The 57,671-nt window shown below is 56.2% G+C and carries 43 protein-coding genes (1 of these 43 running past the window's edge); 24 read left to right on the top strand and 19 right to left on the bottom strand.

Translation table 11 applies throughout. From position 1 onward, the window contains the following. From AB4Y89_RS12215 to AB4Y89_RS12205, 3 genes are all read right to left on the bottom strand, one after another. On the bottom strand, window positions 1-663 hold the 5' portion of the coding sequence (locus AB4Y89_RS12215) for a dolichyl-phosphate beta-glucosyltransferase (protein ID WP_442301209.1). The gene continues 156 nt to the left of window position 1, outside the view; only the first 663 of its 819 coding nucleotides appear in the window; the start codon lies at window positions 661-663; the stop codon falls past the left edge of the window. A gap of 159 nt (window positions 664-822) precedes the next feature. Beyond that, on the bottom strand, window positions 823-1,914 hold the full coding sequence (locus AB4Y89_RS12210) for a nucleotidyltransferase family protein (protein ID WP_442301208.1): 1,092 nt from the start codon (window positions 1,912-1,914) through the stop codon (window positions 823-825). Window positions 1,915-1,976: 62 nt separating this feature from the next. Continuing rightward, a complete protein-coding gene (locus tag AB4Y89_RS12205) occupies window positions 1,977-3,128 on the bottom strand; it encodes a tetratricopeptide repeat protein (RefSeq protein ID WP_442301207.1) in 1,152 nt (383 codons plus the stop codon). 161 nt (window positions 3,129-3,289) lie between these two features. Between AB4Y89_RS12205 and AB4Y89_RS12200 the strand changes: the two genes are divergently transcribed. Then, entirely contained in the window at window positions 3,290-4,141 is an 852-nt protein-coding gene (locus tag AB4Y89_RS12200; protein ID WP_442301206.1) for a hypothetical protein, read from the top strand. 123 nt (window positions 4,142-4,264) lie between these two features. On the opposite strand, the gene AB4Y89_RS12195 is transcribed toward AB4Y89_RS12200, so the two are convergent. The 3 genes from AB4Y89_RS12195 to AB4Y89_RS12185 all read right to left on the bottom strand — a co-directional run bounded on the left by AB4Y89_RS12195 (window position 4,265) and on the right by AB4Y89_RS12185 (window position 13,396). Beyond that, a complete protein-coding gene (locus AB4Y89_RS12195) occupies window positions 4,265-7,465 on the bottom strand; it encodes an alkaline phosphatase family protein (protein ID WP_442301205.1) in 3,201 nt (1,066 codons plus the stop codon). Window positions 7,466-7,581: 116 nt separating this feature from the next. Then, window positions 7,582-8,961, bottom strand: coding sequence for a glycosyltransferase (locus AB4Y89_RS12190; protein ID WP_442301204.1), 1,380 nt, complete (start codon window positions 8,959-8,961; stop codon window positions 7,582-7,584). 217 nt (window positions 8,962-9,178) lie between these two features. Further along, on the bottom strand, window positions 9,179-13,396 hold the full coding sequence (locus AB4Y89_RS12185; protein ID WP_442301203.1) for a tetratricopeptide repeat protein: 4,218 nt from the start codon (window positions 13,394-13,396) through the stop codon (window positions 9,179-9,181). Between the two features lie 292 nt (window positions 13,397-13,688). On the opposite strand from AB4Y89_RS12185, the gene AB4Y89_RS12180 reads away from it, so the two are divergent. Genes AB4Y89_RS12180 through AB4Y89_RS12165 form a run of 4 tightly spaced genes read left to right on the top strand, consistent with a single transcriptional unit; the run spans window position 13,689 to window position 17,888 of the window. Then, a complete protein-coding gene (locus tag AB4Y89_RS12180; RefSeq protein ID WP_442301202.1) occupies window positions 13,689-15,404 on the top strand; it encodes a hypothetical protein in 1,716 nt (571 codons plus the stop codon). Beyond that, window positions 15,401-16,531: an FxLYD domain-containing protein gene (locus AB4Y89_RS12175; RefSeq protein WP_442301201.1), complete on the top strand. Its 1,131-nt coding sequence runs from the start codon at window positions 15,401-15,403 to the stop codon at window positions 16,529-16,531. The genes AB4Y89_RS12180 and AB4Y89_RS12175 overlap by 4 nt, the downstream gene beginning before the upstream one ends. Further along, complete coding sequence (locus tag AB4Y89_RS12170; RefSeq protein ID WP_442301200.1) at window positions 16,531-17,394, top strand: hypothetical protein; 864 nt, start codon at window positions 16,531-16,533, stop codon at window positions 17,392-17,394. The genes AB4Y89_RS12175 and AB4Y89_RS12170 overlap by 1 nt, the downstream gene beginning before the upstream one ends. After that, entirely contained in the window at window positions 17,394-17,888 is a 495-nt protein-coding gene (locus AB4Y89_RS12165; protein ID WP_442301199.1) for a hypothetical protein, read from the top strand. Before AB4Y89_RS12170 ends, AB4Y89_RS12165 begins: the two co-directional genes overlap by 1 nt. A gap of 75 nt (window positions 17,889-17,963) precedes the next feature. Here AB4Y89_RS12165 and AB4Y89_RS12160 read toward each other — a convergent pair whose 3' ends face one another. After that, the gene (locus AB4Y89_RS12160) at window positions 17,964-18,944 is read right to left on the bottom strand and encodes a hypothetical protein (protein ID WP_442301198.1); all 981 of its coding nucleotides are present in this window, start codon (window positions 18,942-18,944) and stop codon (window positions 17,964-17,966) included. Between the two features lie 272 nt (window positions 18,945-19,216). Between AB4Y89_RS12160 and AB4Y89_RS12155 the strand changes: the two genes are divergently transcribed. From AB4Y89_RS12155 to AB4Y89_RS12140, 4 genes are all read left to right on the top strand, one after another. After that, window positions 19,217-21,148, top strand: a complete 1,932-nt coding sequence (locus AB4Y89_RS12155; protein WP_442301197.1) for a lipopolysaccharide biosynthesis protein — start codon at window positions 19,217-19,219, stop codon at window positions 21,146-21,148. 46 nt (window positions 21,149-21,194) lie between these two features. Then, window positions 21,195-21,593 carry an STAS domain-containing protein gene (locus AB4Y89_RS12150; RefSeq protein ID WP_442301196.1) on the top strand — a complete coding sequence of 133 codons (399 nt, stop codon included), beginning with the start codon at window positions 21,195-21,197 and terminating at the stop codon, window positions 21,591-21,593. 62 nt (window positions 21,594-21,655) lie between these two features. Beyond that, a complete protein-coding gene (locus tag AB4Y89_RS12145; RefSeq protein ID WP_442301195.1) occupies window positions 21,656-22,147 on the top strand; it encodes a hypothetical protein in 492 nt (163 codons plus the stop codon). A 13-nt stretch (window positions 22,148-22,160) separates the two neighbouring features. Next, complete coding sequence (locus AB4Y89_RS12140) at window positions 22,161-22,910, top strand: dTMP kinase (protein WP_442301194.1); 750 nt, start codon at window positions 22,161-22,163, stop codon at window positions 22,908-22,910. Here AB4Y89_RS12140 and AB4Y89_RS12135 read toward each other — a convergent pair. Continuing rightward, complete coding sequence (locus AB4Y89_RS12135; RefSeq protein ID WP_442301193.1) at window positions 22,897-24,015, bottom strand: hypothetical protein; 1,119 nt, start codon at window positions 24,013-24,015, stop codon at window positions 22,897-22,899. The genes AB4Y89_RS12140 and AB4Y89_RS12135 overlap by 14 nt on opposite strands. A gap of 737 nt (window positions 24,016-24,752) precedes the next feature. On the opposite strand from AB4Y89_RS12135, the gene AB4Y89_RS12130 reads away from it, so the two are divergent. From AB4Y89_RS12130 to AB4Y89_RS12120, 3 genes are all read left to right on the top strand, one after another. After that, on the top strand, window positions 24,753-25,193 hold the full coding sequence (locus tag AB4Y89_RS12130) for a hypothetical protein (protein WP_442301192.1): 441 nt from the start codon (window positions 24,753-24,755) through the stop codon (window positions 25,191-25,193). Window positions 25,194-25,298: 105 nt separating this feature from the next. After that, on the top strand, window positions 25,299-26,366 hold the full coding sequence (locus AB4Y89_RS12125; RefSeq protein WP_442301191.1) for a VWA domain-containing protein: 1,068 nt from the start codon (window positions 25,299-25,301) through the stop codon (window positions 26,364-26,366). Window positions 26,367-26,514: 148 nt separating this feature from the next. Next, on the top strand, window positions 26,515-28,287 hold the full coding sequence (locus AB4Y89_RS12120; protein ID WP_442301190.1) for an FG-GAP repeat domain-containing protein: 1,773 nt from the start codon (window positions 26,515-26,517) through the stop codon (window positions 28,285-28,287). A 57-nt stretch (window positions 28,288-28,344) separates the two neighbouring features. On the opposite strand, the gene AB4Y89_RS12115 is transcribed toward AB4Y89_RS12120, so the two are convergent. After that, the gene (locus AB4Y89_RS12115; protein ID WP_442301189.1) at window positions 28,345-30,174 is read right to left on the bottom strand and encodes an FG-GAP repeat domain-containing protein; all 1,830 of its coding nucleotides are present in this window, start codon (window positions 30,172-30,174) and stop codon (window positions 28,345-28,347) included. A gap of 482 nt (window positions 30,175-30,656) precedes the next feature. Here AB4Y89_RS12115 and AB4Y89_RS12110 point away from each other — a divergent pair, with 482 nt between their 5' ends. Together AB4Y89_RS12110 and AB4Y89_RS12105 are read left to right on the top strand one after the other, a co-directional pair. Further along, a complete protein-coding gene (locus tag AB4Y89_RS12110) occupies window positions 30,657-31,970 on the top strand; it encodes a hypothetical protein (RefSeq protein WP_442301188.1) in 1,314 nt (437 codons plus the stop codon). Window positions 31,971-32,474: 504 nt separating this feature from the next. Beyond that, window positions 32,475-33,758 carry an Ig-like domain-containing protein gene (locus AB4Y89_RS12105; protein ID WP_442301187.1) on the top strand — a complete coding sequence of 428 codons (1,284 nt, stop codon included), beginning with the start codon at window positions 32,475-32,477 and terminating at the stop codon, window positions 33,756-33,758. 226 nt (window positions 33,759-33,984) lie between these two features. Here AB4Y89_RS12105 and AB4Y89_RS12100 read toward each other — a convergent pair whose 3' ends face one another. Genes AB4Y89_RS12100 through AB4Y89_RS12085 form a run of 4 tightly spaced genes read right to left on the bottom strand, consistent with a single transcriptional unit; the run spans window position 33,985 to window position 37,743 of the window. Beyond that, window positions 33,985-35,103 (bottom strand): ABC transporter permease, encoded by a 1,119-nt coding sequence (locus AB4Y89_RS12100; protein WP_442301186.1) that lies wholly within the window; start codon window positions 35,101-35,103, stop codon window positions 33,985-33,987. Then, window positions 35,100-36,029: an ATP-binding cassette domain-containing protein gene (locus AB4Y89_RS12095; protein WP_442301185.1), complete on the bottom strand. Its 930-nt coding sequence runs from the start codon at window positions 36,027-36,029 to the stop codon at window positions 35,100-35,102. Before AB4Y89_RS12095 ends, AB4Y89_RS12100 begins: the two co-directional genes overlap by 4 nt. Further along, complete coding sequence (locus tag AB4Y89_RS12090) at window positions 36,026-37,153, bottom strand: HlyD family secretion protein (RefSeq protein WP_442301184.1); 1,128 nt, start codon at window positions 37,151-37,153, stop codon at window positions 36,026-36,028. The genes AB4Y89_RS12095 and AB4Y89_RS12090 overlap by 4 nt, the downstream gene beginning before the upstream one ends. Further along, window positions 37,150-37,743, bottom strand: a complete 594-nt coding sequence (locus tag AB4Y89_RS12085; protein WP_442301183.1) for a TetR/AcrR family transcriptional regulator — start codon at window positions 37,741-37,743, stop codon at window positions 37,150-37,152. Before AB4Y89_RS12085 ends, AB4Y89_RS12090 begins: the two co-directional genes overlap by 4 nt. Window positions 37,744-38,144: 401 nt before the next feature. Between AB4Y89_RS12085 and AB4Y89_RS12080 the strand changes: the two genes are divergently transcribed. The 3 genes from AB4Y89_RS12080 to AB4Y89_RS12070 all read left to right on the top strand — a co-directional run bounded on the left by AB4Y89_RS12080 (window position 38,145) and on the right by AB4Y89_RS12070 (window position 43,971). After that, the gene (locus AB4Y89_RS12080) at window positions 38,145-41,591 is read left to right on the top strand and encodes a carboxypeptidase regulatory-like domain-containing protein (protein ID WP_442301182.1); all 3,447 of its coding nucleotides are present in this window, start codon (window positions 38,145-38,147) and stop codon (window positions 41,589-41,591) included. A gap of 176 nt (window positions 41,592-41,767) precedes the next feature. Beyond that, window positions 41,768-42,970 (top strand): SGNH/GDSL hydrolase family protein, encoded by a 1,203-nt coding sequence (locus tag AB4Y89_RS12075; RefSeq protein ID WP_442301181.1) that lies wholly within the window; start codon window positions 41,768-41,770, stop codon window positions 42,968-42,970. A gap of 110 nt (window positions 42,971-43,080) precedes the next feature. Further along, a complete protein-coding gene (locus AB4Y89_RS12070) occupies window positions 43,081-43,971 on the top strand; it encodes a nucleoside hydrolase (RefSeq protein WP_442301180.1) in 891 nt (296 codons plus the stop codon). A 31-nt stretch (window positions 43,972-44,002) separates the two neighbouring features. Here the strand turns inward: AB4Y89_RS12070 and AB4Y89_RS12065 are convergent, their stop codons facing one another. After that, on the bottom strand, window positions 44,003-45,418 hold the full coding sequence (locus tag AB4Y89_RS12065) for an alpha/beta hydrolase family protein (RefSeq protein WP_442301179.1): 1,416 nt from the start codon (window positions 45,416-45,418) through the stop codon (window positions 44,003-44,005). 168 nt (window positions 45,419-45,586) lie between these two features. Beyond that, window positions 45,587-47,644, bottom strand: coding sequence for a hypothetical protein (locus tag AB4Y89_RS12060; RefSeq protein ID WP_442301178.1), 2,058 nt, complete (start codon window positions 47,642-47,644; stop codon window positions 45,587-45,589). Window positions 47,645-47,696: 52 nt separating this feature from the next. Between AB4Y89_RS12060 and AB4Y89_RS12055 the strand changes: the two genes are divergently transcribed. Then, the gene (locus AB4Y89_RS12055; RefSeq protein ID WP_442301177.1) at window positions 47,697-47,900 is read left to right on the top strand and encodes a hypothetical protein; all 204 of its coding nucleotides are present in this window, start codon (window positions 47,697-47,699) and stop codon (window positions 47,898-47,900) included. A 49-nt stretch (window positions 47,901-47,949) separates the two neighbouring features. Here the strand turns inward: AB4Y89_RS12055 and AB4Y89_RS12050 are convergent, their stop codons facing one another. After that, window positions 47,950-50,142: an outer membrane protein assembly factor BamB family protein gene (locus tag AB4Y89_RS12050; RefSeq protein WP_442301176.1), complete on the bottom strand. Its 2,193-nt coding sequence runs from the start codon at window positions 50,140-50,142 to the stop codon at window positions 47,950-47,952. Between the two features lie 148 nt (window positions 50,143-50,290). Between AB4Y89_RS12050 and AB4Y89_RS12045 the strand changes: the two genes are divergently transcribed. From AB4Y89_RS12045 to AB4Y89_RS12035, 3 genes are all read left to right on the top strand, one after another. Next, on the top strand, window positions 50,291-50,968 hold the full coding sequence (locus tag AB4Y89_RS12045; RefSeq protein ID WP_442301366.1) for a MarC family protein: 678 nt from the start codon (window positions 50,291-50,293) through the stop codon (window positions 50,966-50,968). 204 nt (window positions 50,969-51,172) lie between these two features. Continuing rightward, window positions 51,173-51,520 (top strand): DUF488 domain-containing protein, encoded by a 348-nt coding sequence (locus tag AB4Y89_RS12040; protein WP_442301175.1) that lies wholly within the window; start codon window positions 51,173-51,175, stop codon window positions 51,518-51,520. Between the two features lie 434 nt (window positions 51,521-51,954). After that, window positions 51,955-52,371, top strand: coding sequence for a response regulator (locus AB4Y89_RS12035; protein WP_442301174.1), 417 nt, complete (start codon window positions 51,955-51,957; stop codon window positions 52,369-52,371). 91 nt (window positions 52,372-52,462) lie between these two features. Here AB4Y89_RS12035 and AB4Y89_RS12030 read toward each other — a convergent pair whose 3' ends face one another. Then, window positions 52,463-53,116: a DUF4142 domain-containing protein gene (locus tag AB4Y89_RS12030; protein ID WP_442301173.1), complete on the bottom strand. Its 654-nt coding sequence runs from the start codon at window positions 53,114-53,116 to the stop codon at window positions 52,463-52,465. Window positions 53,117-53,444: 328 nt separating this feature from the next. Here AB4Y89_RS12030 and AB4Y89_RS12025 point away from each other — a divergent pair, with 328 nt between their 5' ends. After that, window positions 53,445-54,587, top strand: coding sequence for a glycoside hydrolase family 76 protein (locus AB4Y89_RS12025; protein ID WP_442301172.1), 1,143 nt, complete (start codon window positions 53,445-53,447; stop codon window positions 54,585-54,587). Between the two features lie 100 nt (window positions 54,588-54,687). Here AB4Y89_RS12025 and AB4Y89_RS12020 read toward each other — a convergent pair whose 3' ends face one another. Continuing rightward, window positions 54,688-55,437 (bottom strand): carbohydrate-binding family 9-like protein, encoded by a 750-nt coding sequence (locus tag AB4Y89_RS12020; RefSeq protein ID WP_442301171.1) that lies wholly within the window; start codon window positions 55,435-55,437, stop codon window positions 54,688-54,690. 209 nt (window positions 55,438-55,646) lie between these two features. Here AB4Y89_RS12020 and AB4Y89_RS12015 point away from each other — a divergent pair, with 209 nt between their 5' ends. Beyond that, on the top strand, window positions 55,647-56,783 hold the full coding sequence (locus tag AB4Y89_RS12015; RefSeq protein WP_442301170.1) for a family 16 glycosylhydrolase: 1,137 nt from the start codon (window positions 55,647-55,649) through the stop codon (window positions 56,781-56,783). 62 nt (window positions 56,784-56,845) lie between these two features. On the opposite strand, the gene AB4Y89_RS12010 is transcribed toward AB4Y89_RS12015, so the two are convergent. Further along, a complete protein-coding gene (locus tag AB4Y89_RS12010; RefSeq protein ID WP_442301169.1) occupies window positions 56,846-57,319 on the bottom strand; it encodes a cupin domain-containing protein in 474 nt (157 codons plus the stop codon). Here AB4Y89_RS12010 and AB4Y89_RS12005 point away from each other — a divergent pair. Beyond that, window positions 57,318-57,473 (top strand): hypothetical protein, encoded by a 156-nt coding sequence (locus tag AB4Y89_RS12005; protein WP_442301168.1) that lies wholly within the window; start codon window positions 57,318-57,320, stop codon window positions 57,471-57,473. The two genes, AB4Y89_RS12010 and AB4Y89_RS12005, sit on opposite strands and share 2 nt — an antisense overlap. Window positions 57,474-57,671: the final 198 nt, after the last annotated feature.

Below are 57,671 nucleotides of genomic sequence, written 5' to 3'. Positions count from 1 at the left end.
ATCCCTGAGATAGCTGATACGGCTACGATCATCATGTCCCCACGTAACGGGAACCTCCGCAATGCGGTAGCCAAGCTTACTGGCGATAAACAGCAGCTCCGGATCGAATCCCCAGCGCTCGATTGTCTGCAGGCGGAAGATCACCTGTGCCGCATCACGCTTGAATGCCTTGAACCCGCACTGCGTGTCCTTGAAGGAGAGGCCAGTCATGACTCTCGTAACGAAGTTGAAGCAACGGCCGAATATCTGGCGATATAGCGGCTGCTGTACAGTCTGTCGAGATCGCTCAAGCCAGCGCGATCCAATGGCTACATCGGCGCCCGCATCCAGTGCAGCCATCAACCTCTCCGCCTCGATCATCGGTGCAGAGAGATCTGCATCGGTAAACAAGACGACGTCGCCCGCCGCCTGTAGAACGCCATTGCGGACGGAGTATCCTTTGCCACGGTTTCTGAGATTTTTGATCAGATGCAAACGCGGATAGCGATCCATCCACGCTTCAACAATCGAAGCCGTACGATCCGTGGAACCGTCGTCCACCACCAGCAACTCCGCGTCCCATTGACGAGCTTCAATGCATTTCAGGATGAGATTCAGTGTGTTGCCGATCCGGTGAGCTTCGTTGTAGGCGGGAATTACTATGCTGAGATACGGATGGGACATAGAGCCCAACTCCAGACAGGGAAATTAGCGTTCCATAAAGATGACCTGTGCGGCCCACATAACTTTCCTGTTTACCCTAGACCACACATGTCCCAAATACATGTGCAATATATGTTGCTACAAACCCGCACAAGGTTGTGCAGGCCGAACCGGAAGAGTTCACCAGATTCCCTTGTCACTACCGGTAATCTTGTGTCCGATTGCCGCAGCCGTTGCAAGCCACGGCAAAAGCCCCAGGCGGGCGCCGCTGCTGATTTCGCCCTTCCTGAACGTATCCAGCAACTGCAGTCTGTAGAGCTCCGCCGACTGAGGGACGATGGGTACGCGGAGAAAACTCTTCCCGCAGTACATGACCTTTCCATCAAAGCGGGCGGCATCTCGTACAAACGCAGGCAGTACAAGATGGGAGCCGATGTACTTCCAGACGTAATCCGAGACCAGTACGAGGTAGGTTGCAACCCCCTCCCAGATTCCGCTTTGTTGCGCGGAACGTCTCAGGTCCTCATAGTCCAGCGCGCCGGAGACTACCAGCCCTGCAGAGTCCACGATGTCGCACAGACGGAAGTAGAAGTGGCGATACATGCGCTGCAAAGTTGAAATCATGATCCGGTCTGAAGGCGACGGTACACGAAACCTTTTCCCATCAAACTCCACCGCTCGTGACCGCGCTGGAATATTCTCTGCCAGTGTCAGATGTTCCCCCGTCTGTCCAAGGCGGCACATGTGGATTTCGACGGCCTCCGGCAGTCCGGGAATCTCGAAGTTCCACTTCCCTGCCAGGCGATCTCCCCAGCTGCGCGACGCGATGGTTGCCTCGAACTGTTGTTGCATCAGGGCCAGCACGACATCGGGAGCCGCGTTCGTATACAAATCCATATCGCTTCCAAAGTCAGGCCAGTGATCCAGGGTCTTAATGACGGTTACGTCAAGACCGGCTTCAGAAAACGCGGCACAGATGGCCTGTAGATAAGCCGTAGCATGTGCGATGCGGGCACGCTCAGCCGCGATGACCTCATCGGCACGCCGAACCTGTTCAAGATCGTTCGCCTGGAGCATCAAACTCCGATACGCCTCCATTCCGCGGACGACCACGTGGTTGGCATGCGCCAGCGACACCAGCTCATCGAGTTGAGCCGTGCTCATCTGCAGACGGGGGATGAGAGAAGACAGACTCGCCGTTGGCGATAGGACCAGTCGAGAGAGTATGTCCATGGTGTCACTTGCGTTACCGGGCAGACGAGAGTTAGGCATTCCTGGGAGCATCCTTTGATTGATCGTGTAATTGATCGTGGGCTGCGTGTAGAGAGGGCAGCTTAGCGAGGCAACGGCGCGCTGGAAGGCGCCGGTTCTGGATTATCCGGTTGAGACGGCGGCGGTTCCGGGCTGCCGTCACGCCGTATGAGTTCGACGGGTTCACTGGGGCTAGCGGGAGAGGGATTTCGGGACTTCAATGCCTGATAGACATCCTGCCGGCTTTGGAGCGCTACTTCGGCGAGGCGGTGGCCTTCAGCCTCTGAACGACTAGCCATGCCAACGGCCTCCCCCGCATCCTTCGCAGCGCGGGCTCGCGTGTAATAAGCGACAGCCGTCTCCAGATCGCCGTCCCGCTCCGCCAGATAGCCAATATTGTTGAGAGTGAACGCGCTGGAGGGGTCCGCGGCATAGGCCTGCTCGAAATTGCTGCGGGCGGTAGCCCAATCCTCTTTATTGAGCGCCGACACTCCTCGTACCGTGAACATGTGAGCACGGATCTGATGGATGTCCATATCCGCCATACGTGCACGAAGCTTCTCGGCAGACTCAGCAGCGAGCGTACCGATGGGCTTTCCCCGCGATGACTTATCGAGAGCTACCACCACCTTTTGCGTCGAGTGGGTTCTCGCTGCCGCGTCATAGTACTTGAGGGCGTCTTCCAGATCTCCCGTCGCCTGTTCGGCAATGCCAAGATTGTTCAGCGTGAACGGATTGTTCGGGTCCAGAGAAAGGGTCTGCTTCAGCACGGCCTCCGCATCGAAAGCCCGATTCTGCTGCAGCAACTGCATCGCGTAGATATTGATGCGATTGATTCTCATCGGCATGTTCTTGATCGTGCCGAGAGCGTCCATCATGGGTTTGCCCTTAAGGTCTTTCTCACTGCTGCGATCGATTACGGCCTCGCATCCTTGCTCTACCGCAAGCCGGTAATACTCGGCCGCGCGATCGACCTGGCCCTGGAGCTCGGACACATAACCCAGGTTGTTCAGCGTAAAAGGATCGGAGGGGTCATAGAGATAGGCTTTGTAAAACAGTGCCTCTGCCTTCTCATACTTATGTTTTACGACGTGATCCACGCCCTCGCGATTGAGCCGCTGCACCGGAGTTAATTCGGCGCGCCGCGGAATCGTAATGCGAATGTACTGCTGCGCTGCGAGAAACGGCGAGGCGAGAACACCAGCAAGCACAACCCAAAAATGTTTGCGATTCATAGGATGATCCATTGCTTCGGAGAGTTGACACACTTCCGCAACTTCGCCAGTTAGATTCACGGCCAAGACATAGGGTTTCCTGCATAAGTGAGTATGTAACTCAGGGCGTTGCCCGTACCATACCCAGACCACCTGGCTGCCCGCCAAAGCATCTCACCGTCATGCGTGTTTCGTGCCTTGGTCTGCTGGCCTTCTGTGCAACTGCCGCTTCCGGTCAAGCTCTTCCTGAAGGGTTGCTTCCGCCGTCTGAGACGGTGTCGAGGACGACCTTACCCTCGGCGCCGCCAGGGCGCAGCACGGTCATGGGCGGGCAAATCGAAAATGTCGACCTTATCCGCGACCAGTTTGCCCTGAAGGTGCCCGGCAGTGGGGGCAGTCACACGGTCAAAATCCTTTTCGACGAGCGGACGCAGCTCTATCAGAACGGACAGAAGATTTCGGTACTGCACCTGGGTCCCGCGGACCACGCATCGATCGAGACGAGACTGGACGGAACCTCCATCTTTGCCGTCCGTATTCATGTCCTTTCCAATACGCCCCAAGGGCAGCTACGGGGTCAGGTCGTCGGTTTCAATGCCGGCACGGGTGAATTGAAGATACGCGGCACAAATATCGATAGCACGGTGACAATCACCGTACCCGCTGGGACGCCGGTCGCCCGAACCGGCCAGGCTGCGTTTTCCAGAACAAGCCCGGGCCTGGCCGATCTGATCCCCGACGCAATCGTCGATGTCGCCTTTCGACCCGGGAACAACGGTATGGGGCAAGCTAATCGAATTGATGTGCTTGCGGTTCCGGGTGCAGAGTTCGTCTTCCGCGGTGAGCTTCTATCTGTAGACCTTCGGGCCGGAAGAATGTCTATCGCGACAACCTCAGATCATCCGCCAATGGATATCGCATTCGACCCTTCCCGCTTCGAAATAACCCGGCAGCTGCATCAAGGGGGATTGGTAAAAGTCACGACACGCTTTGACGGAACTCGTTACAACGCGACAGACATCCTGACTCAGTAAAAAAGTAGGCCTTAACGCATTCCTGTTTGCGGTTGCGATCTTTCCTTTCTATTGAAATCCTTAGTCCAAAACTCAGAGAGGGAGCCGGTCCGGCTCCCTCTCTGAGTTTGCGCTTAGTGAGAACTACGGTCCAAAGTTCGTCGGTGTGCACGGATCGTATCCGAGTGAAGCTGGCGACACAGGAGTTGGCGGTGTCGGGGGTGCGGCCCAGGGAGCGCCGGTAAAGTCGAAGAAATCGGTCAAATCCGGCTGAGCTTTATCGCGTTCCGTGAGGTGCTCTGAGGCGCCGAGGAAACGGCTCTGCACGAACTTCAGGATGGCCGTGTGATCCATCGGAATATGAGAGACATAGTGTTTCCGGACGTATGGAGAGATGACCATATTGGGTACCCGGAAGCCTAGTTGCGCTTTGAACCCGTTAACAGCCGGTGCGTCGCTGGGGTTCGCGCCGGGTTGCGATGACCGCAGATCGCAATGCAGAGTAGGCGTTCCCCCAGGTGGCAGGCAGGGGTAATACGTGTCTGGGTCTACGGAGATGGAGTTGATGTCCGGAATGTTCCCAACCGAGATGCTGCCGACCATCGGGTCCGTATTGTCATTCGAATGTCCCGGAACCGGAGGCACATGATCATACGGGCCGCCGCCTTCATCGTAGGCCAGGAAGAAGACGGAGTTCATCCAGGAGGAGCTCGTCATCAGGGAATTTACGACCTTCGCCACCTGCTGCTGTCCGGCGAGAATTGACTGCCCTGAACCAGGATGCTCGTCGTTTACCCCGTACCCGGATTCGATGAACGCGAAACTTGGCAATGTTCCGTTTGCCAGGTCCGTGTAGTAGGAGGACAGGGGCGCGATGTGTGTCGGGTCGATGCAGAACGAGTTCGACGAGTCACCCACGACGCTCGATGGCTGGGTCGGAGCAGCGCAAGTACCCGGATTCGAGTGGAGGTAGGTATAGGAGTCCGCAAGCTGCGAGAAGTTTGTTGCCGGGTATACGGCGGATGCTCCGCGGCTCTGGCAGTCGTCAGAATCGAGACACCCCCCCTGAGTCACGGTGTAGTAGAGCTTCCAGGAGACATTGGCAGCAGTCAACTTGGCGAAGATGGTGGGAATCTGCAATTGTGGCAGCCCGTCATCGTTGCCGGGATCCAGAGCCAGCCCCTGGGTCGTGCCTCCGGTCAAGGTGGCGATGCGATTCGGAATGCTCTTACTGGATACCGGCGAGAACCAGCGATCGGAAAGAGCAAACTGAGACGCCATGTAGTAGTAGTAATTCAGGAAGCCCTGATCGTAATACCCCATGGCACGACGCCCCGTGAAGTCGGTGAAGGTTCCCGCACATCCTTTGCCAGCGGCCTGGCAATTCTTCGCATAGTTTTCGTTGGTATGCACGAAACCATCCATCAGGATGGACCTGCCAGTCGTGAAATCGTATCGGCTGACATCGCCATAGCTTTCCAGCCATGAGGATGTCTCGTCTTCGACACAGCTACTGGTCAGTTTGAACAACGAGTAGGCTGTTCCCTCATCGCTCTTATTGCTTATCTTGGCTAGTTTGTCGTCGATGCCGTCGACGTCATAAGTTTTGCCATCGTCACCGACATTCAAGTTGTTCGTCAGGCGATACGGGTTCAACATACCGAAGTACTGGTCGAAGCTGTGGTTCTCCTGCAGCATAAAGATGACATGGCGGATGGATTGCAAATCCGCTGTCACCGTTACCTTCGCAGTAGCAGTTGCATTGCCTCCGCTTGCACCAGTGGCTGTCGCGGTGTAGGTCGTAGTTGCAGTTGGCGTCACATTCTGGGTTCCACCAGTAGCCGACAGCGTATAGCTGCTGCCGTCTGTCCCCGTAATCACTACCTTCGTCGAGTTCGTCGCAGTCGCGGTGAGGGTCGAAGATCCACCGGGTGAGATGGAAGTCGGATTGGCGCTCAGGGTGACCGTTGCCGGGTTGGCCGTCACTGTCACCGTCGCAGTGGCGGTAGCAGTACCGCCGTTGGTGCCCGTAGCGGTGGCCGTATAGGTTGTGGTTGCGGACGGTGTCACAGTCTGAGTTCCGCCCGTCGCCGACAGCGTATAGCTGCTGCCATCTGTCCCTGTAATCACCACCTTCGTCGAATTCGTCGCAGTCGCGGTGAGGACTGAAGATCCACCGGGTGAGATCGAAGTCGGATTGGCACTCAGGGTGACTGTCGCGGGATTGGCCGTCACTGTCACCGTCGCGGTGGCAGTTGCTGTGCCGCCGGTAGCGCCTGTGGCGGTCGCCGTATAGGTAGTCGTCGCAGAGGGCGTCACGCTCTGGGTCCCGCCCGTCGCCGGCAACGTGTAGCGACTGCCATCCGTTCCTGTGATGAAAACCTGCGTCGCATTCGTCGCGGTCGCTGTGAGCATCGAGGATCCACCGGGGGAGATGGAAGCCGGATTGGCACTCAGGGTGACTGTCGCCGCGTTGGCCGTCACTGTCACCGTCGCGGTGGCTGTTGCCGTGCCGACGGTAGCGCCTGTGGCGGTCGCCGTATAGGTGGTCGTCGCAGAGGGCGTCACGCTCTGGGTCCCGCCCGTCGCCGGTAACGTGTAGCGGCTGCCATCCGTTCCTGTGATAACAACCTGCGTCGCGTTCGTCGCGGTCGCTGTGAGCATCGAGGATCCACCGGGTGAGATGGAAGTCGGATTGGCACTCAGGGTGACTGTCGCCGCGTTGGCCGTCACTGTCACCGTCGCGGTGGCTGTTGCTGTGCCGCCGGTAGCGCCTGTGGCGGTCGCCGTATAGGTAGTTGTCGCAGAAGGCGTCACGCTCTGGGTCCCGCCTGTTGCTGAAAGCGTATAGCGGCTGCCGTCTGTTCCTGTGATGACAACCTGGGTTGCGTTCGTCGCGGTCGCGGTAAGTATCGAAGATCCGCCAGACGAGACCGAGGTAGGATTAGCACCCAGGGTGACTGTGGGCGGGTTGGCCGCTCCACCTACCGTTACGGTCGCGGTAGCGGTAGCGCTTGCCCCTCCGAGCCCCGTAGCGGTAGCTGTATATGTGGTTGTTGCAGATGGAGATACGCTCTGGGTCCCGCCCAGGGGCGACAGCGTATAGCTACTACCGTCACTTCCTGTGACGGAGATATGCGTAGCGTTCGTTGCGGTTACGGTCAGGACGGCCGAACCTTCAGAAGAGATCGAAGTAGGATTGGCATTCAAGGTGACCAGGACAATCGGGTTACCTGACATGCCGGAACCGCATCCGCTCAATATCAATAGCAGGAACAGGAAAACAATCCACTTCGCCTTTACTAAGGCACGCCAGTTGAGGACAGCACCACATGACTCGAGCACTGTATTTCTCCTATCCCACTGGGGAGTGGAATGCGCCCCAGACATCAGAGATACAACCAAGAACCCAAAAGCCCTGCAACGTTACACTTCTCCCGCATATTTCGTGATGCATACAGCTAAAGCACCTGTTCTGGATAGCCATTCATCGCTGTCTGAGGTGCGGCCTCAAGCGGTACAGCGCTTTGCTCCGGCGAATCTCGGCGTGGCGCGGCCGGCTCTTCCCGGGCAGCATATCCACCGCTGAAAATGTGCTGCACAGGCATTCCGCCGACGTGTCGAGTCCACACGCTCCATGGACGGAAACGCCTTGCCAATCCTCTGGCATCCACAATCCGCTTGAGCTTGTGCAGCTCAAACCAGCGAAGATAGGTGCGGGCGACATTCGCCATCGCCATCTGGACGCCGGCCTGGTAGTTGTGCTCTGACATCTCCAACTGGAGCTGAGGAGATTCAAGAACACTGACGATCTTCTTGGCAAAATCCGCGGCATCGCCGGTTTTGTAAAACAGGATTGCCATGTCATCGTCTGTCCCCATGCATCGAAAGTCTGGGATATCCGAGCAGACAATCGGGAGGCCATACTCACAAGCCTGATGTGCCGGACCACTGGACCCCGTCGAAGAGTCATAGGGCATCACCAGAAGAGAGCTGGTACGAAACAGCTCTGGAACATCCTTTTGAGGGATATAGCCGAGGAAATCAACCGGAAGGTGGGGCGGCAGCGAGGCGCGCACAGACTCCCAATAGCCGGCGGCGGCGGGATGATTTCCACCGGCCACGATCAGCCGCGCATTGGGAATCTTCTCAAGTACCGCGGGAAACGCCTCCATCAGCCTCTCGAGCCTCTTGTAGGTTCCCCAGTTCCCGAAGGCAAGAATGCGATGTTCCGGGTTTCCACGTCGGCTTAAATCGGGCCCCTCTGAGATGGTGGTGAAGGTGCCATGCGTACCGATCATGATGTTTCGAGCGGCATACTTGCTTTCGAGTGTCTTTCGGTAATCCGATAGCAGAACCGTAACCCAGTTCGCCTTCAACAGAACACGTGTTGCTACATACGTTCCGGTGCGCAGCAGCTTTTCCCGTTGCAGGCTTGCAGTAGAAGCACTCTTGAAGTCGACGTGTTCAATGATGTGATGGAGCGTAATGTGGGTGTAGAATCCGGCTGCCCGGGTAAGAGCCGGGGCGAACAGCCCTAGAAATGCAGCGACTGGATTCTTCGGCGTTCCGAAGCTCGAGAACACCAGGTTGAACCAGACCACATCTGGTCTCCATTCGTGAATTGCTTTAAGAAGCCTTGCGGGGTTCGCCAGGCTGTCGACCTTCCAGCAGCGCACGATCTTTACGCCTGGAAGACCTGGCACCTCTTCTGAAGAGAGGGTTTTTCCATGAGCATCTGTGACGAACTTGTACTCTTCAATTTCATCCGCGAGAACGATCAGCTCTACACCTTCATGACGCTGAATCTCTCTCGCGATATGGTAGGAATATTCGTTCAACGGCCCCTTGCTTGGAGGAAACGCCGCGACTAGGCAGATTCGAATCATGGTACTTAGAAGAGCCGAAATGAGTAATTGGATGTATTGCTTAAGGTCATTTTTTTACAGATGAATGTCCGAAAGTGCCCGTCAATCCTGCAAACTTAAGTAACCGCCGCCTCATTCGGTCAAAGTGTTTGCAGAATGAAAACAGCTTCCACTTATAAGAACTGATCGCCTAGAAGATGGTCAGGCTGAAAAACGGAACCAGCTTCTGGCTCGGACCCTGGGTAAAGTTGGGAAAGTTCTGTGTGCGAACACCTGCCGCCAAACGGATGGGATACTTCAGGCGCACTGCCCCTGTGCTCTCATTGAAGTTGCGTTCGAGCGGCCGAACGTAGGAAACCGTAAACGAGTTCTGGATCATGTCATAGACATGAAACCCACGTGTCAGCTCATAGGAGCTGGATGCCTGCATCTCCCAGCGAGTAGTCGGGGAATAACGAATGGAAGCAGCGGGCCGAAGAGCCTGCGAGATGGCCGAATGGATAGGCGAGTACGGCTGGCTCCGCCACGAACGAAGATCTTCGGCAATCGCTTCCGCGCTAAAACGCGACGAGAAGCGTCGGCTGAGACCGATGTACGTCGATGTGTAGAAGTTTCGGCTGTTTCCTAATTGGGAAGAGTCGAACCGCTGGTCGGTCGTCTTCCAACCGGTAATCAATGCGGTCTTGCCCCATGGCATACCAACCCGAAAATTGATCGCGCCCGAGAGGAGACGCTCGGTGATCGGCGTATCGGTAAACGAGCCAAATTCGGCCGAGAAGAAGCCATCCGCGGAGAGTGCATTGAAGAACGAACTCGTGCTCGCATACGTAAAGACGCGGAAGAGGTTCTGGTTCATCTGAACCGGAGAGCGCGTATCGCGGCGAACGGTTCCCTGTATGCCGCTATTGAGCGAGACGACGTTCGAACCCAGGTGCAGTGTAGGATCAATTCCGAAATTGAGAGCGTAGTCAGTCGTGTTGCGCTGCACGACGGAGCGTGTCGCAGGGACAGAGATGGTGCCCTGTGCGTTTCGGACCTGGAAGAATCCACTCGTCGTCGGCAGCGATGCCAGGTGCAGATTGAAGGAGTTGAGCAGGTTGGTCTCCACCGAAGACCTTGGCGGCGGCAGGTTCGCGACATCGGACGAGCTCACCGGACCCGCAGGGCTATTCAACTTCGAATCGAGAACATACACGGTGCTGTCTTCGAAGATGGGCTGCACCACAAGGTTCGAGAGCAGGCTGATCTTGGGATTTACCCGGTAGCCCTCCGTCCCCCCAGCCTCAAGAAGGCGCTGCTCCGCTGTGGGATCTTCGCCGGCATCAGAAGCTGCTGCGGCAAAGGACGAGAGCGTCTCCGCGCTCCGATGTTCCTGCTGGTACAGCGACGCTTGCGCCAGAAGGTATTGATAGTCCACTTCACTGTCTTCCACCTGCTTGACAGCAGCGAGTTCGGCGGCGGCGCGGCGCGTCTCTCCCAGTGCCAGATAGCTATTGGCGAGAGTGATGCGCACAGAGGTGTCTGGCGCACCTGCGGCCTTGGCGCGTTCGAGGTACGTCTCAGAGAGCTCGTACTCATGCAATTGCTGGAGCACGCTTGCCATGGCGATATATTGTTCGCCGCTGGGAGGATCGGCGTCCTTCGCATCGACTTCCATCTGTGCCAAAGCGATCTGACGCTCCGCGTCCTCAGTCCGCCCTTGTTTCGCCATATTCTTGGCGACGGCCAGACGTACACCCACGCGGTCTTTCGCATGCAACCCGAGCGCCTTGCTGAAACGATTCATCGCCGCGTCCTGCTGCCCCAGCAGACCCAAAGCCTCTCCCGTAGATACATAGATGTCGGCAAGCGCGTCCTGTGCGTCTGAGTCGTCTGCATTCGTCTTGTCCGGCGAGGCTGGCGCCACAGCATACTGCTCGGCCAGATCGACGTCACGCATTGCTTCGTCGTGATTGTGCAGCTCTGCGTTGGCCCGGGCCATGACGGCGTAGAGAGAGGCGTCTTTCGGCAGGTGCTCCCGTGCGTTTTGCAGCTCTTCCAGAGCTTCGCGATAACGACGTTGCGCCATCAGGATATTGGCCAGCCCCAGGTTCAGCGAACCATCATCCGGATCGAACTGGAGAGCCGCCCGGTACTCCTGTGTAGATTTGGTAAGCGCTCCCTGCCGGCCATACGCCGTTGCCCGCACGACGTGGATCATCTTTGAATCGCCCGCGATCGCTTCAGCGAGTTGTGTCTGCTCGATTGCAGCCTTCGGATGACCGAGATTCAACTCCGCGAATGCCAGGCCCATATGCGTATCCGCATCATCAGGCTTGATTTTGAGTGCTGCTTCAAAATCGGCAGCGGCCAGTGCCGGCTTACGTAGATCGTTATAGACAAATCCCCTGTTTGTATAGGCTGTCGCCACCTTCGGATCCCGCTTCAGCGATTCGGTGAAGCTCTTCACCGCCTCCTCGCGCTGACCATTGTGCTTGTAGACATACCCGGCCAAAAGCGGGACATCAGCATCCTTGGGGAGCACATCCAGGTTGTTTGTCGTAAGAGTCTGCAATTCGTCGAAGAGCTGCAGATGAAGCAGATCGTATCCGAGGTAGACAATGACCTCGCGATCACGAGGGACCATCTTGATGGCTTGATGGCCGAGGTCCGCGGACCGACGGTAATCTCCCATGAAGTTGAAGTACCGCTCCTCTTCCCGCAACACCTGAGGCACGCCCGCCATCTTCTCGCTCACACGTTGCTGCCAGATCCCGGCCAGCGGAAGATTGTGTGATTCGATTGCCGCGTCCATTCCCCCGGCGACGATCATGGAATTCTGTGGAGCGAGCGTATACCCGCGGGCATACGCCTCTTCCGCCTTCTTGTACTCGCGGTTATCGGTGTACATGTCCCCGAGAGCGAGATACGGGACGTAAGACGATGGATACTCTTTGGCGAGGAGATTGAAGTACTTTTCCGCTTCAGCACTGTCTCCCTTGGCACGCGAGGCGTATCCCAGAGACGTAAGGGCAAAACGGTTACGAGGATCGAGCTTGAGAACCTGCTGGAACACCGCGATCGCTTCGGAGGTGCGGCCGAGTTTCATCAGCACGTCTCCATTGAGCTGAAGACTATTGGGATCGTTCGGGGTGAGCGCGAGAGACTCCTTCATGTCACTCAGAGCCGCCTCGTACTCGCCGGACTCGGAGTGAATCACGGCTCGCAGACGAAGAAACGCGGCACGATCGGATCCGCGCTCATCCAGACTGCCAATCAACTTTTGCGCACTTGCCAGTTCCTGGCGAGCCTGGTCAGGCTGGTTGAGGTTCTTGTAGAGCGGAATGAGATCCATGTGGAGCTGGATGCCGTACAACGGGCCTTCGATCGGGGTAGGTGGCAGGGCCGCGATCGCAGCGCTGAACTCATGGGCCGCATCTTCATCGCGATCCTGGATCTGTGCGATCTGGCCGCGAATCGCGTGCAGGCGATAGTAGTTTGCATCAAGCCTGGACGCACGCTGCAGGAATTCTTCTGCGCGATCAAAAGATGCAATGCCCACCTGTGCCTGTGCGGCGGATAACTGCAGAGTGAGATCACGCGGCATGGCGTCCGCGGCCTGGGCGTAGGTCCGCGCCGACTCTTCCGGGCGTCCCGCGAGGCCATACGTAAACGCTAACTCGGCCACCACATCGGGCTTCGGATTGCGGATTCCGAGAAGCGACGAGACAGCTTTGTCGTAGTCACCAGTATCACGATAAAAGGCGGCAAACGCCCGCTGCACGTCAGGGTTGTTCGGGGCCCGGCCCTTTGCCAGTTCCAGATAATGGGCAGCCTGGTCCATCTGCTTCAGATGCTGGGACGCAATCGCGAGCAGGAGCTCTGTCTGCGCCGCGGGCTCCAGATGCTCGGCCTTCTCAAGCCAGATCTTTGCCTCCTGGTAATTTGCTGTCCGAATGTACAGATCACCGAGAATTAGAAGCTCGTTTTTGCGCTGAGGCGCCGCGGCCACGACCTGCTTCAGCAGGCGCTCAGCCTCCCCCGTACGCCCGGAGGCGAGATAGGTCTGCGCCATTCCGGACATTCCATCAATGGAAGACGGATTCAAGCGCAGACTATGTTGATAGGCATCCAGGGAAGCGCCCAGCTTGCCATCGAGCCGGGCCGCATATCCCAACAGCAGCCAGAGCTGCGGGTCGTTCGGAGCCGCCTGTGCGGCACGCTGCGCATAGCTGAACGCCTGGGCATGATCGCCACGCTGTAACGCCAGCTCGGCCGTTCTGGCCAGACGTGCATTCTGAATGTTTGATCCCCAACCGAGGTCCTGTTGCTTTTCAGATTGTTTCGTTGTCGGTTGCCCAGCGGCATCTGGTCCGACCTGATAGGTCTGAGCAACTCCTTTGTAGGAGAGGAACGTAAGCGCAGCCACACACCAAACGGATCGAAACTTAACACGAATGTTCAAGGGACGTCACCGGCAGCAATCGATTGAACGCTTTCAAGGGAGGGGGCTCCAAGGCTAGCGAATTTGCACGTTCGGATGCTGATGGAGGCATTGCAAGTTGTCCGGGCTCCTAAGTCAGAGGACAGCGAACTTACATATTTGAAGGAGTTTTCGAGTGAGCAACTAAGAGCAGAAGAGAGCGCATCTCAAGGAAACACAAGAGGGAAGACCCTTGCAAAATCCTGCTTCTGCGTATCCATCTGCACGACCGATTCCCATGAGCTTCATTCTCATGGTCGCTGTAGCCGTTCATCTGCCGTTGCTGCTGATGCAGCTGCCGCTGAAGTCGTACGACACCAACTTCCACATTTTCTTTGCCTCGCACTACGCACAACACTGGTTCGACCCTTGGAACCCCAAGTGGTTTGCCGGTTTCTCCCAGACCACGTACCCGCCTCTGCCACAGCAGTGGACCGCGATCCTTTCGTGGGTCCTGGGACTGAACCTGGCGTATATGGCCGTGCAGTTCGTTGGAATCCTGCTGCTGGTTGTAGGGGTATACCGCTTCGCGGAGCTCTGGGTTTCCCCACGCGCTGCATCATACGCCGCGCTTGCATCCGTCTTCATCGCCGCCGAAGGCTTTCTTGTCTATTCGGCAGGCCAGCTCAGTACTACCGTCGCCGCTCCCATTTACCTGAACGCACTTCCCTTTCTCTTCCAATGGCTTCGCCACGGAAGCTGGCGATCTTTTTTGAAAGCATTTGTGCTGCTGGTAACCGCGGCGGCCGCCCATCACGTCACGCTCATCTTCGGCTCGGTGCTATTTGCGCTGCCGGTCATCGCGCTCGCATGGATGGATGGCCGCGACAGCGAGGACTCAGATAAGGTCTCCATGCCAGCCCTGGTGGTCCGCGTTGTCTCGATCGCCGTTGCCGCTGGAGCGGCGATTGCGGCTGTACTACTCCCCTTCTGGATCGGATTGATCCGCTATCCCGTAACCCAGACCCCCATTGCCCACGCCAGCCGCGCCAACTTTCTGCTGAGCCCAGAAGCGGGAATAAACTACTTCGTCGTCCCCTATGGCGCCCTGATTCTGGCCCTGCCTTTCATCGTGATTCGCGGCAGTTCCATCCGCCGGCTCCGGCCGCTGCTGATCGGTTTCTGGGCGACGTTCCTGCTTGGCCTCGGTGGAACCACTCCTGTAGCTCCGGTCCTGCTGGGCCGCTCCTTCAACGTCTTGACCTTCGAGCGGTTCAGCTACTGGGCGACCTTGCTCTGCCTGCCTATCCTTGGCCAGGTGATCGTGGAGGCTGTTGACCGGTTTCGGCTGAAGGCGCTAATCCCGATTGCATCGCTTGCAGCAGCCACATGCGCGTTGGCAGTGGCGTGGTCGACATACAAGCCGGCCGATGCATCCAATCTCAACGTTGATTCTGTCGCGTTGTGGCTCAACCGAGACGGGCATGACCACTACCGCTACATCACGCTGGGGTTTGGGAACAAGCTGTCACGCCTGGCAATGCAGACAAACGCCAATAGCGTCGATGGAGAATCCAATTCGGCCCGTATGTTGCCGGAGCTTACCCAGTTTGGCGGTGCAGCCCTTACCAGTTCCAAGTACTTTGCCAAGCCTGGCCTGGATTCGCTGAGGGCCATGCTCAACCATGCCGACCGGTACGGGCTGAAGTTCATCATCGTCCGCGATCCCTATTACGATCCGCTGCTCTACTTCGCCGGTTGGCGCCAGGTAGATTCTCTTGACGACAAGACAATCACCATCTGGAGCAAGGACGGAGTGCCCCCCGCGCTTCCGATGAATGCCGCGGAGATGCCGACCCACTTCCAGGGTCTTATCTGGGGGACGCTACCAGTCGGCTTCAGCCTTCTTGCCATGCTTGTCGTTCTACTTCCGGAAAAGCGGTTGCGTCCGGAGCATGTTACAGATGCCGCCTATACGCGGGAACATCTCGTCTCTGGAGGAATGGTGTCGTGAGCCAAGGAAGACTTCTCGCTACCGCGATTGCCGTCACGACCGGCCTGCTGGTCACCGCAGGCACCTTGTGGCCCTCCGCCATCGCTGCTTCCTATGGTGGAGGCAAGACGGAAGGCATACTCAGCTCCACCTCAACTCCGGAGGCGGCAGTGAATGACCTTACCGCGCAGCTCAAGCTGCACGCGCTGGCCAAGGCGTATTCAAGCCTGGCCAATAAGGCCGAGTTCAGCGAAGCCGACTTCGAGCGCGACCTGCTTGGTACCGGGCTAAGCCTCCGCACCTATGCAACGCTCGACAGCGTCGAAGTGCGCCCCCTCCATCAATCCGCAACTGACGCCGACCTGACGATGAAGATGCATTGGTCCTCAGTCGTGGGCAACTTCGATGACGCACGCGACGTTCATGCCGTCAAAGTAGGTAACCGCTGGGCGCTCAACTGGCCGTTGAAGCACGAGTCACCTGTACCGCCGCAGGTGATTCCAGTCAACTACCTGCGCTGGGACGTCATCTATCGCGGCGCGGGCGACGACTGGGGGAGCCAGGACGTGGAAGCACCCCATGTTCGCATCGTCGACATGCATCCCCTGAGCCGCGCTGAAGGTGTCGTGGTGATGGGTGAGTTGCTGAACGAGGACGTTGTACCCGCCTTCGTCTCGGTAAAAGCCACACTCGTAACCAAGGCAGGAGAGACGCTGGACAGCGAAGGCTCCTTCGACATGATCTCGCATACCCTGCTGCCGAAACAGGTCACGCCATTCATCATCCATTTCCCGGGAACCGACCTTTCCAAGATCTCCACCATCCGCATGGAACCGACTTCCGTACTGGTGGCCGCATCGGCCGACCCGGTGGTCGAGATTGAAAACCAGCAGTACCAGGAAGGTTCCGGCGCTGCTGTCACGGGTCAGCTCACAAACCAGAGCGGACATACGGTCAATGTCTCCCATGTGTTGACGACGTTTTATGACGCCAACGGTCAGGTGCTCTGGGTCGGCGGGCAGTATATCGATCGCGCCCTGCAGCCGCAGACTCCCGTGGATTTCCGCGTTCCCGTGCCTCAGGACCTCGCCGGAAAGGTGAAGAGTGAGCGCACCGTGGTCTCTACCTATATTCAGGGGAATTCCTAGTGAAACCGCGAGCATTGCTTTTACTGACTCTCGCTCTGCCGATATCGGAGATGGCTGCTCAGGAGATGCAGGTCCCGAGTACGGTGACGGCCGGAAGCGCCTTCACCGTCACCACGGCCGGCAGCGGAAAGGCTGCCTTGTACATAGTCGGCCCAGGACAGGCGCTTCGCCGGGATCTTCAACTTGGAGAGCGTGTCTCGTTTGCCACAGGGGAGCTATACAGCGCCGGACACTATACGGCGGTACTGGCAACCGAGTCTTCGGCGAAAAACGCAGAATTCGATGTGTTGCCCGCTGCGCAGCCGGGTTCCCTGGGCTTTCTGGCGCGGCCTTCCCGTTTGCCGGTCAATGTGGCCAATGGCATCAGCGGCTCCATGTATGTCTTCGACTCGTATCGAAACCTGATCACCAACCCAATGCCTGCAACACTTGAGCTATCCATCGCCGGTGGGGCGACCCTAACGCGTACGGTAACAACGCGCAACGGGTTGGCGTGGGCGACGATGAACTCAGCCACCAAAGAGGGTTCAGCGCGATTTACGGCGCGCGTTGGAGATATCTCAAATACGCGCATCATTAATCAGGTGCCGGGAGAACCTTGTTCCATCTCCATCAGCGCCAGACCAAACGGATCAAAGCTGGAAGTACAAACGGCGCCAGTGCGTGACTGCAGCGGTAACACAATTCCAGACGGTACTATAGTTACTTTTATAGAAACCTTTGGTAACTCCCAATCTACAGTTGATGTACCTCTGAAGAAAGGCATCGCCAGCGTGGTTATGCCAGCGAATAGAGGATCGAAGATATCTGCCGCCAGCGGCGCCGTGGCAGGAAATGAAATCCATTGGGATGGTGGCCGGTGATGAAGCCAATTGTATGTCTGACTTCAGCTCTTCTTCTCTCGGCGACCATGCTCGCGGATGAACCTGCTGTACGCGTGGCTCCTCCCCAACTCCAGGGCTCCCGGCCGCTGGAAAAGCAGACCGAGTCCTCCGTTATCCGCAACTATCTGGAATCATGGAAGAGCCTGCAGGAAGCGCTTGATCAAAACCAGGCCGGTAAACTCGACCGGGATTTTGTTGGTGTGGCCAGAGATAAGCTTGGCGACACCATCGAGGCCCAAAGCCGGATGGGAATCCACACGCGCTACCAGGATCTTTCCCACGATCTACAGATTGTCTTCTACTCGCCGGAGGGTCTGTCGATCCAGATGACTGACAATGTCGAATACCGGCAGCAGATCTTTGAGAAGGATAAGGTTCTGGCCACGACCGTGGTCCGCCGGCGCTATCTTGTTGTCCTGACTCCGTCTGAGGTCCGTTGGCAGGTCCGGATCCTGCAGGCCGGACTCGACTGACAGGCCCATCATCCACTAAAGCAACAATGGCGGTCGCATCGAGCGACCGCCATTGTTGCGTCTGTAGTGCTTTGCTTATTGCGTTGTCTGATTCTGCGCGCTGGTAAGGTTCTTTCCTGGGCTCTCGGTACACTTCGGAATACCGGTTTCGATTTGTGAGCCTTCTTCGTAATCGTTCCAGGTCTGGACCAACATAAACGGAATCACCTGTCCGGGGGGGAAATACTCTTTCCATAACTCCAGCGCGTCCCGATAGGTTTGCCCGCACCGCGCAGAGATATGACGATTCAGGCTCCAGGCGGCCCTGGAATCGTCAAACTGGGGCCACGCGCCCCCGACGACGATCATGTCGGAGTACTTTTCCGCCATGTTTTTATAAAAGTCCCTGAGATAGCGCTCTCCCCAATGGCTTCCGTCAGCAGCCCATCCATCCGGACCGGGGTTCACCCACGGATAAAAGCCGTCGAAAGCTTCGGGATGAGGACCGGGAAGGTTTTCCTGCATCAACCAGGGAGGAGAACTCCACTTATTCACCGCACTCCGGACCTGTGCCCAATCGGTATGGCTGCCATGTGGAAAGACAAAGATAACCGGCCGCCCCTTGTAGGTCAGATAAGCCTCGTGACCGGGGGAGTTCGGTAGCAGATAGTTGTCATGAAAGGCCGTAAGGTCGGCAATCACCTGATCTGTTGCGCCCTCGTCCGTATCGCCCTCGTCGTACATCAGCGCGACCGTGAATTTCTCCTTCGCCGCAGCTTTTTGAATCACCGCGTAGCTTTGATCGATAAAGGGCTCGCGGTTTCCATACCAGTCCACCACAAATCCCGTGACGCCAAGCGACTTCGCTTTGCGCATCTGGGTACGTACCGTCTCAGCATTATTGGTCGAATAACCTACGGAGATATGTTTGGGGAGGCCGAACCACGCCTCATACACGGCCAGCGTCTGCGGCGCGTTTCCGGCTGCTTTATGCTTCAGTTCGACCGCTCGTGTTGCGCCGCAACCATGGAAGAGAAGAAAAAGGCATAAGCAAGAGAAGCTCGTGGCGAACGACATGCCCGTTAGAGGGCTCTCCGATAGCGTTCGGTTGCATGTCTTGCCGCGAATTGAACGGGTCAAACTACTGTGAAGTAAGGTTAGACGGTTATTGCATCCCGCCAAATATTGGATGAAAGCAGGCAACTGGAGAGAAAGCTAACCGCATCGATATCCCCATTACGAACGCTTCATTTCGGGGAGACAATACGTCTCGCTCGGTAGCAAGGACTCTTACCGTGTCTACGGGGTCGGTGGAAAAAAGTCTAAGAACGCGAATTATTTCCGGAAGCGTGGTTCTTCTCTCCGGCTCAACTCTCTCGGTCATTATTAATCTTGCTTATAACGTTTCTGTCGCCCACTTTCTTGGGCCAAAGGGATTTGGAAACGCAAATGCGCTTTACACAATCCTGACGCTCATCTCTGCCATCACTCTTTCGTTCCAGATCATTACCGCTAAGATCGTCGCGCAGCAGGGCGAAGGAGCCCGCCGTGACACGGTATACCGGACGCTGCATCGTGGCAGTTGGGTATGCGGTCTGCTGGTAGCTCTCCTGCTCCTCGTGTTCCAAAGTCAGATCACAACATATCTCGATCTTCCGGGTACAACCCTTGTAACGATCCTGGCGGTCGGAGCCGCCTTCTATGTTCCCCTGGGATCTCGCCGTGGATACATACAAGGGGCCTACGGATTCCGTAAGCTGGCCACGAACCTGGTGCTTGAAGGCGTCACGCGACTGCTTGGTTCGCTCTTGATGATTTCACTCGGTTTCGACGTGGAGGGAGTCATCGTCGCGAACTCGGCTGCCATGGCTGTCGCCTACTTCGCTATTGCCCCGAAGCTCGACCTGACCGCAATCAACCCGCTCACCCTGCGCGCAGCCTTTCAAGAGATTTCGCACGCTACCGTGTTCTTTACTGGGCAGGTATTGATCAACAACTCTGACATTGTTCTGGTCAAACACTTCCTGCCTGCCCGGGAAGCCGGTCTGTATGCAGCAATCGCCATGGTGGGGCGCGTAATTTTTTCAGGGTCTCAGGCGATTGTGAACAGCATGTTCCCTGTCGTCGCGGGCTCGAAGGCAGAAGAGAGAAAGAACCTGTCACTGATTGGGACGGCACTTCTTTCGGTGCTGGCTGTAGGTACGGCGGTCTCTGTCGGCCTTGCGATCACGCCTGATTGGCTGTGGACCATTCTGTTCGGCGCCGAATTCAAGATTCTCGGCCCCCATGGATTTCCATATCTCCTGGCGATCTATGCCGCAACTACGGTTGTCTACTGCCTCAGCGTGGTCGTGATGACCTATGAGATGTCATACAAGATTGCGAACACGGCCTGGTTCCAACTCCTCTTCGGTGGAGTTCTGATCGCCGGCATCTGCAAGTATCACGAATCGCTGCAACAGGTGATCATGGTGCAGCTCGTCTTGCTCGTCTGCTTCCTTATCCTGGTAGCCGTTCCATTCTTCCTGGACATGTTGAATAACGCCGGCTTTCTGTTGGAGCGCCGTAAACTTCGACTTTTGCGGCGAATGAGCGAAGACGAAGTGATCTCAGGCTTTCTTAGAAGTGAGCTCGGAAAAGGCGTCTATGCCGAATACGAAGAAAGATTGCGGAGCATTTTCCTGAACCCCGACCTGCAGGACGTCTCGGAGTGTGCCGTTCGCCGGGCGCTTCTGGAGCTTCGGCACCGCGCTCTGTGGAGGGAACTTCCGGAGGATACGCAATGGTATGAGGTCGAGATTGGCTCGGCAGAACTCAATCAGATCCGCGTCTTCCCAAGGGCACAATGGGCGAGAACCGCTCGGGGCAACTTTGCGATTAAAACGGTAGCCGAACGCATTAAAAATCGTCAGCCTCTCCCCGAAGACCCATTCGTACGCAAGATCAGCGAGATTCGCGGTGCGCTCACCACGGACACTCTGGATTCAGGACCGATCATTTTGATCGGTCTGACAGAGTCAGACCCGTTGACAATTCTCGACGGCAACCACCGTTTTGTCGCGGGTGTTTTGGAACAGAAAGTAGAACGCCTCAAATTTGTCTGCGGCCTGTCAACCAGCATGGCGCAGTGCTGCTGGTACAAAACCAGCCTATTCAATCTGCTCAGGTATGGACGCAATCTCCTCAGAGCTTTTTTGGAGATACGAAACACAGAAGTACTGCAGTTATGTGAAAGTTCGGGAACGCTTCCGGATGAAGGTCCGCCTCCCCCTGTGCTGTAAGCACGTTCGTCCATCCATACGTCCTCAACTAAAAGGGATGATTCCGATGTCTATTAGAAAAAGAGCAGTAAATATACTTCAGCTTCCAGGCCAGATTTCTTCCGCCAGTCATGCAGACATGCTTCGCCGTCTTAAGATGGCCATTCAACATGGGCATCCTCGCTTCGTGCTCGATTGCTCACAAATTGAAATCATGGGTACGGAAGAGATCCAGTTTCTTCTCTGCTGCCTGGAAGAAGTTATGAAGCATAACGGTGATGTAAGACTTGCCACAGTGACTCCAGAAGCTCGCGCCGTACTGCAGAATGCCGGAATCAGCCGCCTGTTCGAAATCTACGGATCGACGGAAAGTGCAATTCATAGCTATCAGGTTCGCCCGGCCAGCATGGCGCCCCTATACTCGGAGACCGCTGAAGCGCACCAGGACAGCGAATACGCGGCTTAAAGCATCCAACGTTTAGCTGGTGTCCCAATTAGTGCAGCAACGTCAGCCTGGAGCGTGAAAGAATGCCCCGCGATCGAATCCTGAAACAATATTTATCTCTGTGCCTTGCAGCTTCACTGGTTCTGCCGCTTGAGGCATATGCCTCCACGGGTCTTAACGATGCGCAACAGACGTCGTCCACGAACCAGCAAAGTAGCCAAAACACCGAGCCTGCCACGACAGGCAAGGACCCAAGCGCTCCTGCGCCGCAGTCGACGGGTGCATCCCAGAACGACTCTCAGTCGAATTCCCAGCCCAACAGCTCCCAAACTTCCACGCAGCAGCCCTCACAACCGCAGGAGAAGGCGCCGCCGCCCAAGGGCACGGCTGCCGCTCCTGATACCCGCGTCGATGGAGTGCCTGCCGCCACTCCATCGGGCGCGGCAATTGCGCCGGCGAAACAAAAACGCGTTCGCAGGTTCTCCATCAGGACGGCTCTTGTCGTTGGGGCTGTAATCGCTGTGGGAACCGTTGCCGGACTCTCCCTTGCTACATCAGCTAAGCCTTCAAACTGAAGCGAGCCAGAAGATGAATCGGACTTTGCCTGAAAAGAGGCCCCTTCTCATAAGCTTTTCCGGTATCGACGGAGCCGGAAAGAGCACGCAGATTGCGCTGCTCCGCGACGTTCTGCAACTGTCGGGACAACAGGTCCAGTTGGTCACCTTCTGGGATGATGTCGTCGCGTTGAAATCTTTCCGGGAAGATCTGGGCCACAAAGTATTCAAAGGCGACAAAGGGGTCGGCTCTCCGGAGGCTCCCATTCACCGCCGGGACAAAAATGTTCAATCACCGCTGCTCACCTGTATGCGGATGGCCCTCTATGCGCTGGATCTTCTCTCGCTGCGCCGAACAGTAAAGAAGCTTATTCGGACAAAGCCTCGGGCTCAAGATCGTGTCGTAATCTTTGACCGCTTCCTCTATGACGAGCTCGCCAACCTGCAGGTGGATCGTCGCCTTCATCGCTTGTATGTGCGCGCAATCCTACGGTTTATTCCGAAGCCGGATCTCGCCTTCGTTCTGGACGCCGATCCCGACACAGCGTTCGCCCGCAAGCCGGAATATCCTCTGGAGTTCCTCCGCTCGAACCGCATGGCGTATCTCCGTCTCGCCGCGATCGCGGGAATGGTAATGATTCCGCCGTCAAGCGCGGAGTTCGCACATCGTGAGATATGCCGACTGGTGGAGGAAAAGAAACATGCCCTGCTCTCCAAAGGAAAGACAGGGCATGGGTTGCGGGATGAGAGATTGTTTTCCGGACCGGTCTCTACCAGTACGTAAAGTGGAAGTTATCAAGGGCGGTGGTATAGCCATCCATCTTGTAGTTGCCATCCATCTGGTAATTGACGGTCATCCCCCACCAGTCTGATGGAACCGCCTTCGGCGCGACGGTGATATTCAGCGGATAAACAACTCCGTTCACAGTAATGGACTGGTAGAGAAGATCGTTGTTGGCTTGCCGATGCGCTTGTAACGTTACATGGTTCCACCCATCTTTGAGCGTGCACGGGATAGAGGTCGGCACCCATCGGGCCTCAACGTTGTTCCAGTAGTCCCAAACGTTGCCGTTCAAGTGATTGCACTCAGTTCCCCATTCCATACCTACCCCTCCGGCATACATGTTCAGGTCGAACTCGAGCACCTGGGTAACGGGCCAGTTGCTCACATACACGTCGGTGTCATAGAGAAAGTCATGCAATGTCGGCAGCAGCGTGTGGCTTTCGTCTGTCAGGCCCTGCTTGTTTCCATGCCCGATAACAGGGTTCGAGAAGAGGACGTCAGAATAAGGAGTGGTGCCACCGAGGTAGAACTGCGTTGCGTTCCCACTGAGTGATTGCGCCTGCTGGTTCTGCGTCATGGACCAATCGACTCCCTGGCACGGAGCATCGCAGATGTCGTATACCGGCGGTAACTGGCCCCATTGATTCCATCCTGGGGCGGCGTGTACGTTCTTCAGAACGGTTCCCGTTACGTTGACATCAATGGGCGTGCTTGCAATGCCCCCGCAGTTGTCCCATGCCTGGACGACCGTAGATTGATGCCCTCGTCCCATAGTGATGGGGGTAGCCAGCGTGGAACCGTCGACCTTATAGACGAGCTCATGGTTTACATAAATACCCATGGCAGATATGCCCTTGTCACAGGCGGTCGTTGCACTCGCGACGTAGATCGCCGGAGTACCTACATTACTTCCGTTTGCGGGCGAGGCTACGTTCACACCGGAGGAGGTAGAAGACGTGATATCCAGCGGCGTTTTGGTGGCGCCGCCACAATAATCCCATCCCTGGACCACGACGAGGTGCTTGCCTGGACTAAGGGGAACGGACGAGTCGAGACTGCTTCCGTCCACAACTCGTTGTAAAGCATTATCAACGTAGATTCCCATCGTAGCGAGCCCTTGGGGGCAGGATGTCGCCCCACTGGCGGTGACCTGGACAGAGGAGCCTACGGTCGTATTGTTGGCGGGTGAAATTACTGCGACTTGTGCAACTGCGGATATTGCACAGCCAAAGAACAACATCAAACGAACAAAGGCGTTCATTCACTAACTTGGCGGCCCGGGCGAACCGCTTTTTTTCCTGGGGAAGTGCCGAGGAGTGCTCGCCTTGGCAACTTGAGTATATGAGAAAAAAAACACGAAAAGGAGGCAACGAGGTTCCCACAGATATGCATCTTTAGATAGCCCCCTAGCTTCGAGTAATTTATTCCCGAGAATCCGCAATTACTTCCCCCTTTCCGAATTTTCTTCCTGCCCTGATTACAAAAGCGAGCTACTAATTATCGCGGCATCAAAATGCAATCTAGATGCGGAAGTTCTAAAATCTCAATAGCGGACGCCCATAACTGAGTCATCCCGTCCTATCCTTGCGGCATCTGAACGCGCCGGCGACAAGCTTGACCATGCGCTACAAACACACCAAAACTCGCTTTCAACTTTCCCTTGCTGTCATCTTGACGTCCTTGATGTCATCGTCTCCCTTTTGCCGGGCACAATCGACACGACAGTCAACAGCAACGACAAAAAGGCAGCTCCGGTCTAGCAATAGATCGGATTCCAAAATAGTCAGCCCTGCTCCTGCTCCCCCGCCGCCGAGTCCCGCAACCGTTCTGCTAAAAGGGGGAATGCTCACCGTCGAAGCGAACAACTCTGAGCTTCGCCAGGTACTAGAGGATGTCTCGCGCAAGAGCGGCATGGCGATTCAGGGTCAGGTCAGAGATGGGCGGATCTTTGGCAGCTACGGCCCAGGCGAGCCATCGGCTGTCCTCACCGAACTTCTGTCTGGCCAGGGTTACAACATCCTGATCGTTGGTGGCGGCCCGCAAGGAGCTCCGCGGCGGCTGTTATTGACCGACCGCAGTGGGGGTCCATCTCTTCCTCCTCCGCCCACGGCGATTCAGAACAACACTGAAAGAGTCGAGCTCGGCCCAGGCGCCATCGCGCATCCCCCACCGGAGGCTGTGGACGATCCTCAGATGCGCACGTATCTCCGCGATCGGAAGCTGCAACAGATGTATGAGTCACAGGAGAAGGAGAATAAGGGAAACCCAGCGCCCCCTAAATAGACAAACAACGTTGAATGGCCTGGTTGTCATCCAATCAAACGTACGTTGAAGATTGTGGCAGTGCCTCAATCGGAACCCTACGGATCTTCGTTTGACCAGGTATCTATGCGGCTTCGCCTTTCCTTCCTGATCTGCTCGGTTTTGACAGTGATGTGTGCGCGTGCAGCTCTTGCGCAAACTGCGCCACAATCGTCACGCTCTCTAAGTGTGGATCGTGATCCGGCACCCTCCATCGATCCCGACAACGCTCCTCCTGCGCAGCCTGAACCAGCTTCCACTGCCGCGACCGGTCCGATCCAGAAGGATGCAGGTGGACGTTATACGTTACGAGCAGACGCCTATGAAGTACAGCTCAATGTAACCGTTCTTGATCCCTCAGGCCGGCCGGCGACCAATCTTACAAAAGACAAGTTCCAGGTCGCGGAAGACGGTGTGCCGCAAGTTATCACCAGCTTCCGGCATGAAGACACCGCCGTTTCGATCGGGCTGCTGATCGACAGTTCAGCGTCCATGTATGACAAGCGCGCAGCGGTAGAGAAAGCATCTCTGGACCTCATCCGGCTTTCCAATCCCAAAGATGAAGCCTTTCTCGTCGACTTCAGCTCAAAGGCTTACATCGATCAGGACTTTACCTCCTCGGTAGACAAGCTGCAGCAGGGCTTACGTTATGTGAAGTCCACCGGAGGCACCGCGGCTTACGACGCCGTGATGGCGTCAGCCGAATACATGTCGAAACACCGTAAGAATGCCAAACAGGTTCTCGTCCTGATTACAGATGGTGACGACAACGCTTCGCGAACGACATTGAGAGATATGATCAAGCGCGTGCAGGGTCTGGAAGGGCCGGTGATCTATTGCGTTGGCCTTCTCTTCGGTGACGACATCGACAAGGCGGAAGCACAGCGTGCTCACGCCCTGCTCGAACAGATTGCCGATCAGACGGGCGGAGCCGCCTTCTTCCCGAAATCACTGAAGGAAGTGGATACGATCGCCTCGGCCGTAGCAGAAGATATCAGAACCCAATACACCATCGGATACCGGTCTACCAATCCGCCTAGCAACGGCGGCTATCGCACAGTGCACGTCGATGCATTTGCGGGACGTCAGAAACTCACAGTGCGGACAAGAAATGGATATCTGGCAAAACCGTTACCGGTTGCATCCGCCAAATAGCTGATAACGCCTCCCTCAGCGCGGCACCCATGCGCTGGAAAGCTTCTGTCCTGAATAAAGAATTAATCGATAGCTTGAGCAACCATCTTGCCTACGGAAGACTCCTTTAGTCCGCAGCAATCACAAGGCTCGTCTTCAGGAGTCCCTCATGCGGTTCCCCGTTGTCCCTGTCTTACTTCTATTAGCCAGCAGCTCTCTTCTTCCCGCGCAAACCAATCCGAGTTTTGAACTGAGTCGCGATACCTACATGGCCTTCGGCGTCGAAGCCATGGCACAAGGTGACTTCAACGGAGACGGCAAACCTGACATGGTCTTCGGCGGAGGTTCCAGCTTTACCGTAGTCACGCTGCGCCTTGGTAACGGCGACGGGACGTTCCAGCCTCCGATCACGGTCGGGCAGGCGGACAGTTCAGAAGTGGAAGATATCGCCGCGGCTGACCTCAACCAGGATGGCAAGCTTGATGTCATTGCCCTTTGTATCGGTGGCACCTTCGATGTCTTTCTCGGCAACGGGGATGGTACCTTCCAACCTGCTGTCGCAATGGCTACCTCAGGTTCTCCACGTGCGATGGCGGTCGGCGACTTCAACGGAGATCAACGCCCTGACCTGGCGATCGGTGATTCGCAAGGGTCGGTCGAAATCTTCAACAACACAGACGGCAAAAGTTTTGTGCTAAGCAACACAGTTCCGATTGACCCGACCAGAGACATCCTGAATGTGAAGGCTGGCGATTTCGACGGCGACGGAGTCACGAACCTAGCGGTACTCACCTCTGACTCCGCCTACGTCCTCTGGAACGATGGAGCCGGGAATTTCAGGAAGAGTACTATGACGGCCTATACCAATCCCGCGGGGCTTAACGTCGGCGATCTAAATCAGGATGGCATGGCAGACATTCTCATCTCCTATGACTGCCACCCCAACCCCCAGTACCCTGGCCCCAAAGGACCGATCTCCACGTGCGAAGGTGTCGATGTCTTCTATGGGCAGGGACAGCAGAAGACCTTTGAACGCCACATCATCACCGCAGATACAGTTGGAGCAGCGAGATATCTATGGGCCGCTGACGTCAACGGCGATGGCATCGGCGATCTTGTCACCGGCACCTCCGACCAGAACGGCAGCCAGACAGGACTCTTCATTTGGCTCGGCCACCCGGATGGCTCCTTCGATCAGAGTGCGAGCCGCTTCATCGCAACCTCAAACGGCACCGGACAACTTGTCGTAGCGGACTTCAACCGCGATGGGATGATTGACTTCGCGCAAGCGCTTCCGGGAGACGCGCAAACCCAGATCTACCTGAACGCAACCAACCGTGCTCCCTGCGCTACAAGCCAGATCAATCCCACCGTCACGGTATGCCAGCCTGTCGACAATACCTACCTTCCCGCTCCCGCCCTCACAGTACAGGCCAACGCCTATGACACAAACCAGGTGACAGCGATGCAGTTGTATATCAATGGTTCCTTGGCCTATTCGCGGCCGGTCACTGGTTTCCACCGAACCTTCCAACTCGGAGAGGGCTCTTTTTATCTTGTCGCTAAAGCATGGGACTACACCGGCTTAAACTTCAGGTCTGTCCGGCACGTGACTCTCTACAACGGGACACCTGGGTCAGTCTGCGCAGCCGCGCTGGGAACCGCGGAGATATGTCTTCCCTCCGGTGCGAGTTCTACCTCGCCGGTGCATATCGTTGCCAACGGCTATACCTCCTATGTTCCGACCGCGGCCCAGCTCTATATTGACGGCAGCCTCGTCATAAACAACACAAGCTGCAACAACTATGGAGCCTGCCCCGGCGGCTCATCGCTTGTCGATACTTATCAAGGCCTTTCCAGTGGCAGCCATGATCTTGTCTTCAAACTTTGGGACGCCAATGGGAACATCTACAGTGCTGATAAGACCATCACGGTCCAATAATTCGACCGCGGCTGGAATATCTCCAGCCGCGGTCGGTACTATCCCTGGTGTCCAGCCTTACTCTACATAAATTGTCTTCTCGTCCTGATACACATTCCCTGCCAGATCCCATACCTTGAAGACGATATCGTGTGATCCAGAGGATAGCGTCTGCTCCGTCTGCACCATCGTATTGACTCCATAACATGCGGCTCCGCACGAGGCTTCGTTATTCACGACCAGACTGCCATCGATATAAAGCTGTGCCGCGGTCGTGAGATTTGTCCCGGTGTTCCCATTGCCCACAATCAGGATCGGGCCGGAGCTACTCATTCCCTTTGGTAAACAGAGGCTAGCCGCATTCGTCGCCGCGTAGCAGGTGGCACCAGGCGTCCCGTCGTACACGGTTACGGTCCTGGAGGACATGAAGCTCACCCCGCTTGCATCCCAGGCTTTGGTCACGAACAGGTGAGAGCCCTCGCTCACCGGAAATCTCTGGTCGAAGCTCGTGACTGCCTCAGAGTACTTCAGCGCGCCATCGACGTACTCCTGGAGGGCTGTCACCGGCGTCGTGTCATAACTATTAGCGCGAACACGCACGGGACTTGGCAAATAGGTGTTGTCGACCGGAGCACACACCGTCACGGATGGGCTGATGGTGTAGGTTCCACAGTTCGTTCGCCGTGTCGCGTTCAGGTAGAACTCCGTTGGCCCTCCGGCACCGGGTTGCGTCTGGGCGAAGTCCATCCTTCCATCGCGATTGAAATCCGCCATAGCAGCTGCACCCACCTGCACATTCCGCGATGTGAAGAAGTTCTCCGGAGTCTGGAGAAAGGATCCATCTGCATTCCCCCGCCAGATCGAAAGGCCCTGCGGGGCGTCATTACACTCTCCGGTAGAGCCATCACACTGCAGAGCGCCAATCGCGGCGATATCGATGTAGCCGTCTGCATCCACATCGACGCCTGCAATCTGACCAAGATCTCCGGGATTTAATCCCGACGTCGAATTGACCAGAGTTCTCTTATAAAGCTTGTTCTCTCCCTGTCCATAAAAGCCATCAAACCCGACGCAATACTTCGCCCCCGCCGGAAGATCACACTGATAGCTCACAAGGATGTCTGCGTTCCTATCCCCGTTCATTTGAGCGCTTATGATTTGCGGCCATGAGTATTGACCAAGCACCTGCCGGGTGAAAGTCCCACTACCGTTATTCCACAAGACGCTCAGTTCCGATGGCATCGCAAAGTCATTGGAGTTCAGAACAAGTGCTGCAAGATCTGAGACACCGGTGCCGTTCAAACTCCCTGCTGCTACCTGAACCGGGCTGAAATTTCCGGTGCCGACCGATATAGAACCCGCAGAAACAAACGTTCCATCCCCAGCGTTGCGGAACAGCTCAATCAGGCCGTACGACTCGCCAACTGCAATATCCGGTTGACCATCATTGAAGAAATTGCCAACGACGGCTTGCCCAGGTCCTTGAGTGGTCGTGTAGGTCTGCGGCGCGCGAAACGTGCCGTCTCCATTCCCCAGGAAAATACTCAGCACATATGCGGCCGGCGCGGGAGGAGGGGGAGGATTCTGAGATGCGACCGTAACGAGATCCAGATTGCCATCATGATTTACATCGGATGCAACGCCGCCCTGCAGTGCGAGAGCATCTGCGAATGCTGTTACCGGCGGCTGAAATGTGCCATCTCCTTTGCCGGCGCGAAAGATCAGGTGTTGTGTTGAGCTGCATTGGACCAGGTCAACTTTGCCGTCGTGATCAAAGTCGGCTGCGATCAACGGGCCACTGCCTCCGTTGTATCCGTCTCCGTAGCTCTCGAAACTAAGCGGTGATTGACTGCAAAGCCGTGACGTACACACGGCCACGATGGCGACTGCAATAAGTCGTGGAAGCATGACTGGGAGAACCTCCTGCGAATCAGCGAAACATGAAATGTTCGGTACGCACTGGCATAGTTCTTATGTCGCGAGCTTATTTACTTACAGCTTGTAACGGGATTGTTCAGAGGGAGGGCGGGGGATGAAAGTTATTCAGCACAGAACGATCACGGAGAAAGGTATACAGCAACATACAGAACTCCAGGCGTGATCATGAGAGCGCCGTATCAGACATTAGGTTGTACTTCCTGTAACAAAGTCGTGAATTCACGATCCACACGCAGACTGATGGAATAGGGCAATATCCCGGGCGGATATGCGTTAAGCGCCTTTAATCCCAAATCGGCATCGCTTCTTCCGGTTCCTCGAAAGTGGTAGCTGACTTCCTGAAGTACCGGGTTACTCTCTGAATAACAAAAGCAAGCAAATCCCCCCCACGAGAACTGCTCAAGCTCAGGGAGATCAAGGGCAGCAGAACTTCGTGGTCAAGCAGGTTCCCCATGCGGAAACTTACCGCACTTCTATGCCTTGTCGCGGCATTTGTCATCGCGAGCTCAGCGCACGCAACCGTTCTTGTCTCGCAACCTTTCATCGGACAGACCACAGGCACGAACGTAACGTTCGCGGCCACAGCGACCACAGTGACGTGCAGCCGCGGTATCGCATCAATCGGCGTCTACATTGACAACACGCTCGTCTATGTAGCCCAGGGAGCCTCCCTCAACACAACACTGCCAGTTTCATTGGGATCGCACTACACCGTCGTGCAGGCATGGGACAACTGCGGTGGATCGACAAATCTGCCAGTGCCGATTACGGCCCAGAACCAGGCAGGCGTCTGGGTGAACTCGCCTGCCGCCGGCAACTCCAGCACGCAGCCGGCGTTCGTCGCCTCCGCCACAACGACCTGCGCCTCCGGCGTAGCGGCGATGGGCCTTTATATCGATAACCAGCTCGTTGAAGTCGAGAATGGCAATGCCCTCAATTACCAGGCCGCGCTTGCACCTGGCGCGCATCACACCATCGTGCAGTCCTGGGATAATTGCGGTGGCTACGCCAAGAACGCTATCGACCTTACCGTTCTCGGAGCATCGAACACTTTCAGCAATCTGCAGATGAGCCCGGCATGGAATATGTCTGGCCAGAAGGCTCCCGACTACGACAACTGTGTCGATCATGTTGAAGCAAACCCATGCGCCGGCATTACCTACTCCTACAACCGGAACATTGCCAATCCGTCCCTCAGCGGATCTGCGACGCAGTTCAACCTTGGCGGCACTCTGCCCTACTCCGACGTACTCTTCTGGAACCACCTGATCGGTGCGTACTCATCACAGAGTCTTCCGGATGTCGACCACACCCTCATCGCTGCAACCAAGAACTTCACCTACGATGCGTACTTCTATGTCACCAGCTATGATGAGGCGCACACCCAGGCACTGGAGTTCGACATCAACTGGTTCCTCAACTCTTTCGGTATGACCTGGGGTACGGAGTGCCGCCTCCACGGTGGCCATGAATGGGCTCTCTGGAACAACGTTGACAAGCACTGGGAAGCCACCGGCATCGCATGCAATCCACTGAAGGACGCCTGGAACCACGTGACCATCAGCGCCAAGCGAAACGATGACAACACGCTGACCTATCAAACCATCACGCTGAACGGCAAGACCATCGCCCTGAACAAGACGGCCCCGCCGTTCTACGTCCCGGCAAACTGGTACGGCGTCACCGTGAACTACCAGATGGATGGCGATGAGCACCAGACCGCGATCAAGAGCTACGTTGACAAGCTCAGCCTGATCTACTGGTAGACAAAAGCGAAGCAAGCAATGACAAGGCCCTCCAAGGTGGGGGGCCTTTGATTTTGCGGTTTCAAATTCATCGTCATGCAACGGTGTGCGAGATGAGATGACCCCTCGGGATCCTGACCCCACATTTTCCGGGCCTCTCCAAAACATCGGAGAAAATTTCCAGGTGTTGCGTAAAAATTGCCAAGCCGCAGGGAATTAATTGCGGTTAGATGTGCCCCCTCAAAAATACGTTGCCATCCGTACAGAATACTTATTGTGTTCCCTGAAAATTGAGTTAGCATTTGGCTATTCCAGTAGTGGATTTGGAAAGCACTTTTGCAGACTTGCAAGTCAGCCGAGGGAGTGTCTGCGGCAAAGAGTAGAGCAACAGCGCAATCGCGAATTTCACCATTTTGCAATCAGAACGATTGCTTTCCTTTTCTGCCAGTCAGCATCGCCGTCAATTTGTCGACCCTTGAAGAACCCCTGGGGGCGGTGCGCGAGATCACTACTAGGATTTTTTTGATGAAGGTTTTTCGTCTTTTTTTCTTACTATCTCTCTTCATCTCGTGGCCTGCATTCGCGACAGTGGTCGTCAGTTCTCCTGCAAACGGATCAACTGTTGGTACCAGCGTGCAGTTTGTCGCTAGTGGAAGCACTGGCTGTGCCCAAGGGGTCTCGGCTATGGGTGTCTATGTAGACAACGGCCTGATCTATCAGGCCGGGGGCTCATCGATGAATGCTACTCTCAACCTTTCCCCTGGCAGCCATCGAGTCGCCGTACAGGCGTGGGATTATTGCGGTGGCGCCACCAACGCAATATTGAACCTTACGGCAACCTCTCAGGGTGGAGTCAGCGTGAGTTCTCCTGCGAACAACAGCACCGTGAGCGCCCAGGTGCACTACGCTGCAAACGCAACGACAAGCTGCGGCAGCGGAGTGAGTGCGATGGGAGTCTACGTCAATAACTCTCTGGCTTACACGGTGGGTGGGTCGTCAATGGATACCACCCTGACACTTCCCGCCGGTACGCAAAAAACCGTCGTTCAAGCATGGGATCGATGTGGCGGGGCCTCAACGACCCCGATCACGGTCAATGTCGCCGCAGGAACAAAAATTGGCAATATTCACGCGACCAACGGCTGGAATCAGTGGGGTGAGCTCCCACCGAACTACGACATCTGCGGTTCTCCCTGCTCCGGAGTAGATTGGTCGATGACGCAGCATGTCGGCTCCGGTTCGTTGAGCGGCAACGGCACAATCTTCTGGGTCGGCGGATCGACCCCTTACTCTGATGCTCTTTGGTCGAATAAGCTGATCGGCCAGGGCACCACCCAGAACATGCCCGACACGAATCAGACCATTCTGCCTTCCATTCATCACATGGTCTACGACACCGACGTCTACGTCAGTAACCTCGCGGTCACGCAGGATCTGGAATTTGATATCAATCTGTTTATGTATGGCGTCGGCATGGAGTTCGGAATGGAGTGCAACCATCTCAACGGCAATGTGTGGGACATCTGGAACAACGTGAACGTACAGTGGGTCCATACAAGTATTCCGTGTACGCTCAATGACAAAAGCTGGAATCATGTCAGCTTCCAGGTTCAGCGCGAATCGAACAACGACCTGACGTACCAATCCATCACGGTGAATGGAACCACATACACCATCAATCAGACAGTTGCGCCGTTCGCTGTTCCCAGCGGCTGGTATGGCATGACCGTGAACTATCAGATGGATGGCAACTATGCCCAGACTCCCTACACGACCATGCTGGACAACCTGAATATTACCTATTGGTAGAGAGAAAGGTTCGACATTAAGGCGCCACATCGTGGCGCCTTTTTTTGCGCTCGTCAGACAAGACTGGTAGCCCGAATCTCAAACACAACCATTTGGCATAGCAGCGCATCTACCTTTTCGAATTGGTGGCGCCTGTGCTGAGCGAACCAATATATAGTTTCTCCGCTAGATTGAATTAGCGCATTCCCCCGACTCCGAGGAATGCGCACTTTTTTTGCGATCTGATTTATGTATGCCGCTGTTGCCGCACAAACAGTAGAGCCGCAATGCCAACGGTCGCACAGCCCATCAGAAGCAGAATTAATCCATTCATCCAGAGATCCTCGAGGCCGGCGCCGCGTAACACGATGCCACGCACAATGCGGATATAGTACGTCGTCGGAACCAGCTTGCTGAGCATGGCAAAGAACGGCGGCATGTTCTCAATCAGAAAGATGTATCCGGAAAGAAAGATCGATGGAAGAATAGTCGCCATTGCAAGCTGAAAGGCCTCTGCCTGCGTCTGTGCCTTGGTGGAGATGATCAACCCGAGGCCAAGCACCGTCAGCAGGAAAGGCATCGATAGTACGAGCAACGTCAGTACATTTCCATGCACCGGCACCAGGAAGACTACGCGCATCACTGCGAGGATCACGCACAGCTCCGCAAAGGCCATCACGCCATATGGGATCATCTTGCCAACCATCAAGCCCAACGGGGCCACCGGCGTCATAGTCAACTGCTCCAGCGTGCCGCGCTCTCGTTCGCGCACCAGGCTCAGGGCTACCATCAGGATCACCATCATCTGCAGCAAGACCGCAATCAGACCCGGGATAAAGAAGTTCGCTGAACGCGTGCTGGGGTTGTAGAGGACCGATGGCCTTACTTCTACCGGCATCGGCGAATTGCCCAGTAACTGCGCGAGCGAGAGCTGCATCGCCACGCCAGTGGAGGCATTCGTCGCCTGCCCGGCAACGGATGAGTCCGAGCCATCCATTAACACCAGCACCCTGGCGGTGTTGCCCTCCTGCAAGCGGCGCGCGTAGTCATACGGAATCCGTACGCCGACTCTTGCTTCCCCTGCACGAATGGCGTTATCCAGCTTATCCGCGGAGTCAACATGAGCCACGATATGGAATGAGTCTGAGGCTGCAAGTTTGTCGATAAACTGCCGGCTCTGCTGCGTATGCGATTCATCCAGAACGACCGTCGCAATCTGACGCACGTTTGTGTCCACCGCAAGACCAAGCAGAAACAACTGCATCAACGGCACCGCCAATGTGAAGAACAGCGTTGTGGGGTCACGCCGGATGTGCGTGAACTCCTTGCGGCAGATGGGCCATACCCCGTAGAAGAGATCCTTCATCGCCGCTCCTTCATGATCTCGTAGGTCAACGTGACGAAGACATCCTCAAGCGATGGGACTATCGTCTCCACGGATGCCCCGTTGAGCTGCTGCCGAATGGCATCCAGATCATCCTGCTCCACCAGGGCATGAATCGAACGTCCGAAGATCGTCGCTTCGCGAACGCCCTTCATCGATCGCAGACGCGTCAGTTCCATGGAAGCATCCGGCGCTTCAATCTGAATCCGCACTGTTCCTTTCGGATTGGCTTCAGGCAACTGCTGCAACTCGGCAATGGTGCCGATCGCCGCCAACTTTGAGAGATAGATATAGCCCACACGGCCACAGCGCTCAGCCTCATCCATGTAGTGCGTCGTCACGAAAAACGTAACGCCCTGGCCGGAAAGCTGAAAGAACAGATCCCATAGCGACCGCCGCGCCACGGGGTCGATACCGGCCGTCGGCTCGTCCAGAAAGAGTACCTGTGGCGAATGGATGATGGCACAGCTCAACGAGAGGCGCTGCTTCCATCCGCCGGAGAGAGCTCCTACACGCCGATCGAGATACGGCTCCATACCGGTCAACGCCAGCAACTCTTTTGTGCGCTGCTCAGCCTGCGTTCCTTTGATGCCATACACGCCGGCGTAAAAGGTCAGGTTCTCGGCCACCGTCAGGTCTTCATACAAACCGAACTTCTGCGACATGTATCCGACGTGCCGGCGAATATCCGCTGCATGCTTGCGGATATCCATCCCGAGGATGGTGCCTGTACCTTCGGTTGGCGTCAGCAGACCACATAAGGCTTTGATGATCGTCGTCTTCCCCGAACCGTTTGGCCCGAGAAATCCGAACAATTCCCCCTTACCGACCTGGAAGCTCACGTCCTGCACGGCGGTAAAGCTGCCGAAGCGAATCGTCATGCCATCGGCAGTAATCGCCGCGGTCATGGCAGACGCACCGTTGCCGCCATGCCGGACTTCAGCACGCCGTCAGGGTTATCAACCATCACCTTTGCACCAAAGACCTGGTGCTGGCGATCATCACGCGTCTGTACATTCCGCGGTAGAAATTCAGATGAAGCGTTCACCTGCATCACGTGCCCGGTAAAGCTGCGTCCGCCGAGGGAGTCGACGGCGACCGTTGCATGCTGGCCCACCTTCACCTTCGCCATCTCCGTCTCCGGAATATAGATCCTTACCCAGAGCTGCGAGCTCTCAAGCATCGTCAGCACAATGCGGCCTGCGGGAACCAGGTCACCACTGCGCACACTCACTGTTTCAATCAAGCCGTCGGCCGGAGCCGTCAGTTCAGCTTCACGCAAACGCGCCTGCAACTCTTCGACATGACCGCGAGCCTGTGCCAGCCGCCCGCGCGCCGCCTGGATATCTTCCTTGCGAAAACCGCGCTCCGCCAGGGCAGCCGCGGCTTTGGCCTGTAGATACCGCTGTTCGGCCGCATCCAGATCTTCTTTGCGGGTGCCTGCCTGCAATAGCTTCAACCGCTGCCTTGCGGATTCCGACTTCTGTGCCATGGCGTCGCGTTTTGCCAATGCGTCATCGTACTGCTGCCGCGAGATCGTCTCGCCGCGCACCAGCATTGCCATACGCTTGAAAGTCGCCTCGGCGTTGATCGCATCTGCCTGTGCTGCGTCGTAGTCGGCCTGCGCCTGCGCAAGCTCCTGCGTGCGCGGCCCGCTCTTCGCAGCTTCATATGCTGCCTGCTGGGCTCGTGCCGTCGCCTCAGCCTGGGCAATCTCTTCGGGACGGTTACCGTGCTCCATCTTGGCAAGATCCGCCTCGGCCTGATCCGCAGATGCCCGTGACTGCGCTAACTGTGCCTTCAGCTCATCCGCCTCAAAGCGCACGAGCATCGTGGAAGCCTTCACCATCTGGCCCTCTTCGACGGCGACGTCGGTCACGCGGCCGCCTACCTTCGATCCCACCTCGATCTCACGTGTCTCCACCGTACCGGAGTAGACCAGCGGCCTCGGTCCGCGTAACAACCAATACGCCAGGGCGATGCTCGCCACCAGAATTACGACACCACCCGCGATCACTGCGTTCCGCTTCATACGCCCCCCGCAAACGCAACACCAAGCCGCTGCTCCAGCGTGTGCGAAAGCCAGTTCGGCGGCAGCTTTTCATTAACCATCCATTCGAGCATCGTCGCCATCAAGACGGCGAAAATTGTCTCAGCCACCATACGTGCCGAAAATAGCTTTTTCCTGCGCGGGATCTGATCGATCAAACCACTCAGCACTTCCACAGCCTCAGCGCGCCTTTCCAGCAGATAGCCGTACGATGCCGGCTGAAACCACGCGAGCATCATCAGCTTGCGATGCCCGCGAGCGATCTCTTCATGCTCTCGCGCAATCCGCAGAATGAAGGCAAGTATCTCGTCCCGTGTGGCAGGACGGACGCCTGCCTCCATCTGGCCGGCAAATTCCTTCAGCCGCTCTACACGTAACCGTGCAATCTCCGGCAAGATCAGTTCCTTGCGCGCAAAGTAGTTGAACAGGGTCGCACGCGAGACGCCCGCGGCCTCGCTGATCGCTTCCATGGAAACCTCGTCATATCCATCCCGGACGAAGAGATCGTAGGCGGCGCGCACCATCTCCATCCGGGTCTGTTCCTTCTGCCGTTCGCGGAGTGAGCCAGCCATTTCGCCTAACACTATAGTCCAAAACTTGGACTCAAATATAGAATTTCGCGGATGGCCTCCGAACACGTTGCGGCTCGAAAGCCACTCCGTCAGGTAGAAAGTTGCGACATCGCTCAAATATCTCCTGAAAGGACAGCCTCAGGGGTGCCGGCCGAACGACATCGATCGACAACAGAGGTTGCCGGCTGGCAAGTCTAATTCCATCTATCGGATACCGATACGTCTCCAAAGATCGAGGTCAGGTTACTAGTCGCAAAAAACTCAATCTTCATGAGATATCTTTTCTTGACAGCGTCTCTCGGCCTCTTCTAGTTTTCTCGTGGCCCAAATCAGCATCTTTGGGGGCCACTAGAGTTGTGTTTCTTTAACTGTGGTGTTTCGGCACCTTTTTGGAGGCAGCCATGAGCCTGCTACGGCATTTCAGAATGTCACGCTATATCTTTGTTCTATTCCTTCTTCTCTTCCCATCCCTTAGTAACGCGCAGACCGTCTCCGCCACATTGGTTGGCACCGTTACGGACAAGACCGGCGCTGCTGCGCCAAACGCCAGGGTAATCGCGCGCGAAACCTCTACCAACGCACTGCGGGAGGTCATCACGAACGATAGCGGCAACTATACGTTCTCTGACATTCCCCCGGGCAATTACGCCATCTCCGTCGAGATGCAAGGCTTCAAGAAAGAAACCCGTGCATCCGTCGACGTGATTGTGAATACGACTTCACGTGTGGACTTCAGCCTTAGCCCCGGTGCGGCGACTGAAGAGATTACCGTCACCGACACTATTCCGCTGCTGCAGACAGACCGTGCGGACGTCAGCACCAAGCTTGAGGCTGAGAAGCTTGCAAACCTGCCCGTGGGAACCAACCGCAACTTTCAGTCTCTGCTGAACCTTGTACCCGGTACTACACCGGCTACATTCCAGCACTCGCAATTCTTCAACGCCAGCGCATCGCTGCAGACGGAAGCAAACGGTCTGCCGCGTATGGGCAACGTCTACCAGATCGAAGGTATTGACGACAATGAACGTACCGGTCTGTTGCAGGTGCTCATTCCTCCCGCCGATTCGATTCAGACGGTAGATACATCGACCAACAACTACGAAGCGGAACTCGGACGCGCTGTCGGCGCCGTTGTGAATGTGACGTTGAAGTCAGGCAGCAATGCGTTCCATGGCAGCGCCTCAGAGTACCTGCAGAACGACTACCTCAATGCGCGCTCGTATTTCTCCAGTAAGGTAGGCAAGGTCGCCTACAACTACTTTGGCGGCAATCTGAGCGGTCCCATTATTAAGGACAAGCTGTTTTTTTATGGCGATTATTTCCGCACCTCTGACCACGAAGCGAACAGCAATACGGTAACGATTCCCTTTAAAAAGGCGACGACCTGCGTCGGCGGCTTCTACGATCTGAGCGATGGCTACACGGCAAACGGTAAGGGCCAGATCTATGACCCGTCAACGGGCACTCAGACCGGCAGCAACACCGGCAAGGGCCGTACACCGTTCGCGGGTAACCTTATTCCCTGCGGACGTGTGAATTCGGTAAGCGCAGCACTGCTGGCGCTGATTCCGTCGCCCAACACAAACCTCAGCTCGACCAGCTCACCCAGTAATAACTACTTCATCAACCTGCCATTCCAGAAGACGTCAGACAACTACGATGGCAAGGTCGATTGGCAGATCAGGGCCGCCGACCGCCTGAGTGGCCGCTTCAGCTACCAGAAGAACAACCTGTTTCAAGCCCCTATCTTCAGCAGCTTTGCAGGCGGACCTTCTCCGAATGGCGGCTTCGCAGGCAGTGGTGTTCAGAAGGCATGGAGTACAGGCGGAAACTATACTCACACCTTCTCGTCCACGTTCCTCACAGAGGTTCGCCTAGGAGTGGCGCACTATCGTAACGACGCGCAACCTTCTGACTACGGCAACAAGGATGCAACGACCATCGGTGTTCCCGGTGTGAACCTCGACACCCTGACCTCCGGCCAAGTGGGCATCAACCTGGGCAGCTTCTCGCAGCCGACCCTCGGCTATGCCGCTTCTATGCCGTGGATCCGGGCGGAAGCGAACATTGACTTCGTCAATCACTGGACCAAGGTGATGGGCAATCATCAGTTCAAGTTCGGTGTCGACCTTCGCCGGGTGCGTGACGATTTGCTTCAAGGCCAGACGTACAGCCCGCGTGGACTCTATACCTTTGGTCAGAATCAGACCGGCCTGAACGGTGGACCGGCAACGGACTTCCATAACGATCTTGCTTCGTTCCTGCTTGGTCTTCCGAGCGCCGCAGGCCGTGATCTGTTCACCTATTTCCCGACATATCGCCAGTGGTGGTTCTTTGCCTTTGCCGGCGATAAATGGAATGCCACATCACGGTTGACGTTGGACTATGGCCTCCGCTGGGAGTTCTACCCACCGGCCACAGCTCGCAAGGCTGGACAGTTCTCCAACTACAACCCGTCGAACAACACACTGGTGATTGCGGGCATCGGCGGTAACCCCTCCAACCTGGGCCTCCAGACTCGATACAGCTACTTCGCTCCCCGTACAGGCTTCGCCTTGCGTGTGAACGACAAACTGGTTGTCCGTGGCGGCTTTGGTATGAGCTACATGCCGTTTGAAGACAACAGCTATGCCTACAACTACCCGGTACGCGCCAATAACGCGTATACCCAATCCACAGCACAGAACAGCTACGGCCCTGCCGTGCTGGCGGACAACACGACGCCGGCGACCTTTCAGGCAGGCTTCCCGGCTCCTGTACCGGTGACTGTTCCCTCCAACGGCATCATTTCAATCGCGGCCGGCACGGCATTGAACTCTTCCTCATATACCTATATTCCGCAGAACTATCGCAATCCGTACGTGGAGAGCTACAACCTGTTTGTCCAACACGCCTTGCCATGGGACTTCTCGCTCTCGGTAGGCTATGTCGGGAACCACGGCGTAGGAATGGGTGCAAACCAGAACATCAATCTCTCTTCGCGTCTTGGGGGCGGCAATGCTGACCTGCCACTGAATATTGCTTTCGGAAGGACAGCGGCAGTCACACAATACTTCATCGGCACGTCCACCAACTACAACTCGCTTCAGGTATCGTTGAACCGTCGCTTCACGCACGGCTTCTCCAACATCACCTCGTTCACGTATGGCAAAGGGCTGAACCTTTTCACCGGAGACGATGGCGGCTTCATGTTCTACCAGGACCAGCGCCGCAACTACGGTCCGACCGATTACGACCGCAAGTTCAATCTTCAGGAAGCGTTCACCTATGAGCTTCCGTTCGGTCGGGGCAAGAAGTTCCTCAATCACGGAATTGGAGCTTACGCTATTGGTGGCTGGAAGCTGTCTGGAGTGGTCTCAGTTGTGACCGGTACCCCGTTCAGCGTGACAGCGAATAACAATCTCAATACACCGGGATGGACACAGACGGCCAACCTCACTGGAACGTTCACGAAGCTGGGCGGCGGGCCAGGACACAAGTGGTTCGATACCTCGGTCTTCTCTCAGCCGGCCGGATGCACGGCGGTCTGCTCGGAGATTTCGGGCACATCGGTTGGCAACACGGCACGCAACGCATTCCGTGGTCCGGGATTCGTGCAGAACAACGCGTCGATCTTCAAGACATTCCCGGTCTACAAAGAAGGCACCACGCTGGATATCCGTATGGACATCTTCCAGGTGTCAAATACTCCACAATTTGCAACTCCAACCACCAGCACCGGTCCGGATGTTGCGAACATTACCGGGGGAACCTTCGGTCAGATCACCCGCACCATTGGCAGCGGAAGTGGTGTCAACGGAACTGGAGGCGGCCGCTCATTGCAACTGGCCGCGATCCTGAAGTTCTAAAACCTTAACAAACCGCTAAAGCGAAACGGCCTCGTACATTTTGTACGAGGCCGTTCCGCTTTAAGAGCCTTTTCCCTGTTGCTGGGTATCCCGTCGAATCGAGCCTTGCCCAAAGGGTCTCGAGTTTGGCACCATCGATTGCGTTATTGATTTCTTATCTCGGAGCGTTCTCTAAAATGCGTGTTCAGCAATGGTGTGCGATTGGCTTTCTGTTAACAACGATCTCAATGGCAGGGGCTCAGACTGCTACCTCCACCGTGATGACGGGAACCTGGGCTACCGCGCCTGTCCAGGCACTTGCCAAAGCCGCCGACGCCGGTGACAAGACGATTCGCAACATCGTGCACGTCTCCCTTGGATCAACGGACACAGTCAGCGTGCAGTTGACCAATGAGTTTGGGATCGAACCGCTTACCGTAAGCGCTGCCACCCTCGCACTCAGGCAGACGGACAATACGGTGTCCACGCCAGTTGCCTTGTCCTTTCAGGGGCAGGCGAGCATTGTGATTCCCCCCGGCAAGTTCGCCTGGAGCGATGCGGTTCATTTGCCCTTCCCTGCGATGAGCGATGTTGCCGTCAGCTTGTTCGTTCCCACGCAGCCGATGACCTTCGTCTCGCAACACAACTTTGCGAATGCGACCAACTATCTGGCTCCGGGAAACCAAGTATCTGCTCTCACCTTGACGGATGCAACGAAGTTGATGAGCTTCCGTTATCTGAAGTCTGTCGCGGTGTCCTCGCCTTCGCAGGGAGCGGTTCTCTGTTTCGGCGACAGTATTACAGATGGCTCCAGAAGTACCGCCGATACGAACCAGCGTTGGCCTGATCTGCTGGCCAAGCGTTTGGCCGCAAATTCCCCAACGGCAACGATGGCGGTGATGAATGTAGGCATTGGCGGGAATCGTATTCTCCACGATGTAACCGGCCCCAGTTCTCTGTCGCGATTCGACCGTGATGTCCTGGAGCTTGCGAACGTTAAGTATGTCGTTCTGCTGGAAGGGATTAACGACATCGGACATAGCTATGACCAGAAGAATCCCTATGACCATGTGTCGGTACAGGAGCTCATCGCGGCAGATCGCCTGCTGATCACACGCGCCCATGCAAACGGGCTCAAGATCATCGGCGCAACACTTACGCCGTACCTCCCAACTGGATACTCCTCGCCCGCCGGAGAGCAAGTACGCACTGCATTGAACCAGTGGATACGGACCGGAGGCGAATTCGATGGGGTGATCGATTTCGATAAGGCGACGTCAGATTCCGCAAAGCGGGACGCCTTTCTTTCGACGTACGACAGCGGCGATCACCTGCATCCGAACGATGCGGGCATGAAAAGCATGGCTGATTCCATCGATCTGACGCTATTCACGAAATAGCGACAGATTGCTCCCGTAACGATACGCCGCAAGAGTCGGGTTTCTGGAAGGTGGTAGAGAAGATGCGCAGGATCAGACGGATTCATTGCTTTGCGATACTACTTTGCTGCTTGGCTCAGACTGCACACAGCCAGACAGCGGCGCCCGCTCCTGCAAGCCATCAGATCATCATTGATACCGACATCGGCGACGACATCGATGATGCATTTGCCCTCGCACTTGCACTTCAGAGCAGGGAGATTAATCTGCTCGGCGTTACAACTGCAACCGGCGACACAAAGACCCGCGCACAGCTTGCCCTTCGCATTCTGCGCGAGTCTGGTCACGGTTCTATTCCGGTAGCTGTAGGGCGAACGACACGCCCGCCTACGACGCTCACCCAGGAAGACTTTGCCAAAGACGTTGATCTCCGAGGGGTTCGTTTCCCCTCGGCGGTTGACTTCACCCTGGGGCAGATTCGTAAACATCCACATCAGATTGAACTGGTGGCGATTGGCCCTCTTACCAACCTGGCCGACATGATCGACAAAGATCCCGCAGCATTTCATCTGCTGAAGAGGATCGTCATCATGGGAGGCGATATCCCAACCGAGACCGAGAAAGCCTCGCCGGAGTGGAACATTAAGAACGATATAGCTGCGGCACAGAAGGTCTTCGCTGCAGGCGTTCCGATGACGGTGTTCCCTCTCAATTCGACTCGCTTGAGACTTGATCCCGAAAAACGCAAGACCATCTTCCGCCAGGCATCCCCACTCACCTATATGCTGACAGCGCTCTACTACCAGTGGGGACGAGAAACACCAACCCTTTTCGACCCGATGACCATCGCATCTCTGCTGCAGCCTGATGTCTGCCCGACCATCCCGATGCGGGTAAGTGTCGACGAAAGAGGATCGACCGTCCCATCATCCGGAAAGCCGAATATAGAGGTCTGCCTCACAGTGCATGAGGAGCAGTTCTTTCAGCTTTACCTGCAACGCATACTGGCGAAGCATCCGTAGCCGGCTGTTCAGGTCCCGTAGGAGGTACGCGTCACTTTCCCTGGAAGATGCGATCGGCAAACTCAATAAAGTATGGCCAGTTTGGTGCGGGGGTGTGGCCATACTGGTGCTGCCGGAATGCGATTTTTCCGGTATTGACGAAAGTATTCATCGGCGGAAAGGTGCTGTTGTTCAACCCCTTCATCCCATAGATCTCCCAGGCCGGACTGGCTGCGGCGGCCGCCATGAACATGCCTTGAGCATCCTGCCAGGCGTCTCCGGGAAGGTACTTCGGGTCTTCGATGAAGGCTCCTCCACCGATAAACACTGCGCGTGGAGCAGCCAGTGCAATGAACTCGTGGCTGTCGACCGGCATCTCGTTGGCCGTATGGCCAGCGGCCGCATAGTGCAGGAAGTTGCCGGCAAACCAGTGAAACTCCGAGTTGCCCGCGAGATTCCCCACAGCCTCGCCATAGTTGCGGCGGTAGAGGTTGGCGCCTCCCGCTCCCGAAGACGAGATATATCCGATGGAGATGCGTGGGTCATCGACCATGGCAACCAACGCCGCCTTGCCTCCGCGCGAATGTCCAGTGACGCCAATCTTCGTACTATCCACGTCCGGATCAGTCACTAGATAGTCCACGATGCGGCTATCGCCCCATCCCCACGCGCGCAAGACACCCCAGTCATCCAGGCTGCGTGGCTGGCCCTTGTTTACCAAGCCGATAATGCCGCTGATCAAGCCGGCGCCGTTGTCGGCCTGCACCTCATTCGACGTACGGCTGACAAAGCCCCATCCATGCTTCAGCAGAAGCTCCGCGGAGTCCGGCGGATTTTCCGGCATGGAGAGCATATGTACCGGCTGACCGGCTGCCGCCGGCGGGCGCATCACCGGGCGTGGACGAGTGGATCCGCCACCGATGATGACCGGCACCTTTTTGCCTTTTGCTGAGACCGGCGTCACCAAGTCAGCGTGGATGTCGACGGTGATGGCAGGATACGCCGAGTTGTCCGTATGCCCGACGAGATGCTTCACAACCGCCGGAACACCTGCGATCGCCATCTCTTCGGTACCGGTAACCGTCCAGCTCACCGATGGAATCTTCGCTGGAAACTTGCCGTAAACATCCTCGTCAAACAGCGCTTTGATCTCCCTGCGCCGCTGCTCCCACTGCGCCCGCGTCTTCACCTTCGTTCCGTTCTGCAGGCTCATCATCTCCGGCAGCTTCGGAAAAGGATTCGCCTTAGACTCGTCGTAATTCGCATTGCCGGGCTTGCCAATGTCATACGCGGTCACACCCGGTTGCATCGCCGTGACGCCCAGCAGCTTCAGTTCGCGATTACGCTCGGCGGCATTGCCTGCTTCGATGCGCGCCCGCTCCTCCGGAGAAGGCATCTGGCCTGCTACGGCGGCAGTAAAGACGATTGCACTAAACGCTGCCAAAGCAAGCCTGGTGCGGATATCCATAGGTCTCCTCAGAAAGTAACGTCGATCACAATGCTGCCGCGTGCGACGTGGGATTTAGTTTCGCGCCCGAATAATACTCCCTTGAAGCCCCGGAGTGCATTACCGCAAACAAATCTCCCGGCTACGCCGAGATGGGCACCCGGTTGTTCAGTTCTGGAGGCCACTCCTTCAGGGAAGGCGGCCTCTCCATGTTGGATTCGTGAAGGCGCCATCTCCGGCGATATCCCATATTGCAACGCGGGCCCACGTCCAGTGAGTAGCCGAGACATTCCACTCCAAGTTCTTCGTTTCGAATTCATGGGTCGACAACAGGGGAAAGCTCTCAGTGTGCGTTTGCTGGCCGTCGCCCCACACTACCTCTGCCAGCCGCAACGGGAAGGTAGACGATGCGGTGACGGCGACGCGCAGCAAATCTCCCTGAGCGCTGATCTTCGCCTCGTGCAGCAGCACTTCTCCCGTTGAGATGAAACCGTCGCCACGTGCGGTGGCGTCGAGCACACTGCTGTAATGATCGAAGTCCGGCAACTGCTTCATCGGCACATAGTTGATGTTCATGTGGGCGTATAGTTCATCGGTAGAACTAAGTTGGAAGACATCCACTTCGCCAAGCATCACCTTATGCAGACCGAGATTGTTAAGGTCGTCGACAGTTTTGAAAGCACGCAAACCCAGTTCCGGACGAGAGAGATCGGATGGCATCGCCTTCCATCCAGTGCCGAAGTACTGGGGATCGCGGAAGTAAGCAGTATTCAAAATCTTCTCCGGGTATCCCGTTGATCCCTTTGTGCGCGGATGCGTGAGGTACACGTAGCCATGCTCTTTTTTGACGAGATCCCAGATCTCTTCTGGATTTCCAACGCGATATACCACTCCGCGCCGCGGATCGTTCGCCGAAAAGGGCTCGCCCGATTTACGACCCATGATCCAGTTGACCTGCTTCGGGAAGGTCACCGACCAGTGACCGCCCAGAACGTAATTTGCCTCTTCTGCCGGAATGAGCAGAAAGCTCTTGTTACTGAGCTCTCTACAAGCCTGGTAGTACTGCGCAATTTCTCGCAGGCGGATTTCACCAGGATCGGATGGGTGACCATCGATATGGAAGTCCATGATCATGGCGGCATCGATACCGGTCTTCTCCATCTCCGGCTTGAAAGGTGGGACCCATCCCTTGCCGCGCGCAACTGCCTGTTCGGTATAAGCAAGATGCCAGTGGGGCGCGAAGGTGATGTAGCCGTCGAGATGCTTGAAGCGGTCGCGATGCGTATACTCCAGCACCTGGTCAAGCGCCTGTTGCGGCGCGCCTGCTCCCAACAGGAAGAAGATGCCCATCTCCTGCTTGCTGCCGGCAGGCGCATTGATCCACGGATAGATGGCGGTATTGTCATCGACCGGCTGCTCGATTCCCAGCCCCACGTGTCCACGCCATGCGCTGTACCACGCGTACCCCATGTTCGTGGTGTAGTCGCGCGCAAAGAGATACCTGTGTGGCGCCGGGAAGGCGACGATACTGCCGCTACCGGTCTTCGCCGCGACGGCACGGTAATGTACTTTCAGGGTGTGGCGTTCTGATCCATAGGGAGAGGTAATGGATTGCAGCTTACCCTCTTCGTCGTAATAGACGATGTTCGATGCCATGTTGAGCCCCGGACGGCGGTCTCCTTCCGAGGTGATCTGGATACCGGTGTCGTAGGTGTAGGCAACATCCGACTCCGAAGTCTGAAGAACGGCGACCTGTTGCACGAGCGCACTCCCGGGGTAGAAGACATAGCGGAGTATGCCCGAGAAGATGCCCATCTGCAGGCTATTGAAGTCAACATTGACCCGGTCGCCTTCCATGGATGCGGTGACTGCTGTTGGATGGAAGTCCTGCAGAAACGTGCGTGTCCCCTGCGGGCGTGCCGGCGGGAAGTCAAAGAAAGCATCCCAACCGCCAGTGCGTATCCCCGTGGTGCAGCGATAGTATGGCGTAGCCTTCTCCACAATGGTTGAGCCATCCGCAGAGATGGAGCGGATGAGCGGATCCTTGCTTTCAAGCGAGAAGACCGCCTTCCATGCATGGCCCTTCGCGTCCTTCCAGTCCGCGGTGAGCGCGTCATCCGTGGAGCTCACATGTATGGCTCCCTGGCGAACAGCAGATAGATCGACACGAATACGGGCTGCGGACACGATAGGCGTGATCACCATGGAAAAAGCCAATCCGAGGAGCACGCGGCGACCGAGATGCATTTGTATTCTCCGAAAGAACTATAAACGCAGGTAGCTTCGGCGTAGCAGACGAGTGCGGGAACACACGGCCGTTGCCGATGGAATGATCACTGTGACACTCAATGGCCGGGGCAAGATCGTCGGTGATACGACCTTCGATCTCACTGACTCCGGTGCGGTAGGAGCAGTTTGGATCCGAGGCGTGCACGGACCTGCTGAGATCACGATAGGCCATCCGGTATTTGAATCGAAGTCCGTCGTCGTCAGTATGTTTTAAACCCACATCCCGGCGACGCCGGGATGTGGGGCACCCTTTTGCGAAGTACTTATTTCACGGCCTTCTCAACCTTGGGGAGAGCAAAGGCGACATAAGAACCATGCACGATCTTCGGAGTGGTCGTGCCAAAGTACGTCGATGCAGCGGCAGCACAAAAGACGATGTATTGCCGCCCGCTGATCTCATAAACAGCAGGTATGCCCTCGAGAGCTTCCTCCACGGTAGCCTCCCAGAGAACCTTGCCGCTGGCTGAGTCGAGCGCACGCACCTTGTGATCGCGCGTACCCGTGAAGATGAGGCCGCCCGCTGTCACAACCGGACCGACCTTCGGCATCTGGGAGCCGGTGTCGTTTATGCCTTTCTCTGCAAGCTCAGGCACCTCGCCCAGCGGGATCTTCCAGCGGATGTCGCCCGTGTTCAGATCGTAGGCAGTGAGTGATGTCCAGGGTGGAGCAATCGCCGGAAGGCCATTCCGTCCCACCATGAATCCAAACCCGCTGCGATAGTGCGCCGTCATCGGATCGACGACCTTCGGCTTTGAAGCATCCGCATCCACGGCAGGCGCAAGATCCGGTTGCGCAAGATAAGAGAGGATGTTACCCGCATCCGCTTCCGAGATCTTGGCGAACGCCGGCATCTGCCCCTTTCCGTATTGCATGACTTCGCGAATTTGCTCGTCTGACAGCCGCGTTCTGACATCGGCCAGCGACGGAATCGCCGGCGGTTTCCCCGCACGATCCGCACCGTGGCAGATGCTGCAATTTGCCTGATAGAGGTCGCGGCCCTGCGCGATTGGAGGTCCAGACCGATCCACATCATTCGCGACCTCAAGCTTCAGCATCGCGGGCAGATCTTTCGAGACGACATACACCATACCGGCAGGATCAGCCGCTGCCCCGCCGAAGTTCGCTCCGCCATTATTGCCCGGCATCTGCACGGTATTCTGTGTCCCCGGCGGCGTGAAGAGGCCGTGATTCTTAGCCTCAAGCATCTGTTTGCGAAATTTCTCGCGCTCATCGGCATCGAGATAAGGATTGATCTCGTCGGTAGTGAAGCTCTGTCGCGCAAAAGGCAACGGCTTGGTCGGAAAAGGCTGTGTCGGCCAGGTCTCCTCGCCGGGCATGTCCGACTTCATCTGCGGCCGTTCCTCAATGGGCCACAGCGGCTTGCCCGTCTCGCGATCGAAGACCCACAAGAAGCCTGTCTTGCCTGGTTGTGCGACAACATCGACCATCTTGCCGTTGTGCTTCACGGTGGTCAGCATCGGCGTGGTGGCATTGTCATAGTCCCAAATGTCGTGATGGACCATCTGGTAGTACCAGACAAGCTTGCCGGTGCGCGCGTTCAGCGCAAGCAGCGAATCGCCATAGAGGTTCTTGCCAAGCCGGTTCGCACCGTAGAAGTTGTATTTCGGGCTGGCCGTGGGCACATAGACAATGCCGCGTTTCTCATCGAGCGCCATGCCTTGCCACGCATTGGCTCCGCCGGCAGTCTTCCAGGCATCCTTCGGCCAGGTTTCGTAACCTGCTTCCCCTGGATGCGGAATGGTGTGGAAGATCCACGCCATCTTGCCCGTCAGCACGTCATAGGCGCGAAGGTCGCCAGGCGCTGAGTTATATTCCTCATTCGTGGCAGACCCCAGGATGAGCAGATTCCCAAAGACGCGGCCCGGATTGACCGACTGCACCAGCGTCAGCGTATGAGGATCGCGCTCCAACCCTTCCCGCAGATCGACGTGACCGTTCTTGCCGAAGGTTGTGATGCTCTTACCGGTGCGCGCATCGATTGCCTGCAATGAATTATTCACGGCAAAAAGAAGCCGGCGGTCGGACCGGTCAGCGCTCTCCCAATAGTTCAGGCCGCGATACGTAAGCAGGGTGGCCTTCGGATCAGTAGGGTGCACCCACAGCTCTTTGCCTGTGGCGGCATCCAGCGCAACGATGGAGTTCTCTTTCGCCAGCACATACATCACGCCGTCAATCACAAGAGGATTGAAGAGGTACTTGCGATTGTCCGAGGTGGAGTACTTCCAGGCTACCTGCAACTGCGTCACATTGGAGCGATTGACCTGCCGCAAGGCCGAGTACTGGGCGCCATCAGCGGCGCCGCCATATTCCCGCCAGGTTGTGTGTGCCTTATCGGTGTGCGGCTTTGCGGATTGAGCCAGCAGAACACCGGGAACGAATCCGAGCATCGTTACGGCAATGGTTTGCCAGGGCCTGTGCAGGAAGCTGTTTTGCATGCCAGTTTTTCTCGTTTGTCGAAGCACTCAAATCCTCTCATCTTTGAGGCACAACAATCCACTCATGCGAAAACATGGGCATTTCCCAGAGATTCCTCTGATTTAGACTTCGGTAGCGGCTGGCAATCGATCACAAGGAGTGGAAGACATGCTGATGTGGCACTCGTTTCTATTGGCATTCAGTGCCCTGTTGCCGCTTATCAACCCACTGGGCTCAGCTTTAGTCTTCCTCGGCCTCGCGGGCGATGCGCCGAGAGCCGTATACAAAAGCCTCGCGAGAAAGATCGCGTTCAATAACGTCATTTTCCTCGGAATCTTCGAGCTTCTGGGCTCAACCATCCTGAAGTTTTTTGGGATTTCCCTTCCCATCGTGCAGGTTTCAGGTGGTCTGGTGATTGCCGCTATTGGGTGGTCCGTTCTCAACGAGAAGGACTCTGGCGCCGCCGCAAAGGACAAGCAGGACGAAGCCCATGTCGCGCCTGAAAACCAACTGCAGAACCTGGAGGAAAAGGCGTTCTATCCGTTTACCTTTCCAGTCACCTCCGGCCCCGGAACGCTGGTTGTTCTGCTTACGCTCAGCGCCAAGTTTTCCGAAGGGCCCAATAGCGCGGTCGTCCTGGCCCATCTGGCGCTTTTCCTTGCCATTGTCGCGGTCAGCGTGCTGGTGTTTGTGTGCTATGCACATGCCGCCAAACTCACGAAACGGATTCCGGCCTCAACCGCCCACGGAATTTTGCGAGTAGTGGCGTTCATCCTTCTCTGCATCGGCGTGCAGATTACATGGAATGGCGCCTCGGCATTGATCGCAACGTTAGCTCGCCATTAGAGCATTTTCCCCTGTAGGTATAGTGTAGGGCTACCGCGTCTATGATGCGTCTTCCGCAATGAAAACGCCGCCGCACGCCCTTCCGGGATACCCAGTAACAGGGGAAATGCTCTAGATCGCCAGGCCCACCTCAATCGTCCGTGACGAAAGCGAGCCGGTGCAGGCCACCCAGGAGTTTGTTCAACGATCCAATCAGGAAGAGCTATGAATGTCCGGATAAAACGAGCCTACGAACCGGCTGCCCCATCTGATGGATTCCGCATCCTCGTGGATCGCCTGTGGCCACGGGGGGTATCCAAGGCGAAGGCACATATTGACCTTTGGCTGAAAGAGATCGCTCCAAGCCCGGAGTTGAGGACATGGTTCGGCCATGATCCAGCCAAGTGGAAAGAGTTCCGCTCTCGCTATCTATCGGAATTACGCGAGAAAAACGAGGAAATCGATCAGATCAGGGAAAAGGCCAAGGAGGGCATGGTGACCCTGGTATACGCGGCAAAGGACGAACAACATAACGATGCCATCGTGCTGCTTGAACGAATCGGTCACTCCTGAGCGTACAGAAGTGTTCAACTGCGACTCCAGCCGCATATCGGCATATACATGCCGTTTGCTGTAACGGAACAATGGAGAAGCAGGTTCCATGCTCCGAAGGATTCGTCGAGGTCTCGAACTCGTTCGGTCATGTTCTTCCACAAAATTGCCTCACAATAAACAGCCCGATTCCTGCAGTTCCCCGGGTTAAATCGATCCGGAAGGTCTGCCACCGCACAATTGACAGAACAAGACATTCGCTGCAAGCAAGCTTCTGGAAACGGCTGCATCGGGGTGGGCCGGCGGGCAGTGAGAGAGTCGATTTCGATACTTTATTAAAGCGTTCTAATTTGCCCCCCTTGCAATATCGCTATGCCATAGGTTAAAAGTGGTAAACATCCGGGCCATAATGACAGAGTTACCCTCCCTGAGGGTCGAAGTAGTAGGCCACGGCAATGGAGTGGTTTGCTTCGAACAATATGCCAGGCGCCTTGGGAAGACAGCGAATCTACGTAGTTGATGATGAGCATGTGATTGCGACGACACTTGCAATCATCCTCACCCAGAATGGCTTCGATGCCCTGGCATTCGGGTCCGCGAAAGAGGCAATAACCGCCGCTGACGTGTTACCGCCCGATCTTCTGCTTACCGACGTAGTCATGCCGGACATGAATGGCATAGAGTTGGCCATCCGATTTCGCCAAAAGTATCCTGATTGCAAGGTTCTTTTATTCTCCGGTCAGGCTGCCACAAACAACCTGCTCGAGGAAGCAAAGGGTGCTGGATACGATCTGGAACTGCTATCTAAACCTGTCCACCCACAAGATCTTCTTGCCAGACTTAGCTGCGATTCAGCCACTGGAAAAGAATAGCTTGCGAACAGCAGCGTCGAGCGTAATCGGCTCCAGGTCGTGAGTTCTAGAGCATTTTCCGATCTCTCGTATCGTTAGAGTCGCGTCGTATTTATTGCGTCCTTCCGGAAACTTTCGACTTGCTGTCCACTGCGACATTGTGACGTTGTGCGATCTGCTCAATAAGGCGCAGATGCTGGGAGACCATGCCTGAGCCCTGCCGCGCAACCTGCTTGACGTTTGGATCCTGCGCCAACTGCGCTTCGTCTTTGAATTCTTTCAGGTCCTGTTTATGGTCCTGCATCATTGCCTGGATGTACGCCTCATCGAACTGCGCGCCAGAAAGCGCCCCAAGCCGTGCGATGAGTTGCACGTTCTTTTTGGATGGCTCCTTCGGTTCTTTGACTCCCAACTGCTGTGCGATCGGTTTTATCTGCTCGCCAAGCTGACTATGGTCGTCTACCATCTTCTGACCGAACTGCCTTACATCTTCGCTTTGGGACTTTTGCTGTGCCAGCCGCCCCAACTCCACTTCGGCGGAGCGACCTTCAAGCGCTTTCTTGACGAAGTCTTTGTCGGCTGTCGCGGAGCTGGCATCGTGGCTCATCCCTCCTGGATTCATGGGCTGCTGACCAGACATACCGGGCTGTTGCTGGCCGTAAGCGCCGGGCGGGTTCTGGCCTATAGAAATCGTACTTGCCAGCAGCGTGGACATCATGCACAGAAGAAGCCGGCCGCACGTTCGTTTCGTAACTATCGCGATCATAAACTTTCGCCTTTCCTGTAATTTCCGTGGAAGTCGCCTCACCCGCGCGCAGACTCGCGGATTACTCTTGACTTCGAAATACCACCTGGACGAAGCTACGCGGCAGTCCTGTGTACCCGAGGGTTGGCTACTTAGAGAGAGATGATGATCGGCCCGTTGCCCTGAAATATGCCTTATCAAACGGGGATGCATGCTGCTTCTCTTCCCCTGGGGCGAATGAGTATTTTTCAATAGCCTGGATGCTTTCACCCGGATGCTTTCACCCGGATGCTCATGCCCTGTTACGCTGATGCGGTAGCGTTGAAGGTTATTGCAGAAAGTTTGATAGATGACACTTGTATCGATTTCGCTCGCTACCGCTGTGACCCTCGGAAGCTTTCTCCAGGCGGGAGAACTTTTACCAGCCACATCTGCTCTTCATTTGCAGACCATCGAGAATCAGCACGTAGCCGACGCAGATACCGGTGAGCGGGTCAGAATCGCCGCCGGAGCATTGATGGTTCACTACGATGAATCAACCGGCTTGTGGGACAACAAGGGCTGGTGGAATGGCGCTAATGCGCTGACAACGCTCGCCATGGCGACAAAGGTCAGCCATTCAGGAGTTGCCCCACAAGTATTCCGCAACACGTTCGTCAAAGCGCAACTGCGCTTCCCGGGCTTTCTCAACGAGTTCTACGACGATGAAGGCTGGTGGGCACTAGGGTGGATCGAAGCCTACGATGCGACCGCGGAGCCCGACTATCTCACCGCAGCCAAGAACATCTTCGCCGACATGACAGGCGGGTGGGACGAAACCTGCGGCGGAGGAATCTGGTGGAAGAAAGACCGCCACTATAAAAATGCAATCGCCAACGAACTATTTCTTGCGGTTGCTGCTCGCCTTGGACTTCATACAAAGGGAGCGGAGCGGACGAAGTATAGATCGTGGGCGCTCCGCGAATGGAGATGGTTTCAGGCCTCGGGGATGATAAACCAGGACAACCTGATCAATGATGGCCTGACTTCTGCCTGCAGGAATAATGCGCGAAATACCTGGAGCTATAACCAGGGAGTCATTCTCGGCGGCCTCGCCTCGCTGTCGCAACTGACTGGCGAAAAGTCCATGCTGAAGACAGCCCTGACCATCGCGGATGCGGCGACGACACATCTGGTGGATAAGGACGGTGTTCTGCACGATAAGACCGAGCCGCATTGCAGCCCAGATACGGTTCAATTCAAGGGAATCTTTGTGCGCAACCTTCTTCCTCTCGAATTGTCTTCGCCGAAACGGCGCACCATGCAGTTCATTCAGACAAACGCTGACGCCATCTGGAAGACCGCAAGGACGCCAGCGAACGGCTTCGCTTGTAGTTGGAATGGACCGCCAAGTGAAGATAGCCCTGGAGCTTCCAGCTCCGCACTGGATGCGTTCGTGGTCAATGCCCTGCTCACTGCACACCAGGATGGCTCGATCGCGAAGGCGCGATGAATTCCGGAGTCGACAGCGGAGGACATTGCCGTTGTCTCGGCAAATTCAAAATCCCCATTCGCCAGATCGGCCTTGATCGTGTGCGAGTGGTGATGGATGGTTACCGGAACCTGAGATAACCCCACATCTCCGGAATATGCATGTTCACCGCGCCCTGCGGAGACCACACCCAGTTGTCCTCATGGGGCTGGCCTGCTTTCCACTCCACACGGCTGAAGTTGACACGCCACTCTGTGCCTGGCCTGGGAGGCTCGACCGGAAGCCTCGACGTGAACGCAGACCAGGGGATGGCAATCTCGACGCTCCATCCCTTATCAGTGTCATCGCTCTTGTTCAGAGTGCCTTTCAGCGAGACCGCCGTCTTCAGGCCTGGAATATCCCAGGAGTTGTCGGCCTTGCCGCCCTGCCGGTAGGGCTTGTTAAGGAACAGGTCCCAGGAGGTATTCAGCGCATTGATCTCAAACTCAAAGTATCCGGGTGAGCCGGTGAGCGGCTTCAGAAACAGCTCGAAGTCGTTGTCATGGAAGATGACCGAATCGTGCTCGGTGAGTTTTGCTTTGATGTCGGGTTCCTCCAACTCGGCGCCAATGTAGAGGTAAGTCTCATCCCACAGCATCTTCATGCGCGTGCGAAAACGCGGGCGTGGCTTGGCATCGCCTTCAATGTCCACGAAGTCAGTGCTCCAGACAGCGGACTTCCAGGGGCGGTCGTCCAGTTTGCCGTCGATGACCAGTGGTCTGGCAGTGTGCTTACAGTCATAGCTTTTCGGAGTCTGCGCGACGGCACCAGGAAGCATAAGAGCCAGGGTGCCGGCCGCGAGGGAGCGAACGCAGAAAGAAAGGGTGCCCATAAGGATGGGGCCATCATAAGGTGTCTCTCAGGAAGCGGGCTCGGTCAAAATACCTACACCTACGTATCATTCTTGGCCGAGACTAGTGGCTCTGAGAGAAGGTCGCTCGACGATTTCTGGTGGATGCCTAAAAGTTAATCGCTTGACTTACCTTCCTGGTTTCCATAGGATTCGCTTCGGTTCACGAACTCCGAAGAGAGGCGGTTTCCATGAAGACAATCCTTGCCGCTGCACTGATCCTGCATACTGGGCTACTCGGTGCGCAGATAGCGGGATCTCCTGGGGTGGAGATACCGGAGAAGTATGTATTGCAGTTCAGCGACGACTTCAAAGGGGACCAGGTCGATACGAACCAGTGGACCTTCCGGACTGATGCGAAGGCGCTGAGTACGCAACTTGCCCGCAATGTGAGCGTGCATGATGGCAAACTCTACATTACGCCGCGCAAAGAAGATGTGGCCGACATGCACTACACCGGCGGAGGCATCATCAGTAAAGCCGCATTTCGTTATGGATATTTCGAAGTCACCGCACAGGTTACCAATGACCCGGGATGGCATACGTCGTTCTGGGCAATGGCCGGTGATGGCAAAACGACCTTCACCGACATAAGCCGTACCGAGATCGACGACTTCGAAATCGAGTCGCCGCTAAAAGTTTCAATGGGATACCTTGTGTGGAAGAACCGGCAAAGCATGAGTTCGGAGCGCTGCAATGCCGCATTCAGTCCCGGTTTCAGCACAGCCTCTGGCATGCACACATACGCGGTGGAATGGACAGAGACGTCCCTTACCTATTATCTCGACCGAAAGAAGATCTGCCAGCAGACCTACCTGCCAACTCAAGGCACCCACGACCGCGTAAACATCTGGCTGACGACCATTGGCGCCAAACAGCCGATCGATGCGAGCGGCACAAGTCCGGCCGTCTACTCCCAGGTTCGATACTATGTGCGTGACTACTACATTGATGCAACGGAACCAGGCTATGCCGAATACGGAAAAGATTGGCATGATGGCCCCGAGCCGGGATTCAGCAGTTCCCTAACCCGCGCCTCCTGCAGTGGTGACGCCACGGCCATGTATGTTCCCTCCATCGTGCAAAGTGGAAGCTATAACGTGCAGGCCTGGCACGTGAAAAATAATCCAGCGCTGCGAAATGGTGCAGGCGAGGCACACATCCTCAGCAAGGCCGGCTTAAGTACAAAAGAAATTCCCGCCGATACAGCAACAGGCTGGGTTGACCTCGGCACTTACGATTTCGAGCGCGGGACAACAGGCTCCGTCACGCTGGCACCGAAAGAGGGTTGCCTCGAAGCGAACATGGTGAAGTTCCTGAGGCGCTAGCTGATTGCAGCCACGGTGAACACGGTGAAAAAGATGCCTCATTAGGCTGGGATGAACTCGCGTCAGGAAGCGTTTCTACCCATAACCTTGATAAAGTAAAACGTCATGCGCGTTTGACCGGTGTTCCGAACACCATGCAGCACATTGGATTCGGCGAATACCATATCGCCTGTCTTTACCTGGGTGGCCAGGCCATTGAGGATGAATTCGCCTGTGCCTTCGCCCACGATCATGATCTCTTCCTCAGGATGCTGGTGCGGCGGATGTGGCTGTGCTCCTGGCTCCAGGATCACAAGGCCGGCGGCTACCGCCTCGAACTGTTTTGTCGGCCCATTAAAGTGCACGTAGGCCTTCGCACCAGGTGCGGCGCCCTCCGCTTGCAGACTTTCCGCCTTCACAACACTGCTCTGCAGCAATGGACCGCTGGTTTTGGTATCCACGTGAGTAATCTGCGGTCCAGATTGCGCCAGAACATCGGAGAACATAGCCGTTCCGGTCAATGCAGTCATGGAAGTCAGGAGTTGTCGACGATTCATGCTTCCCCTCCGCAGCAAGTCTACAGGACACGCAATCGGCCGGTTGAACGACTGGTCCCTCGAAGCAGGCATCCTCAAGAATCAGCGAGGTGCGATTCCGCACAACGCATCATCAGTCACCGTGCCCGCGAACGACGAGGAACCTTTCAGCTAGCAGGGGATATCCATAACGGAATTGTCTCCCCTGCTCCAGCCCTCCATGTCCTAGAGTCTGCAGATGAGCAGTTCACGTTCGTAGATCATCTCCGGTGGCAAGTGAGCGTGGAGCAGGAGGAAGAGCTCCTCGTGATCCATCACCTCTTTTCTCCATGCGGTGTGATCGACCTGCTGCAGCTCCAGGAACTGCTCGCGG

Source organism: Terriglobus sp. 2YAB30_2 (assembly GCF_052114765.1).
GTDB lineage: Bacteria > Acidobacteriota > Terriglobia > Terriglobales > Acidobacteriaceae > Terriglobus.
The sequence above is the reverse complement of the archived record's forward strand: the minus strand, read 5'-3'. Positions and strand labels throughout refer to the sequence as shown.

Coding starts and splice junctions, on each gene's coding strand:
- AB4Y89_RS12200 (WP_442301206.1), top strand. CDS start 3,290: ATGCGTGTTTCGTGCCTTGGTCTGCTGGCCTTCTGTGCAACTGCCGCT.
- AB4Y89_RS12020 (WP_442301171.1), bottom strand. CDS start 55,437: ATGGGCACCCTTTCTTTCTGCGTTCGCTCCCTCGCGGCCGGCACCCTG.
- AB4Y89_RS12060 (WP_442301178.1), bottom strand. CDS start 47,644: ATGCATCTCGGTCGCCGCGTGCTCCTCGGATTGGCTTTTTCCATGGTG.
- AB4Y89_RS12015 (WP_442301170.1), top strand. CDS start 55,647: ATGAAGACAATCCTTGCCGCTGCACTGATCCTGCATACTGGGCTACTC.
- AB4Y89_RS12030 (WP_442301173.1), bottom strand. CDS start 53,116: ATGATCGCGATAGTTACGAAACGAACGTGCGGCCGGCTTCTTCTGTGC.
- AB4Y89_RS12110 (WP_442301188.1), top strand. CDS start 30,657: ATGCGGAAACTTACCGCACTTCTATGCCTTGTCGCGGCATTTGTCATC.
- AB4Y89_RS12050 (WP_442301176.1), bottom strand. CDS start 50,142: ATGCAAAACAGCTTCCTGCACAGGCCCTGGCAAACCATTGCCGTAACG.
- AB4Y89_RS12075 (WP_442301181.1), top strand. CDS start 41,768: ATGCGTGTTCAGCAATGGTGTGCGATTGGCTTTCTGTTAACAACGATC.
- AB4Y89_RS12095 (WP_442301185.1), bottom strand. CDS start 36,029: ATGACCGCGGCGATTACTGCCGATGGCATGACGATTCGCTTCGGCAGC.
- AB4Y89_RS12205 (WP_442301207.1), bottom strand. CDS start 3,128: ATGAATCGCAAACATTTTTGGGTTGTGCTTGCTGGTGTTCTCGCCTCG.
- AB4Y89_RS12045 (WP_442301366.1), top strand. CDS start 50,291: ATGCTGATGTGGCACTCGTTTCTATTGGCATTCAGTGCCCTGTTGCCG.
- AB4Y89_RS12090 (WP_442301184.1), bottom strand. CDS start 37,153: ATGAAGCGGAACGCAGTGATCGCGGGTGGTGTCGTAATTCTGGTGGCG.
- AB4Y89_RS12080 (WP_442301182.1), top strand. CDS start 38,145: ATGAGCCTGCTACGGCATTTCAGAATGTCACGCTATATCTTTGTTCTA.
- AB4Y89_RS12100 (WP_442301186.1), bottom strand. CDS start 35,103: ATGAAGGATCTCTTCTACGGGGTATGGCCCATCTGCCGCAAGGAGTTC.
- AB4Y89_RS12145 (WP_442301195.1), top strand. CDS start 21,656: ATGCCCCGCGATCGAATCCTGAAACAATATTTATCTCTGTGCCTTGCA.
- AB4Y89_RS12115 (WP_442301189.1), bottom strand. CDS start 30,174: ATGCTTCCACGACTTATTGCAGTCGCCATCGTGGCCGTGTGTACGTCA.
- AB4Y89_RS12035 (WP_442301174.1), top strand. CDS start 51,955: ATGGAGTGGTTTGCTTCGAACAATATGCCAGGCGCCTTGGGAAGACAG.
- AB4Y89_RS12135 (WP_442301193.1), bottom strand. CDS start 24,015: ATGGGAATCTACGTTGATAATGCTTTACAACGAGTTGTGGACGGAAGC.
- AB4Y89_RS12165 (WP_442301199.1), top strand. CDS start 17,394: ATGAAGCCAATTGTATGTCTGACTTCAGCTCTTCTTCTCTCGGCGACC.
- AB4Y89_RS12040 (WP_442301175.1), top strand. CDS start 51,173: ATGAATGTCCGGATAAAACGAGCCTACGAACCGGCTGCCCCATCTGAT.
- AB4Y89_RS12130 (WP_442301192.1), top strand. CDS start 24,753: ATGCTCACCGTCGAAGCGAACAACTCTGAGCTTCGCCAGGTACTAGAG.
- AB4Y89_RS12150 (WP_442301196.1), top strand. CDS start 21,195: ATGTCTATTAGAAAAAGAGCAGTAAATATACTTCAGCTTCCAGGCCAG.
- AB4Y89_RS12140 (WP_442301194.1), top strand. CDS start 22,161: ATGAATCGGACTTTGCCTGAAAAGAGGCCCCTTCTCATAAGCTTTTCC.
- AB4Y89_RS12005 (WP_442301168.1), top strand. CDS start 57,318: ATGCTTCCCCTCCGCAGCAAGTCTACAGGACACGCAATCGGCCGGTTG.
- AB4Y89_RS12160 (WP_442301198.1), bottom strand. CDS start 18,944: ATGTCGTTCGCCACGAGCTTCTCTTGCTTATGCCTTTTTCTTCTCTTC.
- AB4Y89_RS12210 (WP_442301208.1), bottom strand. CDS start 1,914: ATGCCTAACTCTCGTCTGCCCGGTAACGCAAGTGACACCATGGACATA.
- AB4Y89_RS12025 (WP_442301172.1), top strand. CDS start 53,445: ATGACACTTGTATCGATTTCGCTCGCTACCGCTGTGACCCTCGGAAGC.
- AB4Y89_RS12010 (WP_442301169.1), bottom strand. CDS start 57,319: ATGAATCGTCGACAACTCCTGACTTCCATGACTGCATTGACCGGAACG.
- AB4Y89_RS12105 (WP_442301187.1), top strand. CDS start 32,475: ATGAAGGTTTTTCGTCTTTTTTTCTTACTATCTCTCTTCATCTCGTGG.
- AB4Y89_RS12120 (WP_442301190.1), top strand. CDS start 26,515: ATGCGGTTCCCCGTTGTCCCTGTCTTACTTCTATTAGCCAGCAGCTCT.
- AB4Y89_RS12085 (WP_442301183.1), bottom strand. CDS start 37,743: ATGGCTGGCTCACTCCGCGAACGGCAGAAGGAACAGACCCGGATGGAG.
- AB4Y89_RS12065 (WP_442301179.1), bottom strand. CDS start 45,418: ATGGATATCCGCACCAGGCTTGCTTTGGCAGCGTTTAGTGCAATCGTC.
- AB4Y89_RS12125 (WP_442301191.1), top strand. CDS start 25,299: ATGCGGCTTCGCCTTTCCTTCCTGATCTGCTCGGTTTTGACAGTGATG.
- AB4Y89_RS12180 (WP_442301202.1), top strand. CDS start 13,689: ATGAGCTTCATTCTCATGGTCGCTGTAGCCGTTCATCTGCCGTTGCTG.